The organism is Salinarimonas rosea DSM 21201, from assembly GCF_000429045.1.
Lineage (GTDB): Bacteria > Pseudomonadota > Alphaproteobacteria > Rhizobiales > Beijerinckiaceae > Salinarimonas > Salinarimonas rosea.
Genome location: NZ_AUBC01000010.1, coordinates 57,034 through 114,470, shown reverse-complemented (window position 1 = coordinate 114,470; position 57,437 = coordinate 57,034). Strand labels below are relative to the sequence as shown.

The 57,437-nt window shown below is 72.2% G+C and carries 49 protein-coding genes and 1 pseudogene (2 of these 50 only partly in view); 28 read left to right on the top strand and 22 right to left on the bottom strand.

The window, feature by feature from the left end:
* Positions 1-107, bottom strand: partial view of a universal stress protein gene (locus G407_RS30300; RefSeq protein ID WP_029030436.1) — the 5' end (the start) only. Its footprint begins 418 nt before the window's first position; 107 of the gene's 525 nt are visible here — the first part of the coding sequence; it begins with the start codon at positions 105-107; its stop codon lies beyond the left edge, outside the window.
* 169 nt (positions 108-276) lie between these two features.
* Between G407_RS30300 and G407_RS26520 the strand changes: the two genes are divergently transcribed.
* The 6 genes from G407_RS26520 (at position 277) to G407_RS32040 (ending at position 9,397) form a co-directional block, all read left to right on the top strand.
* Positions 277-2,466, top strand: a complete 2,190-nt coding sequence (locus tag G407_RS26520) for a VTT domain-containing protein (protein ID WP_043539266.1) — start codon at positions 277-279, stop codon at positions 2,464-2,466.
* Positions 2,467-2,594: 128 nt separating this feature from the next.
* Positions 2,595-3,215, top strand: a complete 621-nt coding sequence (locus G407_RS26515) for a hypothetical protein (RefSeq protein WP_052341110.1) — start codon at positions 2,595-2,597, stop codon at positions 3,213-3,215.
* A 1-nt stretch (position 3,216) separates the two neighbouring features.
* Positions 3,217-4,797 carry a BCCT family transporter gene (locus G407_RS0108285; RefSeq protein ID WP_029030435.1) on the top strand — a complete coding sequence of 527 codons (1,581 nt, stop codon included), beginning with the start codon at positions 3,217-3,219 and terminating at the stop codon, positions 4,795-4,797.
* 79 nt (positions 4,798-4,876) lie between these two features.
* Positions 4,877-6,049, top strand: coding sequence for a hypothetical protein (locus tag G407_RS0108280; protein WP_156917513.1), 1,173 nt, complete (start codon positions 4,877-4,879; stop codon positions 6,047-6,049).
* A 94-nt stretch (positions 6,050-6,143) separates the two neighbouring features.
* Positions 6,144-9,164, top strand: a complete 3,021-nt coding sequence (locus tag G407_RS30295; protein WP_052341109.1) for an MASE1 domain-containing protein — start codon at positions 6,144-6,146, stop codon at positions 9,162-9,164.
* The gene (locus tag G407_RS32040) at positions 9,095-9,397 is read left to right on the top strand and encodes a response regulator (protein WP_245259059.1); all 303 of its coding nucleotides are present in this window, start codon (positions 9,095-9,097) and stop codon (positions 9,395-9,397) included. The genes G407_RS30295 and G407_RS32040 overlap by 70 nt, the downstream gene beginning before the upstream one ends.
* On the opposite strand, the gene pdxR is transcribed toward G407_RS32040, so the two are convergent.
* Positions 9,394-10,836, bottom strand: a complete 1,443-nt coding sequence (gene pdxR, locus G407_RS0108270; protein ID WP_052341107.1) for a MocR-like pyridoxine biosynthesis transcription factor PdxR — start codon at positions 10,834-10,836, stop codon at positions 9,394-9,396. The genes G407_RS32040 and pdxR overlap by 4 nt on opposite strands.
* Positions 10,837-10,930: 94 nt before the next feature.
* Here pdxR and G407_RS0108265 point away from each other — a divergent pair, with 94 nt between their 5' ends.
* Entirely contained in the window at positions 10,931-11,611 is a 681-nt protein-coding gene (locus tag G407_RS0108265; protein WP_029030432.1) for a pyridoxamine 5'-phosphate oxidase family protein, read from the top strand.
* Positions 11,612-11,743: 132 nt separating this feature from the next.
* Complete coding sequence (locus G407_RS0108260) at positions 11,744-13,126, top strand: pilus assembly protein TadG-related protein (RefSeq protein WP_029030431.1); 1,383 nt, start codon at positions 11,744-11,746, stop codon at positions 13,124-13,126.
* Positions 13,127-13,166: 40 nt separating this feature from the next.
* Here G407_RS0108260 and G407_RS0108255 read toward each other — a convergent pair whose 3' ends face one another.
* The 10 genes from G407_RS0108255 to G407_RS26490 form a co-directional block, all read right to left on the bottom strand.
* Positions 13,167-13,661 (bottom strand): DUF1622 domain-containing protein, encoded by a 495-nt coding sequence (locus tag G407_RS0108255; protein WP_084327395.1) that lies wholly within the window; start codon positions 13,659-13,661, stop codon positions 13,167-13,169.
* A 126-nt stretch (positions 13,662-13,787) separates the two neighbouring features.
* Positions 13,788-15,668, bottom strand: a complete 1,881-nt coding sequence (gene cysC, locus G407_RS0108250) for an adenylyl-sulfate kinase (RefSeq protein WP_052341106.1) — start codon at positions 15,666-15,668, stop codon at positions 13,788-13,790.
* 11 nt (positions 15,669-15,679) lie between these two features.
* Positions 15,680-16,534, bottom strand: a complete 855-nt coding sequence (gene cysD / locus G407_RS0108245; protein WP_029030428.1) for a sulfate adenylyltransferase subunit CysD — start codon at positions 16,532-16,534, stop codon at positions 15,680-15,682.
* Between the two features lie 66 nt (positions 16,535-16,600).
* Positions 16,601-17,887: an MFS transporter gene (locus G407_RS26505; protein WP_052341105.1), complete on the bottom strand. Its 1,287-nt coding sequence runs from the start codon at positions 17,885-17,887 to the stop codon at positions 16,601-16,603.
* 43 nt (positions 17,888-17,930) lie between these two features.
* On the bottom strand, positions 17,931-18,719 hold the full coding sequence (locus tag G407_RS26500) for a class I SAM-dependent methyltransferase (protein ID WP_043539265.1): 789 nt from the start codon (positions 18,717-18,719) through the stop codon (positions 17,931-17,933).
* A gap of 36 nt (positions 18,720-18,755) precedes the next feature.
* Complete coding sequence (locus G407_RS0108230; RefSeq protein WP_052341104.1) at positions 18,756-19,904, bottom strand: hypothetical protein; 1,149 nt, start codon at positions 19,902-19,904, stop codon at positions 18,756-18,758.
* A gap of 58 nt (positions 19,905-19,962) precedes the next feature.
* Positions 19,963-20,694: an SDR family NAD(P)-dependent oxidoreductase gene (locus tag G407_RS31645; protein ID WP_029030426.1), complete on the bottom strand. Its 732-nt coding sequence runs from the start codon at positions 20,692-20,694 to the stop codon at positions 19,963-19,965.
* Positions 20,691-21,443 carry a sulfotransferase-like domain-containing protein gene (locus G407_RS31640; protein WP_029030425.1) on the bottom strand — a complete coding sequence of 251 codons (753 nt, stop codon included), beginning with the start codon at positions 21,441-21,443 and terminating at the stop codon, positions 20,691-20,693. Before G407_RS31640 ends, G407_RS31645 begins: the two co-directional genes overlap by 4 nt.
* Positions 21,444-21,517: 74 nt before the next feature.
* Entirely contained in the window at positions 21,518-22,759 is a 1,242-nt protein-coding gene (locus tag G407_RS30285) for a transaldolase family protein (protein WP_052341103.1), read from the bottom strand.
* A 25-nt stretch (positions 22,760-22,784) separates the two neighbouring features.
* Positions 22,785-23,483 carry an HAD-IA family hydrolase gene (locus G407_RS26490; RefSeq protein ID WP_052341102.1) on the bottom strand — a complete coding sequence of 233 codons (699 nt, stop codon included), beginning with the start codon at positions 23,481-23,483 and terminating at the stop codon, positions 22,785-22,787.
* A 304-nt stretch (positions 23,484-23,787) separates the two neighbouring features.
* On the opposite strand from G407_RS26490, the gene G407_RS30985 reads away from it, so the two are divergent.
* The 3 genes from G407_RS30985 to G407_RS0108195 all read left to right on the top strand — a co-directional run bounded on the left by G407_RS30985 (position 23,788) and on the right by G407_RS0108195 (position 28,146).
* The gene (locus tag G407_RS30985) at positions 23,788-24,417 is read left to right on the top strand and encodes a CGNR zinc finger domain-containing protein (RefSeq protein WP_169728770.1); all 630 of its coding nucleotides are present in this window, start codon (positions 23,788-23,790) and stop codon (positions 24,415-24,417) included.
* Positions 24,418-24,796: 379 nt separating this feature from the next.
* Positions 24,797-25,777, top strand: a complete 981-nt coding sequence (locus tag G407_RS0108200) for a TAXI family TRAP transporter solute-binding subunit (protein ID WP_029030424.1) — start codon at positions 24,797-24,799, stop codon at positions 25,775-25,777.
* 128 nt (positions 25,778-25,905) lie between these two features.
* The gene (locus tag G407_RS0108195; RefSeq protein ID WP_029030423.1) at positions 25,906-28,146 is read left to right on the top strand and encodes a TRAP transporter permease; all 2,241 of its coding nucleotides are present in this window, start codon (positions 25,906-25,908) and stop codon (positions 28,144-28,146) included.
* A gap of 140 nt (positions 28,147-28,286) precedes the next feature.
* Here the strand turns inward: G407_RS0108195 and G407_RS32840 are convergent.
* From G407_RS32840 to erpA, 3 genes and pseudogenes are all read right to left on the bottom strand, one after another.
* A pseudogene (locus G407_RS32840) lies at positions 28,287-28,589 on the bottom strand (type II toxin-antitoxin system death-on-curing family toxin); the annotation flags it as partial.
* Positions 28,579-28,773, bottom strand: coding sequence for a hypothetical protein (locus G407_RS0108190; protein ID WP_029030422.1), 195 nt, complete (start codon positions 28,771-28,773; stop codon positions 28,579-28,581). The gene G407_RS0108190 and the pseudogene G407_RS32840, both read right to left, overlap by 11 nt.
* Positions 28,774-28,784: 11 nt before the next feature.
* The gene (erpA, locus tag G407_RS0108185) at positions 28,785-29,111 is read right to left on the bottom strand and encodes an iron-sulfur cluster insertion protein ErpA (RefSeq protein WP_029030421.1); all 327 of its coding nucleotides are present in this window, start codon (positions 29,109-29,111) and stop codon (positions 28,785-28,787) included.
* A gap of 80 nt (positions 29,112-29,191) precedes the next feature.
* Between erpA and G407_RS0108180 the strand changes: the two genes are divergently transcribed.
* From G407_RS0108180 to G407_RS0108165, 4 genes are all read left to right on the top strand, one after another.
* The gene (locus G407_RS0108180) at positions 29,192-30,406 is read left to right on the top strand and encodes a deoxyguanosinetriphosphate triphosphohydrolase (RefSeq protein WP_029030420.1); all 1,215 of its coding nucleotides are present in this window, start codon (positions 29,192-29,194) and stop codon (positions 30,404-30,406) included.
* Between the two features lie 7 nt (positions 30,407-30,413).
* Positions 30,414-32,273: a bifunctional 2',3'-cyclic-nucleotide 2'-phosphodiesterase/3'-nucleotidase gene (locus tag G407_RS26480; RefSeq protein ID WP_052341100.1), complete on the top strand. Its 1,860-nt coding sequence runs from the start codon at positions 30,414-30,416 to the stop codon at positions 32,271-32,273.
* A 75-nt stretch (positions 32,274-32,348) separates the two neighbouring features.
* A complete protein-coding gene (mutS, locus tag G407_RS26475) occupies positions 32,349-35,144 on the top strand; it encodes a DNA mismatch repair protein MutS (protein WP_052341099.1) in 2,796 nt (931 codons plus the stop codon).
* A gap of 5 nt (positions 35,145-35,149) precedes the next feature.
* Entirely contained in the window at positions 35,150-35,593 is a 444-nt protein-coding gene (locus tag G407_RS0108165; RefSeq protein ID WP_043539305.1) for a GNAT family N-acetyltransferase, read from the top strand.
* A gap of 13 nt (positions 35,594-35,606) precedes the next feature.
* On the opposite strand, the gene G407_RS26470 is transcribed toward G407_RS0108165, so the two are convergent.
* Positions 35,607-36,029 (bottom strand): GNAT family N-acetyltransferase, encoded by a 423-nt coding sequence (locus G407_RS26470; protein ID WP_156917512.1) that lies wholly within the window; start codon positions 36,027-36,029, stop codon positions 35,607-35,609.
* Positions 36,030-36,266: 237 nt separating this feature from the next.
* Here G407_RS26470 and G407_RS0108155 point away from each other — a divergent pair, with 237 nt between their 5' ends.
* The 10 genes from G407_RS0108155 (at position 36,267) to olsB (ending at position 47,298) form a co-directional block, all read left to right on the top strand.
* Complete coding sequence (locus tag G407_RS0108155; RefSeq protein WP_052341097.1) at positions 36,267-36,884, top strand: peroxiredoxin; 618 nt, start codon at positions 36,267-36,269, stop codon at positions 36,882-36,884.
* Positions 36,885-37,088: 204 nt separating this feature from the next.
* Positions 37,089-39,050, top strand: coding sequence for a methyl-accepting chemotaxis protein (locus G407_RS0108150; RefSeq protein ID WP_156917511.1), 1,962 nt, complete (start codon positions 37,089-37,091; stop codon positions 39,048-39,050).
* A 127-nt stretch (positions 39,051-39,177) separates the two neighbouring features.
* Entirely contained in the window at positions 39,178-40,716 is a 1,539-nt protein-coding gene (locus tag G407_RS0108145; protein ID WP_029030416.1) for a YifB family Mg chelatase-like AAA ATPase, read from the top strand.
* A 101-nt stretch (positions 40,717-40,817) separates the two neighbouring features.
* Positions 40,818-41,576, top strand: coding sequence for a LuxR family transcriptional regulator (locus G407_RS26465; protein WP_052341095.1), 759 nt, complete (start codon positions 40,818-40,820; stop codon positions 41,574-41,576).
* Between the two features lie 100 nt (positions 41,577-41,676).
* Entirely contained in the window at positions 41,677-41,898 is a 222-nt protein-coding gene (locus tag G407_RS0108135) for a hypothetical protein (RefSeq protein WP_156917510.1), read from the top strand.
* Positions 41,899-42,071: 173 nt separating this feature from the next.
* On the top strand, positions 42,072-42,818 hold the full coding sequence (locus tag G407_RS26460) for a helix-turn-helix transcriptional regulator (RefSeq protein ID WP_156917509.1): 747 nt from the start codon (positions 42,072-42,074) through the stop codon (positions 42,816-42,818).
* Positions 42,819-42,912: 94 nt separating this feature from the next.
* Positions 42,913-43,554, top strand: coding sequence for an acyl-homoserine-lactone synthase (locus G407_RS0108125; protein ID WP_029030413.1), 642 nt, complete (start codon positions 42,913-42,915; stop codon positions 43,552-43,554).
* 24 nt (positions 43,555-43,578) lie between these two features.
* Complete coding sequence (locus G407_RS0108120; RefSeq protein WP_029030412.1) at positions 43,579-43,800, top strand: hypothetical protein; 222 nt, start codon at positions 43,579-43,581, stop codon at positions 43,798-43,800.
* Positions 43,801-43,936: 136 nt separating this feature from the next.
* Positions 43,937-46,117 carry an ATP-binding protein gene (locus G407_RS26455; protein ID WP_084327390.1) on the top strand — a complete coding sequence of 727 codons (2,181 nt, stop codon included), beginning with the start codon at positions 43,937-43,939 and terminating at the stop codon, positions 46,115-46,117.
* 218 nt (positions 46,118-46,335) lie between these two features.
* Positions 46,336-47,298 carry a l-ornithine N(alpha)-acyltransferase gene (gene olsB, locus G407_RS0108110; RefSeq protein ID WP_245259054.1) on the top strand — a complete coding sequence of 321 codons (963 nt, stop codon included), beginning with the start codon at positions 46,336-46,338 and terminating at the stop codon, positions 47,296-47,298.
* A gap of 18 nt (positions 47,299-47,316) precedes the next feature.
* Here the strand turns inward: olsB and G407_RS0108105 are convergent, their stop codons facing one another.
* The 5 genes from G407_RS0108105 to purM all read right to left on the bottom strand — a co-directional run bounded on the left by G407_RS0108105 (position 47,317) and on the right by purM (position 53,738).
* Positions 47,317-48,180, bottom strand: a complete 864-nt coding sequence (locus tag G407_RS0108105; RefSeq protein ID WP_043539262.1) for an SDR family oxidoreductase — start codon at positions 48,178-48,180, stop codon at positions 47,317-47,319.
* Positions 48,181-48,260: 80 nt separating this feature from the next.
* The gene (locus G407_RS0108100; RefSeq protein WP_052341094.1) at positions 48,261-49,739 is read right to left on the bottom strand and encodes a phospholipase D-like domain-containing protein; all 1,479 of its coding nucleotides are present in this window, start codon (positions 49,737-49,739) and stop codon (positions 48,261-48,263) included.
* A 74-nt stretch (positions 49,740-49,813) separates the two neighbouring features.
* Positions 49,814-51,973: a putative bifunctional diguanylate cyclase/phosphodiesterase gene (locus G407_RS26450; protein WP_052341093.1), complete on the bottom strand. Its 2,160-nt coding sequence runs from the start codon at positions 51,971-51,973 to the stop codon at positions 49,814-49,816.
* Between the two features lie 65 nt (positions 51,974-52,038).
* On the bottom strand, positions 52,039-52,650 hold the full coding sequence (gene purN / locus G407_RS26445) for a phosphoribosylglycinamide formyltransferase (protein WP_043539260.1): 612 nt from the start codon (positions 52,648-52,650) through the stop codon (positions 52,039-52,041).
* On the bottom strand, positions 52,647-53,738 hold the full coding sequence (gene purM, locus G407_RS0108085; RefSeq protein WP_052341092.1) for a phosphoribosylformylglycinamidine cyclo-ligase: 1,092 nt from the start codon (positions 53,736-53,738) through the stop codon (positions 52,647-52,649). Before purM ends, purN begins: the two co-directional genes overlap by 4 nt.
* A gap of 155 nt (positions 53,739-53,893) precedes the next feature.
* On the opposite strand from purM, the gene G407_RS0108080 reads away from it, so the two are divergent.
* Together G407_RS0108080 and G407_RS0108075 are read left to right on the top strand one after the other, a co-directional pair.
* Entirely contained in the window at positions 53,894-54,424 is a 531-nt protein-coding gene (locus G407_RS0108080; protein ID WP_029030407.1) for a CDP-alcohol phosphatidyltransferase family protein, read from the top strand.
* A 67-nt stretch (positions 54,425-54,491) separates the two neighbouring features.
* Entirely contained in the window at positions 54,492-55,091 is a 600-nt protein-coding gene (locus tag G407_RS0108075; protein WP_029030406.1) for an NnrU family protein, read from the top strand.
* A gap of 59 nt (positions 55,092-55,150) precedes the next feature.
* Here the strand turns inward: G407_RS0108075 and G407_RS0108070 are convergent, their stop codons facing one another.
* Positions 55,151-56,203, bottom strand: coding sequence for a threonine aldolase family protein (locus G407_RS0108070; protein WP_029030405.1), 1,053 nt, complete (start codon positions 56,201-56,203; stop codon positions 55,151-55,153).
* A gap of 571 nt (positions 56,204-56,774) precedes the next feature.
* Between G407_RS0108070 and gltB the strand changes: the two genes are divergently transcribed.
* Positions 56,775-57,437 carry the 5' portion of a glutamate synthase large subunit gene (gene gltB / locus G407_RS0108065; RefSeq protein ID WP_084327389.1) on the top strand. Its footprint extends 4,032 nt past the window's final position, so 663 of the gene's 4,695 nt are visible here — the first part of the coding sequence; its start codon is at positions 56,775-56,777; the stop codon falls past the right edge of the window.

Here is a 57,437-nt window from a genome sequence, read left to right as displayed (position 1 = left end):
GCCAGCACGAGCCGCGCGCCGCGGGCTTCCGCGATCTCGGCGGCGAGGGACAGGACCGTGTCCTGGTGCTCCGAGCCGTCCACGGCGACGACGATGGTCGAGATCATGACGGGGGTCCTCTCCTCGCGGGGCCGGTGCGGCGCGCAGACGTTGCCGTGCCGCGCGCCCGTGTGCAATCCCGTAAACACCGGAAGGCGGCACGCGCGGATGCGCAAGGGCCCTACGGATGCACAGGTCCCCTCTCCTGCGTTAGGAAGGACGACGAGGAGCACGGCTTTGAGCGAGACCAGGGGCATCCTGAGGCCGGGGGAGACGGTGTGGACGGTCGCGCAGGCGCCGCGTGCGGCCGCGCTGATCGACGCGGCCGCGACCTTCGGCGCCATGCGCGCGGCGATGCGCGCGGCGCGCACGCGCATCCTCGTCGTGGGCTGGGACATCGACAGCCGCACGCCCCTCGTCGGCGACGAATACGATCCCGCCGACGGGCTTCCCCGCGAGCTGGGGCCGTTCCTGCGGGCGCTCGTGGCGCGGCGCCCGCGGCTGCGGGTCGATCTCCTTCTCTGGGACTACGCGCTGCTCTACGGCCTCGAGCGCGAGCTGCTGCCGGAGGTGAAGCTCGACTGGTCGATGCCGCGGCGCATCCGTGCGCGGCTCGACGACGTGCTGCCGATCGGCGCGAGCCATCACCAGAAGATCGTCGTCGTCGACGGCGCGCTCGCCTTCTGCGGCGGGCTCGACCTCGCCATCCGGCGCTGGGACACCCGCGCGCACGCCCTCGACGACCCGCGTCGGCGCGACCCGGACGGCGCGCCCTACCGGCCCTTCCACGATGCGCAGATGATGGTCGACGGCGAGGCGGCGGCCGCCCTTTCGGCGCTCGCCGAGGCGCGCTGGCGGCAGGCCGAGGGCGGCTACGCCGCGGCGCCGAAGCTGCGCCGGGGGAAGGGCTCGGTGCTGCGCGGGCGCGTCGCGGAGAAGGCCCCGGACCTCTGGCCGGCCGAGATCGTTCCCGACTTCCGCGACGTGGGCGTCGGCATCGCCCGCACACGCCCCGCCTTCGCCAGCGCGCCCGCGATCCGAGAGGTGGAGGCGCTCTACGAGGCCTCCGTCGCCGCCGCCGAGCGCACGATCTACATCGAGAACCAGTTCCTCACCCGCGAGCGCATCGCACGGGCGCTGATCGCCCGGATGCGCGAGGTGCCCGGCCTCGAGGTGCTCCTGGTCGGGCCCAACGTGCACCAGAGCTGGCTCGAGGAGCACGCGATGAACGCCGGGCGCCGGCGCTTCGTGACGCTCCTCCGGGAGGCCGGCCTGTCGGACCGGGCCCGGCTCGTCCACCCCGCCCTGCCGGACGACCCGACCGGCGAGGGCGTCATGGTCCACGCCAAGCTCATGTTCGTCGACGACCGGCTGCTGCGCATCGGCTCGGCCAACCTGAACAACCGCTCGATGGGGCTCGACAGCGAGTGCGATCTCGCGATCGAGGCGCACACGGACGAGGAGCGCGCCGCGATCGCGCGCATCCGCGACGGGCTCGTCGCCGAGCATGCCGGCGTCGCGCCCGAACGGGTCGGCGCGGCGATCGCGCGGGAGGGCTCGCTCCTCGCCGCGCTCGATACGCTGCCGCAGGAGGGCCGGCACCTCGCGCCGATCGCCCTCGCCCCCGCCGAGGGCGGCGAGCTCGCCCGGCGCATCGGCGAGATCGCCGACCCGGAGACCCCGATCGCCACGCCCGCCTTCGGGGCGGAGATGTTCGCGGGCCAGCCGGCGCAGCGCTCACTCCTGCGCACGCTGAAGCTCGTCCTCGCCGCGCTCGCGGTCGCCGCCGTCGTCGCGCTCTGGCGCTTCTCCCCCGCCGCCGACCTCACCGACCCGGCCGCGCTGGTGGCGCGGCTCGAGGCGCTCGGCGCGGGACCGTTCGCGCCGCTCCTCGTCGTCCTCGCCTTCGTGGTGGGCGGGCTCGTCGTCTTTCCCGTGACGGTGCTGATCACCGTCACGGGCATGATGTTCGCGCCGGTGACGGCGATCGCGGTGGCGACGACGGGCGTGATGCTCAGCGCCGCGCTGATGTACGCCATCGGCCGCGCCGTGGGGCGCGGGGCGCTCGAGCGGCGCATGGGCCGGCGCACCCGTGCCGTGTCGAAGGCGCTCGCCGACAGCGGCATCATCGCGGTGGCGGCGCTGAGGATGCTGCCTGTCGCCCCCTTCAGCGTGGTGAACCTCGTCGTCGGCGCGAGCCGGATCGGCATCGCCGACTACCTCGCGGGAACGCTCGTCGGCATGGCGCCGGGGCTCGTGATGCTCACCCTGCTCGGTACCCGGCTGGCCGAGGTGCTGGCCTCGCCGGACCCGTGGGCGCTGGCCCTGCTCGGGATCGCGGTCCTCGCGTGGCTCGCGCTGTCGGTGGGAATGCAGGTGCTGGTCTACCGCATCAAGCGCAAGCGCCGGGCCGCGCGGAGCGCCTGACGCGGCGGGTCGGGCATTTCCCGGGCATCTTCGTGGCCGGACCGTGAAACCAGCGCCCCTCGGGCTCCGTTGACGCCGCGCGTACCGACGCCGGCGCAGGCCGGCGCACGAGCCCGAAAGAGGAGATCATGGCCGATACGACGCACCCCGCGCGAGCCCCGCGGCTCGGCGAGGAGGAGGTCCGCGCTCTCGCCGTCGAGGACGTGGTGGCGCGGCTGGAGGTGGTGCGGGCGCGCTACTTCATGCCCGACACCTCCGCCTTCGTGCGCTACCTGCCCACCTTCGATCCCGACCCGGCGGACCTCTCGGTCAAGATCGACCCCAGCACCGAGACGCACGTCTCCGCCGAGGAGACGGGCCGCTTCGGCCTGGCCCAGCTCGTGACCGAGCTCGAGCTCGCCTACATCACCGTCCACCTGTTCCCCAACCGCCAGGCGCGCGACTACTTCGTCGCCGGCTTCGACGGATCGCTGCGGCAGGTCGAGTTCATCGGCGGGCAGTTCGACTGGAACCGGCTCTGGCTCACCGCCGGCACGGCCAATATCGGCGTGCCCATCGCCGTCTTCCTCGGCCAGCGCGCCGCCGTGAACAACCGCCCCTCGGTCTCGCTGATCGACCACCGCCAGGTCGTGCGCGGGCGCATGGCCTACCGCGCCGTGGGCGGATCGGGTGCGCACGTGGGCGAGGAGTACTACCCCGTCGTCGGCCCCGAGCACGACGTCATGAACGTTGGACGAGAGGAGCGCTGACGTGCGTGCCGAAAAGGGAGTCTTCAAGGGCCTCAACCCGACTATGACGACGATCGCGCTCGTTGTCACCTTCACCTTCCTCGTGCTCGGTGCCTTCGCGCCGGAGCAGTCGGCCGGCTGGTTCGAGAGCGCCCGCGACGGCATCATCGCCGGCTTCAAGTGGTACTACATCCTCGTCGTCTCCGCGTTCCTGTTCTTCTCGATCTACCTGCTGTTCAGCCGGTTCGGGTCGCTCAAGCTCGGCGACGACGACCAGGACCCGGAATTCTCGTACTTCGCCTGGTTCTCGATGCTGTTCGGAGCCGGCATGGGCATCGGGCTCGTGTTCTGGTCGATCGCGGAGCCGATCTTCCACTTCCAGGACAACCCCTTCCTCGACCCGCAGGCGGCGGGCACGAACGCCGCCGCGGCGCTCGCGATGCGGCTCACCTATTTCCACTGGGGCCTGCACCCGTGGGCGATCTACGTCGTCGTCGGCCTCTCGCTGGCGTTCTTCAGCTACCGGCGCAAGCTGCCGCTCTCGATCCGCTCGGTGCTCTACCCCCTGATCGGGGACCGGATCTACGGCTTCTGGGGCCACGCCGTCGACGTGCTCGCGGTTTTCGGCACGATCTTCGGCATCGCCACCTCGCTCGGCTTCGGCGTCGTGCAGATGAACACGGGGCTGAATGTGCTCACCGGCATGCCCATCGGCGTCGGCTGGCAGATCGGGCTGATCGCGGTGATCTCGTGCATCGCGACGATCTCGGTCGTGTCGGGCGTGGGCAAGGGCGTGCGCATCCTCTCCGAGCTGAACCTCTGGCTCTCGCTGGCGATCCTCGTCTTCTTCCTGGCCTTCGGGCCGACGCGCTACCTGCTCAACCTCTTCGTCCAGGGCATGGGCGACTACCTGATCAACGTCGTGCCGCTGTCCTTCTGGACGAACGCCGGCGCGGACGCCGCCGGCACCAGCGGCTGGCAGGCGAGCTGGACGGCGTTCTATTGGGGATGGTGGATCGCCTGGGCGCCGTTCGTGGGCATGTTCATCGCGCGGATCTCGCGCGGGCGCACGGTGCGCGAGTTCGTGCTCGGCGTGCTGCTCGTGCCGACGATCCTGGCGATGATCTGGCTCACGGTGTTCGGCGGCACGGCGCTGCATCTCGAGCTGTGGCAGGGGGCGGACATTGTGGGCGCGGTGAACGCGGACACGACGCTCGCGCTCTACCGCACCCTGGAGGCGATGGACGCCGGCCTCTTCGGCCAGGTCTTCACCGTGGTCGCGACGCTGCTCATCGCGACCTACTTCATCACCTCGTCGGATTCCGGCACGCTCGTGATCACCACCCTGCTGTCGGTGGGCGACATGGACCCGCCGACGCCGCACCGGGTCGTGTGGGGGCTGGGCGAGGGATTCGTCGCGGCGGTGCTGCTCGTCTCCGGCGGGCTCGGGGCGCTGCAGGCCGCCTCGATCATCGCGGCGCTGCCCTTCTCGGTGATCATGCTGTTCATGTGCTGGGGGCTGATCCGCGGGCTCGCCGAGGAGAGCGCCATCGTGGCGCGGGCGAGCGGCCCGCCGCCGGAGCGCCTGCCCTACGCTCCGTGATCCGCAGGCGCTCCCGCCGCTTCGTGCGGCGATGCGGCTTGCCGACGCCGCGCGCGCGGGCCACTCTGCGCGCATGGGAATGCAGTCGAGACTTCGCGCGCCGCTCGCCCTCGCGGTGGCGGCGTGCCTCGTGCCGGGGGCGATCGGGCCCGCTTCGGCGCAGAGCGGGCTGTCGGGGGACGAGCGCTGGATCGTGCTGGCGAGCCGGCAGGACCCCGCCGAAGCGATCGCCCTCGCGCGCGCCTATCGCGAGCGCTTCGAGGCGACGCACGTCGTCACCTCGTCGAACGGCTGGAACGCGGTCGTCGCGGGTCCGGTCCCGGCGAGCGATCCCGGCGCGCTGCAGGCGCGGCTGCGGGCCGAGCCCGGGCTGCCGGACGACCTGTTCGTCTCCGACGGGACGCGCTTCGCCGAGCCGTACTGGACGGCGGACGCGCCGCGCCTCGAGCGCCTGCGCTTCGACGGCGACGCGCCGCTCGCCTTCGAGGCGGACGGGCTGACGTTCCTGCTCGACGCCGCGCGCGACGACACCGACCTCGCCTACCCGACGATCGACGCCTACGAGGGCCGCCGGGTCGCCTTCTCGATCGCCTTCGAGGACGCGGCCTCCTTCTCCGCGGGGGCGCGGCTGACGATCGCGCCGCTCGACCCGGAGGCACCCGGGGAGCGGCAGATCGTGACGAGCGCCTTCACCGGCGGCGCGCATTGCTGCGCGGTGACGCGCATCGCCGGGCGGCTCGGCGCGCGCTGGCTCGTGATCCCCGGGGCGACGCTCGACGGCGACACCGGGTACGGCGTGCGCGACCTCGACGGCGACGGAGTCTACGAGCTGGTCGGCATCGACCAGTCCTTCCTCTATGCCTACGCGTCGTACGCGGCCTCCTTCGCACCCATCGTGATCGAGCGCTACGCGGGCAAGAAGATCGTCGACCTGTCCGACGACCCGCGCTTCCGCCGGGCCTTCGAGGACGACCTCGCCTGGATGGACGAGGCGGTGCGGGACGAGCCGGCGCTGTGGCGCGAGAACGGGTTTCTCGCGGCGTGGGCCGCATCCATGGCGCGGCTCGGACGTTGGGAGGAGGCGCGTGCGCGGGTGCTGGCGTCCTTCGATCGATCGAGCGACTGGCCGCTGACGATCTGCGAGGCGCCCGCGACGGCGGACGGGACCTGCCCGGCCGGCGCGGAGCGGCCGGCCGCGTTCCCGGACGTGCTCGAGCGGCACCTCCGCGAGCGGGGATACATCGGCGGCTGAAAGCGGGTCGGCTCGTGCGCAGCCGTGCGACGCGGTAGGGTCGCGCGGCGCGGAGAGGCGCGAAACGGCGCGAGAGCGCGGAACGGACTCATCGGTGGTATCGGACGCAAAGACCCTGGCGGCGGCCGCCATCCTCGGCCTCGCCTACTACGCCGCGGCGGTGATCGGCCTGCAATGGGCTGCGATCGGCGGGGCCGGATCACCGGTCTGGCCCGCTGCGGGCGTCGGGCTCGCGGGACTCGTCCTGGGCGGCGTGCGCCTGTGGCCCGCGATCGTGATCGCGCGGCTCGCCGCGGGGCTGACGGTTGGCAGCACGCATCCGCTCACGACCGAGCTCGTGATCGCGCTGGGCAACGCCGCGTCCGCGGCGCTCCCCGCCTGGGCGCTCCTCGCCTGGTTCGGCCTCGACCGGCGGCTCGCGGCGATGCGCGACATCCTCGCGGTCGCGCTCGCGGCGGGAGTCGGCGCCCTGATCTCGGCGGTCTTCGGCACGGGCGCGCTGTGGCTCTCGATGGGGCTCGGCCCGGACTTCGCGCTCGCCACCGCGGCGTTCTGGTGGTTCGGCGCCTTCGTGGGCGCGGTGACGCTCGCACCGCCGATCCTCGCCTGGAGCGGGGCGCGAAGCGAAACACGCAGCGAACCTCGCAGCGAACCTCGGAGCGATCTCCGAAGCGAGCCGCAGCCGGATCGCCGGGCCCCGCGGGTCTCGATCGGGTCGGTCGTCCACCTCGCGGCCGTGCTCGCCGTCACCACGGCGCTCGCGGTTCACGTCTTCCTCAACGTGGCGAACCGCGAGCTCGGCACCTGGCTGATCTATCCGCCGCTCATCTGGGCGGCGCTGGCCTTCCAGGTCCGCGGTGCGAGCCTCGCCCTCGTGGCGGTGGCGGGCGCGGCGACGATCGGCGCGACCTTCGGGCGCGGACCGTTCGACCTCCTGGCGGACACGGTGCAGGACCGCGTCGTCCTCGCCCAGCACTTCTCCGCCGCCACCGCCCTCGTCACCCTGGTGCTCGCGGCGGTCGCCGACGAGCGCCGCGGCGCCGAGGCGCTGCGCCGCTCGCAGGCCCGGCTGTCGAACGTGCTCGAGAGCACCACCGACAGCGTCATGGTGCTGGACCGAACCTGGCGCTTCACCTACCTGAACAAGCGCGCCACGGCGCAGATCGGCGGCGGTCGGTCTCTCGTGGGCAGGCGGATCTGGGACGTCTTTCCCGGCGCGCACGGGACGGACTTCTTCGACGCCTACATGCGGGCGGTGGAGACCGGCGAGCCCTGCCGCGTCGACGCCTTCTACGAGCCGCTCGGCACCTGGTTCGAGGCGAACGCCTATCCCTCGGCGGAGGGGCTGACCATCTTCTTCCGCGACGTCACGACCGAGCGCAGCGCGGCCGCGACGCTCGCGGAGAACGAGGCGCGCCTGCGCGCGGTGCTCGAGCAGATGTCCACGGGCGTCTCCGTCGCCCAGGCGCCCTCCGGGCGGCTCCTCTTCCACAACACCAAGGGCGAGGAGATACTCGGGCACGGGCTGATCCCGTCCGACGACTACGGCGGCTACGCCGCCTATGGCGGGCTGCACGCCGACGGGCGCCGCTACGCCCCGCGCGACTACCCGATCGCCCGCGCCATGCTCACGGGAGAGATCGTCGACCGCGAGCCGATGGTCTACCGCCGCGGCGACGGCAGCCTCACCGACCTCGAGGTCTCCGCCGCACCGATCCGCGACGCCAAGGGCGAGATCGTGCTCGCCGTCTCGACCTACGAGGACGTCTCGGAACGGAAGCGGGCCGAGGAGGCGCTGCTCGCGAGCGAGGAGCGCCTGCGGCTCGCGCAGGAGGCGGGCGGCATCGCCACCTGGGAATGGAGCATCGCGACCGGCGACGTCACCTGGACAGGGCCGATGGAGACCCTGCTCGGCCTCCCGCCGGGCAGCCGCTCTCCCGGCCACGACGCCTTCCTGGCGCAGGTCCACCCCGACGATCGCGCCGGCGTGTCCGCCGCGGTCGAGGCGGCGCTCGCGGGCTCCGCGCCGCTCGACGTCGAGTTCCGGATCCGCCGTCGCGACGGGGACGTGCGCTGGATGGCCGGGCGCGGCGAGGTGGTGCGCGACGCCGAGGGGCGGCCGGTGCGCATGATCGGCGTGAACTACGACACCACCGAGCGCCGCGAGGCCCGCGCGGCGCTCGAGCGGCTCAATGCCGACCTCGAGGCGCGTGTCGCGGAGGGCGCGGCCAAGCTCGTCCAGCTCCAGAAGATGGAGAGCCTCGGCCAGCTCACCGGTGGCATCGCCCACGATTTCAACAATCTCCTGATGGCGGTGCTGTCCTCCCTCACCGTGCTGCGCAAGCGCGTGGAGAACGACGCCCGGGCCGAGCGCCTGATCGCCAACGCGATCAAGGGCGCCGAGCGCGGCGTCTCGCTCACCCAGCGCATGCTCGCCTTCGCGCGTCGCCAGACGCTGGCGCCCTCGGCGGTGGAGGTGCCCGACCTCGTCGTGGGCATGACCGACCTGCTGCGTCGGTCGATCGGCCCGCAGATCCGCATCGAGACACGCTTCTCGGAGGGCACGCCGCCGGCGCTCGTGGACCCGAACCAGCTCGAGCTCGCGCTCGTGAACCTCGCCGTGAACGCGCGCGACGCCATGCCCGACGGCGGCGTGCTGACGATCGCCGTCGACGCGGTGTCGCGTGCGGCCGAGGCCGAGCCGCCGCAGGGGCGCTTCGTGCGCGTGCGCATCTCCGACACCGGGGCGGGCATGGACGAGGCGACGCTCGCGCGCGCCGTCGAGCCCTTCTTCACGACGAAGGGCGTGGGCAAGGGCACCGGGCTCGGCCTCGCCATGGTCTACGGTCTCGCCGAGCAGTCGAACGGGCGGCTGACCCTGACGAGCGATCCCGGCGCCGGCACGACGGCGGAGATCCTGCTGCCGATCGCGGACATCGTCGACGCGGCGGGCCACGCATCGGATATCCCCGGGCGGGCGCCCCCGGGCGGCGGCGGGGCGCGGGGTGCGGGGCCCCGGGGGCCGGGGGCCCCGCCCGGGAGCCGATCGAGGCGGGCTCGGGCGCCGACGCCCTCGCCATCCTCGACGCGGGCACACCGATCGACGTCGTCCTGACCGACCAGGCGATGCCCGGGATGACGGGCCTCCAGCTCGCCCAGGCCGTCCGCGCCCGCCGTCCGCGCCTGCCCCTCGTCCTCGCCACCGGCTACGCCGAGCTGCCGGAGGGCGCGGAGGCAACGGTCGACGCGCGGCTCGCCAAGCCGTTCGGGCAGGACGAGCTGATGCGGGTGCTCTCGCGGGTGGCGCGCGGCACCGAGCAGGAGGCGCCGCCGCCGGGCGCTGCCTAGCCGCGTCCCTCGCGCGGCCCGAGCGACCGCCCCAGCGCGGCGGCGAAGGCCGTTGCGCGCGGGCCGTCGGCCTCGGCGAAGCTCACCAGCAGCCCGGCCACCGGCGCCTCCCCCGCGCTGAAGCCCGAGAGGCGCGCGACGGCGTAGCCGGCGGCGCCGAGCCCCGCGACGGCCGCGGCCTCGTCTGCGAGGCTCTCCATGCGCACCGAGAGCTGGAGCCCACCCGGCGGCAGCGCCACCTCCACGCGATCGCCCGCCGCCGCGCGGATCGCCTCCACGAGCAGGCGCGCGCGGGTCTCGTAGGTGCGCGTCACGCGGCGCAGATGGAGCTTCCAGGCGCCGCTCTCGATCAGCTCTGCCAGCGCGAGCTGGGCGTGGACGTTGGCGGCGCAGCCCGCATTGCGCACCGCGCGCGCGAGGGCGGAGGCGAGCGGGCGCGGCGCGACCATCCAGCCGATACGCAGGGCCGGCAGCAGGCTCTTCGCCGCCGAGCCCAGGTAGACGACGGCGTCCGGCGCCAGCGGCTGCATGGCGCCGGCCTCCGGGCCGCGCCAGTGGAATTCGCCGTCGTAGTCGTCCTCGACGACCACCGCCCGCGCGGCTCGCGCCCAGGCGATCAGCGCCGCACGACGCGGCAGGCTCATGCGTGTGCACAACGGGTACTGGTTCGAGGGCGTGACGTAGGCGAGCCGCGCCCCCGTGCGGCCGGTCGCGGCCTCGATGTCGGCGCCCGCCTCGTCGACCGGGAGCGGGGCGACCCGCAAAGCGGCGGTCTCGAAGGCGGCGCGGGCGCCGAGATAGCCCGGCTCCTCGATCAGCACGGTCTCCCCCGGGTCGCAGAGGCACGCGGCGAGAAGCGACAGCGCGGCCTGCGAGCTCGCGGTCACGACGACGTCGTCGGGCGCCACCACGAGCCCGCGCTCGCGGCGCAGGTGATCGGCGAGCGCGCGGCGCAGGGCCGGCGCACCCGCATAGTCGTCGTAGGCGCGCATCGGGCCGAGCGCCGTGCGGGCGGCGCGGCGCAGCGCGCGCGCCCAGAGGTCGCGCGGGAAAAGCGGCTCGTCGGGCGCACCCGGGCGAAAGCGACCCGACGCATCGGCGTAGAGACGGGTGCGCAGGTCGCCGCACTGGGTCCGGCCGCGCGCCGAGAGCGCCGGCCCCTCCCCCGCCGCTCCCGCCGGATCCACGAGGCGCTCCACGCGCGTGACGACGGGGGCGCGGCGGCGATCCACCGCGACGAGACCCTCCGCCCGCAGCAGCTCGTAGGCGGCGTTGACGGAGTTGCGCGAGATCCCGAGGGCCGCCGCGGCCCGGCGGCTCGACGGCAGCACGACGCCGGGCTCGAGATGCCCCGAGCGGACGCCCTCGCGCAGGGCCCGGAACAGGCGCGCGACGATCGTGCCGCCGTCCGGCGCCATCGCCTCGACGAGGCTGCGCAAGCCCGCTGGTTCCATGAAATCACGCCGTTCTGGAGCTTCCAGAGAACCAGTATCGCGCGAAGATGCACGCCTGTCACGAGGAGACACGCGCGCCATGCACACGACAGCGACCCGCCCCCCGTCCTACGCCCGGATCCGCGTCGCCAAGCGGGCGGTCGACGACCGCGCCGCCGCCTACGCGCTGCTCGACGAGAGCCTGTTCGGCCATGTCGGCTTCATCCACGAGGGGCGGCCGATGGTGGTGCCGATGGCGTTCGCGCGTGCGGGCGACACGCTCTACCTGCACGGTGCCTCGAAGACGCGGATCGTCACCCTGGCCGCGGGCGCGCCGCTCTGCCTGGAGGCGACGCGTCTCGACGGGCTCGTCGTCGCGCGCTCGGGCTTCGCGCATTCGGTCAACTACGCGACCTGCATCGTCCACGGGCGGGGCCGCGCGGTCGACGGCGCGGAGCTCGACCGCGCGCTCGACCTGATCACGGATCATCTCCTGCCCGGACGCACCCGCGAGGTCCGCCCGATGACCGGCCAGGAGCGCAAGGCGACCGGCGTCGTGGCCCTGGACACCGAGCACGTCACGCTCAAGGTCCGCACCGGCCCGCCGAACGACCCGGACTCGGATCGCGCCGCCGGCGGCTGGGCGGGCGTCCTGCCGATCGTCACCCGCTTCGGTGCGGGCGAGCCGGACGCCTCCACGCCGGGGGGAACGCCCGAGCCGCCCTCGCTCGCGGCGGCACGGGCGCGGTTCGCGACGGGCCGGATAGACACGGTTTCCTAGCCTGGCGGACGCGCCCGAGCCGATCGCCCGCATGCCCCCGGCGGATCGAAATCGCTTTACCGTCTCTTCAACTCTCGAATGGAAGGATGCCGCCAGAGCCAACTCAAGATTTTAACATAGGATAAGTGCTCAATGGCGGTACGAGCCTTCCTGCGCGATCGGCGCGGTACGCTGGCCGTCGCGATCGCCATCGCGGCGCCGGTCCTCTTCGGCGTGGCGGGCGTGGCCGTCGACTACACGTCCTGGTCCCTGGATCGTTCGCGCATGCAGGCGCTCGCGGACAGTGCGGCCATGACCGCGGCGATCGAGCTGCAGATCGGCGCCGACGAGGCGCAGATCGACGCGCTCGTCTCGAGCATCGTGGCGCGGAGCCCGCTCGCCCGCGACGGGGGGCTCGGCACGGACAGCGCGATCGTCGGCGAGAGCGCCGGCGTGCGCGTCGTGCTCGACCGGGCCGTGCGGCCGAGCTTTTTCGGCGGCCTCGTCCTGCCGACGGGCGGGAGCCTGGAGGTCTCCGCGACCGCCATGCGCAGCGGGACGTTCATGCTGTGCGTGCTCAGCGTCGACGGCGCGAGCGACGCGTCGATCGCCCTCGACGGGACCGCGACGCTGGAAGCCCGGGACTGCGCGATCCACGCGAACTCGACGTCTCCGTCGGCGATCCGGGCGCAGGACGCCTCGCTCGTGCGCGCCCTGCGCACATGCTCCGCCGGCGGCGTGAGGCAGGTGGCCTCGCGCAACTTCGATCCGAGCGCGCATGTCGATTGCCCGCCCGCAGACGATCCGCTGCGCAATCGCACCGCCCCGGCGGTCGGCCCCTGCCTCCACACGAACCTGCACCTCGTCGATGTCCGGCGCACGCTGCAGCCCGGCACCTATTGCGGCGGGCTGATCATCGACAAGGGCGCCGACGTCACGCTCTCCCCCGGCGTCTACGTGATCAAGGACGGCCCGTTGATCATCGGCCCCGGGTGGGAGGAGGCGCGCCGGCCGCGCAGGGGCGACGACGACGACGAGGACGATGACGATGACGACGACGATGACGACGATGACGACGACGACGAGGATCTGGCGGAGGCGCGCTGGAAGGGGCGGCTCCTCGGGAACGGCGTCGGCTTCTACTTCACCGGCGACATCGCGGCAGGCCCCGACGGCGAGACCTTCGCCCTCCACATCATGCCGAACTCGTTCGTCGAGCTGACGGCACCGGCCGACGGGCCGCTCGCGGGGCTGCTCCTCTTCGAGGACCGCGCGGCCGACGCGGATCGCATCTTCCGGATCGAGAGCAACGAGGCGCGCCGGCTCGTCGGGACCATCTACGTCTCTCGGGGCGTCCTGGAAATCGACACCGACCGCACGATCGCCGACCTGTCGGAGTTCACCGCGATCGTCATGCGACGGCTGGACATGACCGGCAGGTCACGGCTCGTCATCAACGCCGACTACGACGCGACGAACGTGCCGGTGCCGTTCGGCATCGGTCCGACCGCAGGCGAGGTCCGGATCGTCGATTGACGGCAGAGGGCGCCATCGCGCGACGGCGCCGCCCCGTGCCCTACCCGCTGTCCCCCTGCTTGCCGGCACGGGCGCGGTGGTTCTGCCATGGCCAGCGGCCTTCGATCTCGACCTCGAGCGCGAAGGAGAGGAACGTGCGGATCAGCACGATGCCGCCGAGCACGACGACGCTGTCGAGCGTCGGCTCGATGGCGACGGTGTTGATGATATCGGCGGCGACGAGGAACTCGAGGCCGAGCAGGATCGAGCGACCGAGGCTCGCGCGGTACTCGTCGTAGGGATCGCCCCCCCGCTCGCCCGAGAGCTTCTTGAGCAGGTAGGCGCCGGTCGCGACGATGACGCCGAGCACGATCACGGCGATGCCGCCGAACTCGAGGGCTCGGGTGATCCAGTGCAGGATCGTATCGGTCAGCGCCGCGATCGGTTCTCCCGTGCGGGTATCCGCCTCCCCCGGCCGCGCCCGCGCCGTCCCGACGGCGACGGCCGTCGCGGCGATGCCGGCGACGGCGAGGCTCCCGATCGCGCTTCGTCTCATTCGCTCCCCCGTTCGGCACAGCGCCCGCGGGGAGTAGTAGGACACGGACGCGCCAGTCGTCCAATACGGGCGCGCCCGGTCCCGTTCCGCGTTCCCGTAGCCGCGTTCCCGTTGCCGCGGGCGGCGTCAGGCGCCGACCGCGCGGGCGCGCACCGCCAGCGGCTCGTCGACGTAGGCGACGATGGCGTCGACGCAGGCCTCGATCGACTGCCGCGAGGTGTCGACCACGAGCTCGGGCGCCTGCGGCGGCTCGTAGGGCGCGGAGACGCCGGTGAAGTCTCCGATCTCACCCGCGCGGGCGCGCCTGTAGAGGCCCTTCGGGTCGCGCCCCTCGCAGGTGGCGAGGTCGGCGGCGACGTGGACCTCGTGGAAGGCGTCGCCCGCCGCCGCCCGGGCCCGGTCGCGGTCGGACCGGTAGGGCGAGATGAAGGCCGTGACGACGATCATCCCCGCCTCCGCGAACAGGGCCGCGACCTCGCCGACGCGCCGGATGTTCTCGGCGCGGTCGTCCGGCGAGAAGCCGAGGTCGGCGTTGAGGCCGCGGCGCACGTTGTCGCCGTCGAGCACGAAGGCCTGGTAGCCCTTGGCGAAGAGCCGCTGCTCGACGCGCATGGCCAGCGTCGACTTGCCGGCGCCGGAGAGACCCGTCATCCAGATCACGCCGCCGCGATGGCCGTTGCGGAAGGCACGGCCCTGGGCGGAGAGCAGGTGGTCGACCTCGTAGAGGTTCGTGCCCTTGACCCGCATGGCCTCGCGCTGGTCGGGATAGCCCTCCGTCGAGACGACGCCGCCGGCCACCGTGTCGAAACCGTCGACGAGGACGAAGCGGCCCCCCGCCGGGTTGGCGCGGTGGTCGTCCAGCGAGAGCATCTCGCGGGTGCGCAGCACCACCTCGGCGACCTCGTTGTGACCCACCGCGTCCGTCGGCGCGCGGCCGAGGGTCTGGGTGTCGATGGCGTTCTCGATCGCCTCGACGGTGACGCTCGCCTCGTCGGGGCCGACCTTCAGCTTGAGCGTGTCGCCGGGCGCGAGCGGGCGCTCGGCGAGCCAGAACAGCGTGGCGCGGAAGACGTTGGTGAGCTTGGGCGCGCTCGCCTCGTGGCTCGCCACGTCGCCGCGCTCGGCGAAGATCTGCTCGTCGAGGGTGACGCCGACGACCTCGCCCGCGCGCGCCTCGAGCTTGGCGACGGGCGCGTTCCAGGCCTCGATCGTGCGCACCCGCGCGCGGCGGTTGGAGGGCGAGAAGACGAGCTCGTCGCCGACGCGGAACGACCCGGCCTCGACGCGGCCCACGAGGATGCGCCGCTCGTCGAACTTGTAGACGTCCTGGATCGGCAGGCGCAGCGGCCGCTCCAGCGGCGCCGCCGCGGTGGACAGCGCGTCGAGCGCCTCGACCAGGGTCGGCCCGTCGTACCAGGGCATCGCGTCGGCCCGGGCGGCCAGGTTCTCGCCCGCGCGCGCGGCAACGGGCACGATGGCGTCGGGAGAGAGGCCGATGTCGGCGAGATAGGCCCGCACCTGCTCCTCGACGGTGCGAAAGCGCGCTTCGTCGTGCCCGACGAGGTCCATCTTGTTGACGACGACCACGATCTGGCGGAGCCCCAGCAGGTGGAGCAGGAAGGCGTGGCGGCGCGACTGCTCGCGCATGCCCTCGGCGACGTCGACGACGAGCACGGCCGCCTCGGCCGAGGCCGCACCGGAGACCATGTTCTTGAGGAATTCGCGGTGGCCCGGCGCATCGATGATGACGTAGGGGCGCTGCCCGGAGGCGAAGTTGATCTGCGTCGTGTCGATGGTGATCGCCTGGTCGCGCTCCGCCTGGAAGGCGTCGAGCACGAAGGACCATTCGAGCGGCATGCCGCGCCGCTCGGACAGGGCGGTGAGCTCCTCCAGCTTGCCGTCCGGCAGGCTGCCGGTGTCGTGCAGGAGGCGCCCGATCAGGGTCGACTTGCCGTGATCGACGTGGCCGACGACCACGATCTTCATCGGGTTGAGAGATGTCGTCATGGCGGTTCCCCTCACATGTAGCCGCTGGAGCGCAGGCGCTCGAAGCTGTCCTCGGTCTCCTTGTCCATGGTGCGCCCGGCGCGCTCGGAGACCCGGGTGACCATCAGCTCCGCGATGATCTCGTCGATCGTCGCGGCGTCGGAGGCGACGGGGAAGGTGATGTTCTTCTCGCCGAGCGAACGGTAGCGCTTGCCGTCGCGGGCGAAGTAGAGCGGCACGACGGGGATGCCCTCGGCCTTGGTGTAGCGCCAGATGTCGATCTCGCTCCAGTGCAGGAGCGGGTGGATGCGCACGTGCACGCCCTCGGGGAAGTCGGTCTTGTACTGGTCCCAGAACTCGGGCGGCTGGTTGCGGAAGTCCCAGGCGCCGTCCAGGGCGCGCGGCGAGAACACGCGCTCCTTGGCGCGGGTCGCCTGCTCGTCGCGGCGGATGCCGACCATCACGCCGCGATACTTGTCGCGGGCGAGCACGCTGCGCAGACCCTCGGTCTTGCGCGCCGCGGCGCGGGTCGCCGGCGGCAGCGTCGGGTCCATGTCCTCCTCCGGCGGGCAGTGCTCGACGCGAAGGTCGAGGCCCCAGGCCGGCACGATCTCGTCGCGGAAGGCGTAGACCTCCGGCAGCTCCATCCCGGTGTCGAGCTGGATCAGCGGGAAGGGCACGCGCCCGAAGAAGGCCTTGCGGGCCATCCACAGGAGCGCGTTCGAGTCCTTGCCGATCGACCAGAGCATGCCGAGCGGGGCGACCCGGGCGTAGGCCTCGCGCAGGATGTAGATCGTGCGCGCCTCGAGCTCGGCGAGGTGGGCGGCGGTGTCGTCGTCGAAGGCGTCGGCGAGATTGGTGCGTTCCGGCGCGAGCGTCGCGGCCATGGTCTCGTCTCCTGTCGCTGTTGACGGTGGCGCGCCGGCGGATCGCCGCCGGCGCGGGTGACGCGCTCACTCGGCGGCGTCGAGCTTGCAGCCGTCCGCCGTCGTCTCCGGCGCGGCGGAGGTCTCCTCGGCGGCGCCCTCCGTCGGCAGGACCACGGAGAGGATCGCCAGGACGACGGCGGTCGCGGCGATCGCGACGTAGATCCACACGAAGGTGCCGGTCACGTTGGCGACGACGCCGAAGACGTAGTTGCCCACCATGCCGCCGACGCCGAGCGTCACGTTGGCGACACCGAAGATCACCGTCGCCTGCGCGCCCCTGGCGGTCTTGGCGACGTAGGCGGGGACGAGGCCGAAGATCGGGTAGAAGGCCACCGCGAACAGCACGCCCGCGCCGATCGCCAGCGTCTCGGTTGGCGCCACGACCAGGATGGCCGAGGCCGCGAAGACGCAGACGTAGGTGAACAGCAGAGCGAGGCGCACGCCGGTCTTGTCCGACATCCAGCCGACGACGAAGCCGGCGAACATGCCGATGAAGCCGATCACGCCCCAGACCCAGGCGGCGAAGGCGACAGAGAAGCCCAGCTCCTCGCGCAGGTAGGGCGAGAGGTAGTTCTGGAAGGGCAAGGTCGAGAAGCCGTTGAGGAAGGTGATGGCCCAGATGATCAGCACCCACGGCACCATCACCGCGCCCATGCCCGCGAAGAACCCACCGCCGCCGGAGGCCGGCACCGGCTCGCGCGTGTGGCGGAAGAGGCCGAGCTTCCAGAAGGTCACCGTCGCGACGAGCGTCACCACGAAGGTGCCCGCGCCGACCGTGAACCAGACCCCGCGCCAGTCGCCGCTGACGACGAAGATCGGCACGAGCAGGCTGTTGACGAAGACGCCGTAGCTCGTGCCGCTGGAGACGAGCCCGAGCACCTTGCCGCGGTGCCGGTAGCCGATGGCACGCGAGACGATCTCGACCATCGGCACGTAGACGGAGGCGGCGGTGCCGCCGAGGATGGTCAAGAGGACCGCGACGACGAGGATCGAGTCCGTCATCGGCAGGAGCACGAGGCAGGCCGCGCACAGCGCCACCGAGCCGATGACCACCTGCCCGCCGCCGATGCGCGGCGCGAGCCAGGCGCCGAGGATCGCGAAGGCGAGGAAGCCGAGCTGCCCCGCCGCCGTGATCATGCCGACCACCGTCATGTCGAAGCCGAGATCGGCCCGCATGTCGGGAACGAGCTGCGAGAACAGGTAGAAGCCGAAACCGTAGGTCGCGGCGACGAAGCTCGTCAGCAGCACGGTGATGAGCACGCCCGCGAGCGCGTTCGAGCCTGCGCCCGTGTCGGTCGCTTGACTGGTCATGGCGAACCCTTTCGCGTGTCCAGTGATGAGGGGGCGCGCGCCGTCAGGGACGACGGGCGACGTGGATGACGAAGTCCGTGGAGAAGATGTCGAAGACGGCCTTGAAGTCGCCGAAGGTCTCGACCTCGACGAAGCCGGCGTCGGCCAGGAGCGTCCGGATCTCGTCCTTCAGGACGGGATAGACCTCGAGCGTGTAGGTCTCGCGATCGGCGAATTCGTAGCGGAAGCGGCAGAGGCTCTCGTCGGCGTGGTCGACGCTCACCTTGGCGCCGGTACCGCAATAGTAGTAGTTGCCGCTCGACTTGTAGCGCTGCGCGCGGATGGCGTCGAAGTTGCGGTGGTCGAGCATCAGGAGCCCGCCCGGCGCGATCCGCCGCGAGAACTCGCCGAGCACGTGCCGGCGGTCGGCTTCCGCGAACAGGTGCGGGAAGGAGCTGCCGAGGCAGACGACGGCATCGAAGGTGCCGTCGAGCCTCTCGCCGAGGCTGCGCCAGTCGGCGTGGACGGCATCCAGCGCATGCCCGCGCCGCGCGGCGTTGGCGCGGGCCTGATCCAGCATCGCCGCGCTGCCGTCGACGGCGACGACCTCGAACCCGGCCTCGATCAGCGCGACCGCGTGGAAGCCCGTGCCGGCGGCGACGTCGAGCACGCGGCGGGCACCGGCGGCGCGCAGCCGCTCGACGAAGAAGCCCGCCTCGGCGGCCTTGCGCCGGTCCCAGTCGATGAGGGCGTCCCACTTGTCGACGAAGCGGGGGACGTACTGCTCGGCGAAGTGCTCCCGCGCAGGGCGCGCGGCGGCCCCGGGCGACGCGAGGATGGAGGTATCGGCCATGGCGGCTCTCCTGTCGGCTGGCGAAGCGGGGCGGGCTCAGGCGTATTGCGCGGCGAAGGCGCGGTACCTGGAGCCGAGTTCCTCGGCCCAGCCGGGCGCGTCGGCGAGCGCCATGCGGCGGCACTCGTAGCCGAGCATGGACTTCATGATCGCCATCTCGGGCTCGGTGAACACGACAGTGCCGTCGTCCTCGATCGCCTCGATGCCGTCGGCGCGCTGGCAATCCTCGTTGATGCGGATCGCGTCCTCGCGGGTCAGGCTCTCGTCGAGATCGAGCACGGCGCCGTCGCGGTAGAGGCGAACCGGGTAGCCGCCGGGCAGGCCGGCGGGGCCCGGGGCGTGGGCGAGGCCGCCGCTGTCGGTCGCCATCGCCTCGATGACGCGCACCGCGGAGGACGCGGTCAGCAGCTGGCCGGCGACGCCGCCCAGACGCTTGAGGCGCCCGTCGAGCTGGGCGAAGACGGCCGCGTGGTCGAGCTCGCCGTCGAGCCTCTGCCCGCCCACGCGCGCGGTGAGGTGGTAGGCGCCGCGGCCGGCCTCGCCGAAACGCGGCACGTAGTGGCTGAAATAGTGCTGCGCGACCAGGCGCAGCTCGACGTCCGCGACGTCCTTGCCCATCAGGTGCGCGGTGGCGTAGCTCAGCGCCGGCACGATGTTGGCGACGTTGCCGATGCCGATGGTCGGCGCGAGCCCGACCTTGGCGAGCACGGGGCCGACCGCGTCCGGGAACGCCGCGTTGACGACGCGCGTGTCGATGCCCGAGCGGCGGACGGCCAGCATCAGCTTGTGGTTCAGGACGAGGTGCATCGGCAGCCAGGGCCCGAACTGCGCCTCGTCGAGGGCCTCGAACACCGCCTTCGGCAGCGCCGTGATGACGCGCCAGGACTGCAGCGAGGCGCCCATGAAGACGATGTCCGGGCGCACCTCGGCGAGCGTCTCCGCCGTGGCGTCGACGTCGTCGAGGTCCACGCGCACGGCCTCGATCTCGGGCACGTGGCCGAGGTTGTGCATCGTGAAGCGCACGAGGTTGGCGCGTCGGCGCGCGGTCTCGACGTCGCGCGCGGCGACGACGAGACGGTTCGTGTCCGGGTCGCGGGCGAGCAGAGAGAGGACGTTGCAGGAGAGGTCTCCCATGCCGACGATCATGATCGTGGGCTTGGCGTCCTCGGTGCGGATGCGGCGCATGGTTCGCCTCCTCGGGTGGTGCGGGCGGATGCGGGCGGGCTCGTGGGGATCGTCGTCGTCAGCGCGGGTAGCAGCCGTTGTCGGCCCGCAGGACCGCGCCGGTCATCGACCTCGCGTCGTCGGAGAGCGCATAGGCACAGATGCGCGCCACGTCCTCGGGGAGGATGTCGTAGTCGAGCATCTCCTGGCGCTTGTATTCCTTGTAGCGATACTCGGGGATGCGATCGGCGATCGCCGTGTTCACGATCAGCCCCGGCGAGACGACGTTCACGCGGATGTACGGCGCGAAGTTCATCGCGTTGGACTTGGTGAGGCCGATGACGCCGGCCTTCACGGTGCCGTAGAGCGCGTCCGAGGAGCCGACCTCGCCCGCGACCGAGGCGAGGTTGACGATGGCGCCGCGGCGCTTCTGCGGGAGCAGATGCCCCGCGAAGGCGCGCGAGAGCCACACGGGGCCCTTCACGTTGACGGCGATGACGCGCTCGATGGTCTCGTCGTCGTAGTCCCACACCGGACGGCCGAGATAGAGGCCCGCGTTGTTGACGAGGCCGTCGACCTCCGGGAACTCCGCGAGCGTGCGCTCCATGAAGGCGTCGCAGTCGGCGCGCACGCCGACGTCGCAGGTCGAGACGGCGAGCCGGCGCCCGGCATGGAGGTCGCGCAGGCTGGCGAGCCCGGCCTCGTCGATGTCGCTCGCGATCACGGTCATGCCGCGGTCGAGCAGGAGGCCGACGAGGGCGCGGCCGACGCCGGCGGCCGCCCCGGTGACGATGATTGTCGAGACGCTCATTCTGCGGCCTCCTTCAGCGGGCTGACGCGGTACTGGTCGAGGTGCTCGTAGAAGGGCCTGCAATAGGCGACGTAGTCGCGCAGATGAGGCAGGTCCTCGTAGCTGTAGCGATACTTGCGCGTCGGCTTGCCGATGCCGCGCGAGCCGATCACGTCCGCGTGCCAGCCCTCCCAGGTCGACCACTCCGGCCGCGTTCCGGCGTCCCAGCGCAGCGCCTCGGGAACCAGCGCGATGCCGGTGCGGGCGCAGAAGGTGGCGATCGTGCCCTCCGGGTCCTCGGCGAGATCGGCCGCGTTGACGACGAGCGGCGTCTCGCCGGTGAGCTCGCGCACGAAATCGAAGAGCCGCGCCTGCTGCTCGTAGCCGAGCGTGTCGCGCGTCACGTCGGGATGCACGTTGGCGTGGGAGAGCACCGCCTCCTCCGGATCGCGGATGAGGAAGGTATTCACCTGGCCGAGCAGGTAGTCCGGATCCCCGAGCAGGTGCTCGAGCGCGTGGTAGGGGAAGTCCTTGTGGAACACGGGCCCGTCGAGACGCGCGCGCTCCATCATGTCGCGCACCGCGGCGTAGGTGCGCGGATGGTCCGGGTCCGGGTTCTGGTGGGGGAGCGTCGTGCGCTCCTCGTGGACGAAGTAGACGTAGCTGAAGGCCTCGTGGAAGACCTTGAAGTCGCCGCGCTCCATGAAGGAACGCTCCAGCGCGGTGGACATCGAGCGGGGGTGGCCCCACAGGGCGATGGAGAGATGCATCGGACGGCTCCGTCGAGCGCGGGACGGCGAGGGGCGAGGATCGGCGCGAGGATCGGGGCGCGGCACCGGGCCGCTCATTCGGCGGCGGTGGCGAAGGCCGGCTCCAGGCCGGGCGCGGCCTCGACCTCGGCGGCGTGCCGGGCGACGAAGTCGACGAGCCGGCGCGCGTTGCGCGCCACCTCGGCATAGGTCGTGATGAAGGCGCCGTAGTTGGCGAACTCCTCCGGCGGCATGCCGTCGGGGTCGTAGGCCTTGGCGAAGGAGGGCAGGCGCTCGAGCTTGCGCAGCGTCGCGGCCGGGATCTCGCGGTCGATCGCGCTCGGGTCGAGATCGCCGAGCTCGGCCTCGCGCCGCATCAGGTCCGCGATGAAGCTCGGCTTGCAGGTGTAGGCGATGTCGGCGCCGGCGGTCTCCTCGAGATGCATCGAGAGCGCTCCGGTCTCCGGCGCGTCGGTCTCGAGCGAGGAGAGCAGCATCATCACAGGGTGGCCCTTCTCGACGATGGTGCGCTGGATGCGCTTGAGGATCGCGATCTCCGCGAGGCGGATCTCGCGGGCGTCGAGGGAGACGCCGCGCGCCGCCGCCTCGTCGAGGAGGTCGCCCTGCGAGCCGAAGCGGCCGATCATGTGGGTGATCACCGTGCGCCAGCGCGCCAGGTCGACGCCCTGGCGGCGCGCCTCGGCGAGGCCGGCCTGGACGGCACGGATGCAGGCGCTGAACTGCGGCACGCAGTAGGAGAGCGTGTTGTTGACCGAGATGCCGCGGGCGACGAGCCGGCGGATGGTCTCGTAGCCCTGCCGGGTGCCGGGCACCTTCACCATCAGGTTGGGAGCGATGCGGGCGAGCTGGAGGCCCTGCTCCAGCATGGCGTCGGCGTCGAAGATGCAGCGCGGGTCGAGCTGGCCGGAGACCCAGCCGTAGCGCCCGTTCGAGGCCCGCCAGAGCGGCAGCATCACCTGCGCGGCGCGGCGCAGCGCCTCCTGGTAGATAATCCAGTAGGTCTCGTGCGCGTCGGGTCGCGCCTGGCGCAGGTGGGCCTCGCGCACCTCCGGAGCCCAGGTCTGCGGCGCCTCGATGATGCTCTTGGCGACGAGGGAGGGGTTCGTGGTCACGCCGCGCACCAGCGAGGCCGCCGGCTGCGCCGTGTCGAGGAAGCGTCCGAGCTGCGCGCCCCAGCGCGCGCGGGTCGCGCCGTCGGGCGCCTCGGCGAGGACCCGCTCCTTGAAGGCGGGGTAGACGAGCGGCGAGGAATCCCACCAGATCTCGGCATCGGGGGCGGCGGCTTGCAGCTTCTCGAGAACGGACGACGCGGGCATGGGGAGCACTCCGGTTTCGGGCGTTTCAGACGGCGACCGCGAGGGGACGTGCGGCGGGCGGGACCGGCAGGACGGTGCCGGGCCGCCAGCCGGCGAGCAGATCCGGCAGCTCCGTCATGCAGGAGAAGGGGGAGGCGCCCGCGTCGGCGAGCATGGGCGCCGTGTCGCCCGGGGCGTAGGCGAGCACGGTCATGCCGGCGGCGACGCCGGCCTGGACGCCGACGAGGCTGTCCTCGATCACGATGCAATCGCGCGGGGAGAAGCCCATGTCCTCCGCGGCGTGCAGGAACAGGCCCGGATCGGGCTTCCAGCGCCCCACCTCGTAGGCGCTGTAGATGCGCCCCTCGAAGCGCGGCAGGAGCCCGGTGAGGCCCAGCGTCTGGCGGATCTTCTCGAGCGGCGCGCTCGACGCGGTGCAGAACGGAGCGGCGAGGCGGTCGAGGACCTCCTCGACCCGGGGCACGGCCTCGAGCTCGCGCTCGAAGGCCTCCGCGGCGCGGCGGCGGAAGGCGGGGACGAAACGCTCGGCGAAGCCTCGTCCGGCACGCTCCTCGAGCTCGGCCACCCACGAGGCGACCTTGCGGCCGCGCAGGAAGACGAGCGCCTCGGCCACCTCGAAGGCGAGGCCGAGGTCCGGCGCCATCGCGGCGAGGACGCGCGCGCTGACGATCTCGCTGTCCACGAGCACGCCGTCGCAATCGAAGACGACCAATCCATCCGCCATGGCACACGATCTCCCTGCGGGCGGACGGCCCCTCGGCCGCGCCCTCTCTCGACGGCGATTCGATGCACGGGGGCGTCGGCGCGGACGGTGGCGACCGCCGCACAGAGGCCTCGCCGATGCAGGGGACGGAGCGGTCACACGCCACCGTGGTCACGCCCTGCATGGGCTGGTTGTGTACGTACTTTCATCGACCCCCTTTAACCTGTCAACCCGTTTTTGGGGGTTAATTGCCCGGGGTGTTGCATTTAGGAGGTTAAGATGCCAAAATCCTTGTGAAATCATCGACCTAACGAGGCGTCATCGCATGACCGAGCGATCAGAAGTTGATCAGCGTTTCGAATCCGGGGCCCTCGTGCTGGATTTCGTCAACAGCACGACGGGGCGCAGCCACGGCCGCAGCCGCTGGGAGGACTCGCTGACCGACGTGTTCGCGACCCTCGGCTGGCTCCGCCAGCGGGGCGCCGTGGACGAGATCCGGTTCCGCGCGCTGATGCGCATCGCGGCCTCGGACCAGGCGGCCTCCGACGCGTTCATGGAGGACGCGCGTCGGCTGCGCGCCGCGCTGGAGCGGATCTTCCATGCGGCGATCGCCGGCACCGCGCCGCGGGAGGCGGACCTCGCCCGGCTCACGGCGCACGGGCGGCCGGCGCGGCCTGCGCCCGCGCGGCTCGTCTGGGGTCCGCAGGGTCTCGCGCGCGCCGAGCCGGAGCCGTCCGAGCTCGTGCTCGCGGACGCGCTCGCGCCCGTCGTCGCCTCCGCGGAGGCGCTGCTCACCGCGGATCGGCTCGTGCGCATCAAGACCTGCGGCTCCTCCACCTGCGAGTGGCTGTTCCTCGACACGTCGAAGAACAACTCCCGCCGCTGGTGCCGCATGGACGTGTGCGGCAATCGGGAGAAGGGCCGCCGGCGGCTCCAGCGCGAGCGGGCCGCCTGACGCGGCGAGACGACGCGCCGCCGCGCTCGCCGCCATGATCCGCGATTGCGAGGATGAGGCTTGCCGCCACCTCGTATTCCCTCCTATCGTGCCGACAGCTCGGCCGATGGCGGCTCCCGCCGCGGCACGCGCTCATGCGACCGGGTGAGCCGCGCGTCCCGGCGGACGCGGGAAACGCCCGGCAAGGGGGGACGCCGCGCTTGACGAGGTGCCCATTTCCGGTTCGCCGTCAGGCCCGCGAGACGCCACGTCCCGCGGCGCGCACGCGCGTGCCCGTTCCTCCGCGCACGGCCGGGCCTCGACCCGGGAGCTCCGGAACCACAACGTCCGGGACCAGGACGCACACGACCAAGACGTACACAACAAGGAGAGGAACGCTATGAAGCCGTCTCACCTCGTCTGCACCGCGGCCGCGCTCGCGCTGACGGCCGGCGCCGCCGCGGCGCAGGACCGCTCGAACTGGCCTTCGAGCTTCACGATGGGCACCGCCTCGCAGGGCGGCACCTTCTTCGTCTACGGCTCGGGCGTCGCCAACCTGATCTCGGAGGAGCTGGGCGTGTCCGGCGCGGCCGAGGTCACCGGCGGCCCGATGCAGAACATGGCGCTCGTCCACACCGGCGAGGCGGCCTTCGGCCTCACCACGCTCGGCCCGGCGCGCGAGTCGATCGAGGGCCAGAACCCGATCGCCCCGGGCCTCGCGATGGACAACGCCTGCGCGATGTTCCCGATGTACGAGACGCCGTTCTCGATCACCGCGCTGTCGTCTTCCGGCATCGAGTCGATCTCGGACATCCCGGACGGCGCGCGCATCGGCTTCGGCCCCGCCGGCTCGACCTCGGACACCTACTTCCCGGCGATGCTGGAGGAGCTCGGCGTGAACTTCGAGCGCCGCAACGGCGGCTGGGACGATCTCGGCGGCCAGCTCCAGGACGGGCTGCTCGACGTCATCGCCTTCGCGGCCGGCGTGCCGGTCCCGGCGGTGAGCCAGCTCGAGGTCCAGACCGACGTGAACATCATCGAATTCACCGAGGAGGAGCAGGCGAAGATCGTCGAGGCCTTCCCCGTCGCCGGCTTCGACATCCCGGCCGACACCTACACGACGCTCGAGGAGCCCGCCCGCGCGGTGTCGATGTGGAACTTCGCGATCGCCAATTGCGACCTGCCGGAGGACTTCGTCTACGCCGCCACGGAAGTCGTGATGTCGGACAACGAGCGGATGATGAACATCCACCGCTCCGCCGCGACCACCACGGTGGAGAACTGGGACAAGAACAACGTCCTGCCCTGGCACCCGGGTGCGGCGCGCTGGTTCAACGAGAACGGCGCCTCGATTCCCGACGACATGATCCACGGCGGCTGACCGTCCGTACGCCGGATCCCGGCGAGGAAAGCCGAGACTGCCGCCCGCGCCCCGCGCGCGGGCGGTCCCGACGAGCAGGGGGACGCGCGCGCGAGGCCTCGGGCCCGGCGCCGGATCGGGGACGCGCCATGGTGGACGAGAAGAAGGCGGACGACACCCTCGTCCTGGCCGAGGGCGTCGACGAGGAGCCCATCGAGAGCAATCGCCGCCTGTTCGGGCCGCGGCTCTACCTCGTGGTGGCCGCGCTCGCGGCGATCTACTCGGGCTTCCACCTCGCGGCCCTAAACGGTCTCTCGATCGCGCGCTGGACCGGGATCTCGATCCCGTTCCTGCCGCGGCTGCCGATGGAGACCTGGAACTTCCGCATCGTCCACGTCGCCGGCGCGCTCGGCCTGGGCTTCGTGCTGTTCGCGGGCGCCGCCTTCGCCGGCGAGGGGCGGCGGGAGACCCGCGCGATCGACGCGGTCGGCTGGGTCCTCCTGATCCCCGCGACCTTCGCGTTGGGCGTCGCCCTCTGGTTCGCGACATTGATCTCCGGCGGCGTGATGTGGAACGGGCTCGACGCCACGATCAAGTTCCGGGAGACCTGGCTCTACGGCGCGCCGCTCCTGTTCGCCACGGTGGGCGGCATCGTGCTCTCGTGGTTCCACACCCGCGATCGGGCCCGGATCACCGCGCCCGACCTCGTGCTCGCCGTGTGCGGCTTCGCGGTCGCGGCCTACCTGATCACGATCTACGGCACGCTGATGCGCAACTCGACCGGCACCCCCTTCGCGCCGATCGGGATGTCGCTCGCGGCGGTGGCGGGTACGCTCTTGATCCTCGAGCTGACGCGTCGCGTCGCGGGCATGGCGCTCGTCGTGATCTCCCTCGTCTTCCTCGCCTATGTCTTCGTCGCGCCCTGGCTGCCGGGCTTCCTCGAGGCGCCGCGGGTGACGTGGCAGCGCTTCTTCAGCCAGATCTACACCGACGTCGGCATCCTCGGGCCGACGACCGCGGTGTCGTCGACCTACATCATCCTGTTCATCGTCTTCGCCGCCTTCCTGCAGGCCTCGCGGGTGGGCGAGTACTTCGTCAACTTCGCCTTCGCGCTCGCGGGCCGCGCCCGCGGCGGCCCGGCCAAGGTCGCGGTCTTCGCGTCGGGCCTGATGGGCATGATCAACGGCACGTCGGCAGGCAACGTCGTCGCCACGGGCTCGCTCACGATCCCGCTCATGAAGAAGGTCGGCTACCACAAGAAGACCGCCGGCGCGATCGAGGCCGCGGCATCGACCGGCGGGCAGATCATGCCCCCGATCATGGGTGCCGGCGCCTTCATCATGGCGGAGGTGACGGGCATTCCCTACACCGAGATCGCCTTCGCGGCGATCATCCCCGCGATCCTCTACTTCGCCTCGATCTACTTCATGGTCGACTTCGAGGCGGCGAAGCTCGGCATGCGCGGCATGCGCGACGACGAGCTGCCCAAGCTCCCCGCCATGCTCAAGCGGGTGTTCCTGTTCATCCCGATCGTCATCCTGATCGCGGCGCTCTTCATGGGCTACTCGGTCATCCGCGCCGGCACGCTCGCCACCGCGGCGGCGGCGATGGTCAGCTGGCTCACGCCCTACCGGATGGGCATCCGCTCGATCGTCAAGGCGCTCGAGCTCGCCGGCATCATGTCGATCCAGATCATCGTCGTGTGCGCCTGCGCCGGCATCATCGTCGGCGTGATTTCGCTCACGGGCGTGGGCGCACGCTTCTCCTCGCTGCTGCTCGGCCTGGCCGAGGCCTCGCAGCTCCTCGCCATGGTGTTCGCGATGTTCATCGCGATCCTGCTCGGCATGGGCATGCCGACGACGGCGGCCTATGCGGTCGCAGCGTCGGTCGTCGCGCCGGGCCTCGTCCAGCTCGGCATCCCGCTGCTGACGGCGCACTTCTTCGTGTTCTACTTCGCCGTCGTCTCGGCGATCACGCCCCCCGTGGCGCTCGCCTCCTACGCGGCGGCGGGCATCTCGGGGGCGAACGCGATGGAGACGTCGGTCGCCTCCTTCAAGATCGGCATCGCCGCCTTCATCGTGCCGTTCATGTTCTTCTACAACGGCGCACTGCTGATGGACGGCGGCACGATCGAGATCGTGCGCGCGCTGGCGACGGCGGTGGTCGGCGTGTTCCTGCTCTCCGCCGCGGTGCAGGGCTGGTTCCTGGGCGGGCGGCCGCCCTGGTACATGCGGGTGATGCTCGCGGTCGCGGCGCTCTTCATGATCGAGGGCGGGCTCGTCACGGACGCGATCGGGGTCGGCCTCGCGGCCGCGATCTTCGCCGTCCAGAAGATCCTGCGCCCCCGCGCCGACGGCCCCGCGACGATCCCCGTGCGCGGGGCGGACTGAAGGCTCCGGCCCCGTCGGGCCGGGGACGGCGAGCGGGCGGGATGACGAAGTAGTTCAGCCGGTCGGCGGCGTCGCACGAGATCGGCCTCCTCGGCGCTGCCGACGAGGGCCGCTACGATGTCGTCCGCGATCTGCTCGTGGTCGGGCAGGTCGACCCGACAGCCGTTCTTCTCCAGGAAGACGATGCACGCGACGAACGCCGCCCGCTTGTTTCCCTGCTCGAAGGGATGATTGCGCGCGATCGAAAGGAGGAGCGAGACCCCGAGGTGCAGGAGGTCGCGAACGCCTCCGAGGTGGAAGAGATTCCGCGGTCGCGCGATCGCGCTCTCCAGGAGACCCGGCCGCAGCAGCGCGAAGCTCTCTCCGGTCGCGGCCACTTCCGCCCGTGCTATCGCGATCACCACCTCGGCCGGAAGCCACGCCGGCTCGCGATCATTCGGCAAGGCGTGCCCGGATCTTCGGGTAGCGCTCCATCGCGCGTCTGATCAAGGCGTCGTAGTCGGCGGCCTCCTCCGTCGCCGGCGACCGCTCGCGCGCGTGTTCCGCGCGTGCCGCCGCCTCTTTCTCGGCGGCCCCCGGACGCCCGGTGCGCTCCCCGATCGGCTTCAGGTCGCTACGCCGGCTCATCGCGGGTTTCCTCATATCGTGAAGCTGACACCGCAGCCGCAGCTCGCCTGGGCCTGGGGGTTCTCGATCTTGAAGGATTGCCCGATCAGGTCGTCGACGAAGTCGATCACCGCGCCGTCCATGTACTGCAGCGACATCTCGTCGATCAGCACGCCCGCCCCGTCGCGCTCGACGAGAATGTCGTCCTCCTGGCGGGCGGCGTCCACGTCGAAGGCGTACTGGAAGCCGGAGCAGCCGCCGCCCTGCACGGAGATGCGCAGCATCGAGCCCGCGGGCTCGCCCTTCATGATCTCGGCGATGCGCTCGGCCGCACGCTGCGTCAGCTCGATGCCGGACATGGGTTCCTCGTCCTCGACCTTGCCAAATCGGTTCCCCGGAATGTAAGGCTCGCTCGGTCGGACCGCAACGGGGAGAGGTCATGCGCTCGGGCGGCGAGAGATGGCGCGCTCCCTATGCCTGCGATCCCGCCGCGAGCCGCGGCCGGCAGCACGGCGCGAGCGCCTCGCCGACGCGCTCGGAGTTCCAGCGCGACCGCGACCGCATCATTCACTCCTCCGCCTTCCGGCGGCTCAAGCACAAGACCCAGGTCTTCGTGTTCCACGAGGGCGACCATTTCCGCACGCGGCTGACGCACACGATCGAGGTGTCGCAGATCGCTCGCGCCATCGCCCGCTCGCTGGGGCTCGACGAGGACCTGGCGGAGGCGCTGGCGCTCTCGCACGACCTCGGCCACACGCCCTTCGGACACACCGGCGAGGACGCGCTCGACGACCTGATGGCGGCGCACGGCGGCTTCGACCACAACGCGCAGGCGCTGCGTATCGTCACCCGGCTGGAGCGACGCTACGCCGAGCACGACGGGCTCGACCTCACCTGGGAGACGCTCGAGGGGCTCGTCAAGCACAACGGCCCCCTCGTCGATGCGGACGGACGCCCGCGGGAGCGCTACGCCGCCCACGGCGTGCCGGGCGCGATCCTGGAATTCGACGCCGAGTTCGGCCTCGACCTTTCGACCCACGCGTCCGGCGAGGCGCAGGCGGCGGCGATCGCCGACGACATCGCCTACGACGCGCACGACATCGACGACGGCCTGCGCGCCGGGCTGTTCCGGCTGGAAGACCTGCGCGCCGTTCCGCTGCTCGCCGACCTCCTCGCCGAGGTCGACGCCCGCTATCCCGGCCTCGAGACGCCCCGGCGCATCCACGAGCTCGTGCGCCGCGTGATCACCCGCCTCGTCGAGGACGTGATCCGCGAGAGCGAGGCGCGCCTCGCCGAGGCGGCGCCGGCGTCCGCCGCGGAGATCCGCCGCGCCGGGCGCACGCTGGTGGGCTTCTCGCCGGCGATGGCGGAGGCGGACCGGGCGATCAAGGGCTACCTCTACCCCAACATGTACCGCCACCCGAAGGTGAAGGCCGTGCGCGCCGACGCCGACCGGATCGTGCGCGACCTCTTCGCCCGCTTCACCGCCGAGCCGCAGGCCATGCCCGAGGAATGGCGCGCGGGCCTCGCCGGCGCGGACGCGGGCCGGATCGCCCGGCGCGCGGCCGACTACATCGCCGGCATGACCGACAGCTATGCGCTCGGCGTCCATCGCAGGCTGTTCGGCGCGACGCCGGACCTGAAGCTCGGCTGAGCCGCCGATGCCCCGCCTCCGGCTGATCGCCACCTCGGACCTGCACGCCCACGCCCAGCCCTGGGACTACCTCGGCGATCGCCCCGACCCGCGCCACGGCCTCGTCGCCGCCGGCGCGGCCGTCGCCGCCGCGCGCGCCGAGGCCGAGGCGACGGGCGCGGCGGTGCTCCTCGTCGACAATGGCGACCTGCTGCAGGGCGCGGCGCTCGGCGATCTCGTCGGCATGTCCGGGCTCGCGCCCGGGGAGGCGCATCCGATGATCGCCGCCCTCGCGGCGCTCGGCTGCGACGCGGCGACGCCCGGCAACCACGAGTTCAACTACGGCCTGCCCTTCATGGAGGCCGCCTACGGCGGTGCGCCCTTCCCGGTCGTCGGCGCGAACGTCACGCGCCGGGACGGATCGCCGCTGTTCCCGCCCTTCGTCGTCCTGGAGCGCGCGGTGCCGGACCTCCCGCGGGCCCTGCGCGTCGGGGTCACCGGCGTGCTGCCGCCGCAGATCCTGATGTGGGACAAGGCGCTCCTCGGCGACGCGCTCGTCGTCGAGGACATGGTCGACGCGCTCGCGCGCACGGTGCCGGCGATGCGCGCCGCGGGCGCGGACCTCGTCGTCGTGCTCTGCCATTCGGGCATCGCCGCGGGCCCGCGGGAGGGTGGCGAGGAGAACGCGGCGCTGTTCGTCGCGCAAGCCGTGCCGGGCATCGACGCGATCGTCTGCGGGCACCTGCACCGCGTCTTCCCCGGCGGGCGCGACTTCGCCCGCATCCCCGGCGTCGACGCGGAGCGCGGCCGCCTCGCCGGTGTGCCGGCGGTGATGCCGGGGTTCTACGGCTCGCATCTGGGGATCGTCGACCTCGACCTCGTCGCCGAAGCGGGCGGCGGGGTGCGGGTGGCCGACGCCGCCTGCGAGGCCCGCCCGGTCCCGCCGCTCCCCGATCCGCCGCCCCCGGCCGCCGCCGCCATCCTGCGGCTCACGGCCGACGTCCACGCCCGCACGCTCGCCCACGTCCGCAGGCCCGTCGGCGAGACGACGCGGCCGATCGACACCTACTTCACCGCGCTCGGCGACGACGGCGATCTCGCGCTGCTCTGCACGGCGCAGGCCGCCTTCGTGCGCCGCGCCGTCGCCGGGACGGCGCTCGCCGAGCTGCCGCTGCTCGCGGCAGCGGCGCCCTTCCACGCGGGCGGCCGCAACGGCCCCGGCGGCTACACGGACATCCCTGCGGGACCGCTCGCGATGCGCGACCTCGCCGCGCTCTATCCCTACCCGAACGCGGTGTGCGCCGTACGCGTCACGGGCGCCGAGATCGCGCTCTGGCTCGAGCGCGCGGCCGGCCTGTTCGCGACGATCGACCCGGGGTCGCGCGGGCCGCAGCTCCTCGTCGACCCACGCTTCCCCTCCTACCATTTCGACATGATCCAGGGCCTCGCCTATACGATCGACCCCACGGTGCCCGCGCGCTTCGACCGGGAGGGCGACATCGTCGACCCGGGCGCCACGCGCATCCGCGACCTCGCCTTCGCCGGGCGCCCCGTGCGCGACGACGACGTCTTCCTGCTCGCGACGAACACGTACCGCGCCGGCGGCGGCGGCCGCTTCTGCGGCGGGCGGCTCGAGACCGTCTTCACCTCGACGACACTCGTGCGCGAGGCGCTCCATGCCCATGTCCGGAGCCTGGTCGCGGAGGGCGGCCCGCTGGCGCTCGAGGAGCGGCTTTCCTGGCGCCTCGCGGACCTGCCCGAGAGCGTGGAGGCGCTCTACGCCACGGGGCCCGGCGCGCGGGGCCGCGAGCCCGCGGACCTGCGGCTCGAGGATCGCGGCCTCGACGCCGAGGGCTTTCGCCTCTACCGCCATCGCGGCCGCCGTTGAGGCGCGGGCGCCCGCCTGTGGACGCCCGCCCGGCGCCCCTCCCCTCCCCCGTCGCGCGCTGGTAAACCGGAGGGCATGACCACAGACCCCGTGCTCGAGGCCGATGCGCCCCCCGCCGCCGCGCGATTGTCCGCCTCCCGCGGGGCGGCCGCCGCGTCGAAGCCGGGGGAGGACCGCGTCACGCCGATGATGGCGCAGTACGTCGAGATCAAGGGCGCGAACCCCGACAGCCTGCTGTTCTACCGCATGGGGGACTTCTACGAGCTGTTCTTCGAGGACGCCGAGATCGCCTCGCGGGCGCTCGGCATCGTGCTGACCAAGCGCGGCAAGCACCTGGGCCAGGACATCCCCATGTGCGGCGTACCGATCGAGCGCGCGGACGACTACCTCCAGCGCCTGATCGCGCTCGGCCACCGGGTCGCGGTCTGCGAGCAGATGGAGGACCCGGCCGAGGCGAAGAAGCGCGGCGCCAAGGCCGTCGTGCGCCGCGACGTGGTGCGGCTCGTGACGCCCGGCACCATCACCGAGGAGCGCCTGCTCGAGCCTGCCCGCGCCTCGCTCCTCGTGGCGGTCGCCCGGCGCAAGCTCAGCGACGACGCGCACGCCTACGGCGTCGCGGCGGTGGACATCTCGACGGGCGCCTTCACCGTGACGGAGACGACCCGCGGCGGGCTCGGCCCCACCCTCGCGCGGCTCGATCCGCGCGAGATCGTGCTGCCCGACACGCTGCACGACGACCCCGACCTCGCCGGCGTCTGGCGCGAGATCGGCGCGCCGCTCTACCCGCTCGCACGCGACGGGCTCGACGCCGCCTCCGCGCAGAAGCGCATCGAGGAGGCCTTCGGCGTCGCGACGCTCGACGCGTTCGGCGCCTTCTCGCGCGCCGAGATCGCGGCGGCGGGGACCGTGCTGCACTACGTCGCGCGCACGCAGATCGGCGCGCGCCCCGCGCTGCGCCCGCCCGCGCGCGAGGACGGCGGCGGCGTGCTGGCGATCGACCCGGCCACGCGCGCGAACCTCGAGCTCGTGCGCACGCTGTCCGGCGAGCGCGCCGGCTCGCTGCTCGCCGCCATCGACCGCACGCTGACGCCCGGTGGCGGGCGGCTCCTCGCCGAGCGGCTCTCCGGCCCGCTCACCGACGTCGCCGCGATCCGCGCACGCCAGGAGGCGGTGGCACGCCTCGTCGAGGACGTCGTCCTGCGCGAGGGCCTGCGCGAGCGGCTGGCGAGCACGCCCGACATGTCCCGCGCGCTGGGGCGCCTCGCCCTCGACCGCGGCGGGCCGCGCGACCTCGCCGCCGTGCGCGACGGCCTCGCCGCGGCCGGCGCCGTCGTGACGCTGCTGACGCGGGCGGGTGACCTCCCCGCCGAGATCGAGGCCGCCCGCGCGGCGCTCGCCGATCTCCCGCCGGCGCTCGAGGCGCGACTCGCCGACACGCTCGCCGAGGACCTGCCGCTGTCGAAGCGCGACGGCGGCTTCGTCGCGGCGGGGGGCGACACCGCCCTCGACGAGGCGCGGGCGCTCGGGACGGATTCGCGCCGCTTCATCGCCGGGCTGCAGTCCCGCTACGCCGAGGAGACCGGCTGCCGGACGCTGCGCATCAAGCACAACTCGATGCTCGGCTACTATCTCGAGGTGCCTGCCGCCTTCGGCGAGGAGCTGCTGCGCGGGCCGCTCAAGGGGAGCTACATCCACCGCCAGACGATGTCGGACGCGATGCGCTTCACCACGCTCGAGCTCGGCGAGCTCGAGCGGCGCATCGCCTCCGCCTCCGAGCGCGCGGTGGCGATCGAGCACGCGCTCTTCGCGGACCTCGCCGCGATGCTCGCGACCGCCCGCGCGGCGATCCTCGCCGCCGGGGACGCGCTCTCCGCGATCGACGTCGCCTGTGCGCTCGCCGACCTCGCCGCCGAGCGCGACTGGACGCGCCCGCTCGTCGACGAGAGCCTCGCCTTCGCGGTGGAGGACGCCCGCCACCCCGTCGTCGAGGCGGCGCTCGCCCGCGAGGGCAAGCCCTTCATCGCCAATTCCTGCGACCTCACGGGAGACGATGCGGGAGAGGGGGCCGGCGCGATCGCCGTGGTCACCGGCCCGAACATGGGCGGCAAGTCGACCTTCCTGCGCCAGAACGCGCTCGTCGTCGTGCTCGCCCAGATGGGCGCCTTCGTCCCCGCCGCGCGGGCGCATGTCGGCGTGTGCGATCGCTTGTTCTCCCGCGTCGGCGCCGCCGACGACCTCGCCCGCGGGCGCTCGACCTTCATGGTCGAGATGGTCGAGACCGCCGCCATCCTGAACCAGGCGACGCGCCGCTCCCTCGTCATCCTGGACGAGATCGGGCGCGGCACCGCCACCTTCGACGGGCTCTCCATCGCCTGGGCGGCGGTGGAGCACCTGCACGAGGAGAATCGCTGCCGGGCACTGTTCGCCACGCACTTCCACGAGCTGACGCGGCTGACCGAGCGCTTCGAGCGCATCGAGACGCTGACCCTGCGCGTCGCCGAGCACGCCGGGCAGGTGATCTTCCTGCACGAGGTGGTGAAGGGCGCCGCCGACCGGTCCTACGGGCTCCAGGTCGCCAAGCTCGCGGGCCTCCCGGCGCCGGTCGTGGCGCGGGCGGGCGAGATCCTGCGCGAGCTCGAGCGCAGCGAGCGCGAGCATCCCCGCGCCGCGCGCCTCGACGACCTGCCCCTCTTCGCCGCCCCGGTGAGGACGGCGGCCCCTCCCCCGCCACCCCCGCCCGCGAAGCCCGCCCGCGACCCGCTGCGCGAGGCGCTCGCCGCGCTCGACCCGGACGAGTTGACGCCCAAGGCGGCGCTGGAGGCGCTCTATGCGCTGAAGGCGGCGGCGCGGGAGGGAGGGAGCGGATCGTGACGGCGATGCGCCGCGCCCTCCCCCACGAAGGCGAGGCCGTACGCGCGCTCGTGCGCGCCGCCTTCGCCGTGCACGTGCCGACTCTGGGGCGCGAGCCACGGCCGATGGGCCACGACTGGCCGGCCTGCGTCGCCGCGGGCGAGGTCTCGGTGCTCGACGACGACGCTGGCGCCCTCGCCGCCGTCGCGCGGCTCGTGCCTCAGCCCGACGCGCTCCTCGTCGAGACGATCGCGGTGCGCCCGGACCTGCGCGGCACCGGTCTCGGCCGCGTTCTCCTCGCCTTCGCCGAGGACGAGGCCCGCCGGCACGGCCTCGCGCGGCTGCGGCTCTACACCAACGCGCTGATGACGGGGAACATCGCGCTGTACGCCCGCCACGGCTATCGCACGACCCACGAGACGGGCGAGCCGCCGATGCGGCGGGTGTGGATGGAGAAGGTGCCGACCTGACGCGCCACCCGCGTCAGAGCGCGCGCACCAGCACCGCCTGCCGATCGAGCCCGACGCCCGTCATCCGCCAGCCGCGGCGCTGGTAGAAGCCGATCGCCTTCGTGCCCTGGCCCGTGGCGAGCCAGGCCTGGGCGTGGCCGGCCTGCTTCAGGGCGGCCATCAGCGCCTCGTGCAGCGCCGTGCCGTGGCCGCGCCCCTGAGCCGGGTCGATCACGAACATGGCCCAGACGTAGCCGTTGAGCGGGCTCGCGCAGGCGAAACCCTGGAGCGTGCCGTCGCCGTCCGCGCTGGCGAGGAAGATCCCCTCGTTCAGGTACCAGAACACTTCCTGGTCGCTGATCGCGGTCGGGTCCGCGAGGCGGTTCTCCGAGACGCCGAGGCGGATCTCGGCGATGCGGGGCAGGTCCTCGGCACGGGCGGGGCGGATCGTCGGCACGGGGCGGCTCCGGAGGTGACGGCGAACGAGGGCGACGCGAGCGATCTCCCGTAGCACCCCGCGCGCGCGACGGCTGTCGCCCGCGCGCCACAGGCGCCGCGCCATGAACCCGGGCGATCCGGGAGCCCGACCACCGGCCTGCCGACCACGGGTGGCACGCAACTCAGACATGGCTCAACCGTCTTCCGACGAACTAACATGCAGCCGATTCGACCTCCCCGGGAGCATCGGCGAGCCATGACCGTCCACAGTGCCTCCGACCCCGAGCCCCCGCGCCCCGTGCTTCCGCCCGGCCTGCCCGAGCCCGTGGACGACGGCGCCTGCGCGCATCTTCCGGGCCGCCCCCTGCCGGCGATCGCGCTTTGCGGCTCGCACGGGGAGGACGTCGTGCTCGCCCGGCTTCCCGGCTGGAGCGTCGTCTACTGCTACCCGATCTCGGGGGAGGACGATTCGATCCTGCCCGACGGCTGGGACCTGATTCCCGGTGCCCGCGGCTGCTCGCCGCAGAGCTGCTCGTTCCGCGACCACGCCGCCGAGCTCGCGGCGCTCGGCGCCCGCGTCTTCGGCCTCGCGACGCAGTCGCCGGGCTACCTCGCGGGCGAGGTCGCGCGCCTGCACCTGCCGTTCCCGCTCCTCTCCGACGAGGCGTTCGCCTTCCAGCGCGCCCTCGACCTGCCGCTCCACGACGTCCCGGTCGCCGGCCGCCGCGTCCTGCGCCGCGTCACGCTGATCTGCGCCGGCGGCGTGATCCGCGACGTGCACTACCCCGTCTTCCCGCCCGACCGCGCCGCCGAGGCGACGCTCGCGCGGCTCGGGAGCCTGGTTCGCGGAGAGGAAGGCAGGACAATTACGTAGCGTCGATTCGCCGAACCCGCGGCAAGCCGCTCCGCGTTTCGCACGGTACGATGGCGATGCATCCACTTCTGATGTAATCGGGTTGTCGAATCCGACCAATTACACAAGAACTCGGTGCGAATTAGCCCATTATTTACGCCATCAGGCTCATGCATCTCCCGAGCGACGAGTGTGTCGCGCGCGGAGGTCGGGATGTCGGGGTTCTTGTCACGGTTCAGGATCGGTCAGCAGGTCGGGCTTCTCAGCGCGCTCGGCATTATCGGCTTCCTCTGTGCGATGCTGGTTTTCGTCAACGGCCTGCGCGAGATCGGCGCGGGCGTCGAGGAGCTCGAGCGCCTGGCGGCACGCGGTGAGGCGGCCGATCGGCTGTCGAGCGCGCTCGTCGACGCGCGCCTCGCCGAGACGCGCTTCCTGATGACGCCGAGCGACGCGCTCGTGACCCAGCACGCGCGGACGCTGGAGACCGCCCGTGCGAGCCTCGCCAGCCTCGAGACCGGCCTCGCCGGCACGGACCAGGCGCTCGCGAGCGCCCTCGGCGCGCTCGGGACGCGGCTCGACGCCTACGCCGTGCGCTTCGGCGACATCGTCGCGTCCGAGCGGCTCCTGGGCTTCGACGAGAGCGAAGGCCTCGAGGGCGCGCTGCGCGCGGCCGTGCACACCGTCGAGGAGACGCTCGGGACCTACGAGGACGCCGAGCTGGCGGTGCTGATGCTGATGATGCGTCGGCACGAGAAGGACTTCATGATGCGCGCCGACGCGAAGTACGTCGAGCGGCATGTCGCCCGCCGCGGCGAGTTCGCCGCCCTCCTGGCCGGGCGCGCCGCGATCGCGGCCGAGGGCCAGCGCACCATCACCGAGCGCATGGACGCCTACGGCGCCGCCTTCGACGCCTTCGCGGCGACGAGCGCGGCCAAGGCCGAGCAGGTGGCGGCCCTCGCGGCGGTCTATGCGGAGATGGAGCCGCAAGTCGCGAGCGTGCTCGAGACGATCGCGAGCCGCACGGCGCAGGGGCGGGCCGCGCTCACGGCGCGGCAGGTGTCGGTGGAGCGCACGGTGTGGATCGCGCTGGGCGTGATCTTCGCGATCCTGCTCGCGGCGTCCTGGATCGTCGGGCGCTCGATCTCCCGGCCGCTCGTGGCGCTGGCCGGCACGCTGACGCGGCTCGCGGAGGGCGACGGCGCCGTCGCCGTCACCGGCGAGGACCGCCGCGACGAGATCGGCGCGATGGCGCGCGCGCTCGCCCTCTTCAAGGCCGTCCTCGCGCGCAATGCCGAGATGGAGGCGCAGGCCAAGGCGCGGGAGGCGGACGCCGCCGCCGAGCGCAAGCGCCTGCTCGCGGGCCTCGCGACCGAGTTCGAGAGCCGCGTCGGCGGCATCGTCGCCAAGGTGGCGGACACCGCGCGCACCCTCACGGCCTCCGCGCGCGACCTCTCGGCCTCCGCCGAGCAGACGACCGGCCAGGCGAGCCTGGTCGGCGCCGCCTCCGAGCAGGCCGCAGCCAACGTCGGCACCGTCTCCGCCGCAGCGGAGGAGCTCGCCGCCTCGACCGCCGAGATCGGCCGTCAGGTGAGCGACTCGAGCGCGCTGGCGACCACCGCCTCCGGCCAGGCCGAGGAGGCCGTCGCGCGGGTGCGCGGCACGGCGGAGGCGGCCGAGCGCATCGGCGACATCGTCTCGATGATCCAGGCCATCGCCGAGCAGACGAACCTGCTCGCGCTCAACGCCACGATCGAGGCCGCCCGCGCCGGCGAGGCCGGGCGCGGCTTCGCCGTCGTCGCCGCCGAGGTGAAGAACCTCGCCGACCAGACGGCCAAGGCGACCGTCGAGATCGGGCAGCAGATCCAGGGCATCCAGGCGGCCTCCGCCGGCTCCAGCGAGGCGATCGCCGAGATCGCCCGCGTCATCGGCTCGCTCTCGGCTACGTCCACGGCGATCGCCGCCGCGATCGAGCAGCAGGGCGCGGCGACCCGGGAGATCGCGCGCAACGTGCAGGAAGCGTCCACCGGCACCGGCGAGGTCTCCCGCGGCATCGTCGGCGTCACCGAGGCGGCGACGACGGCGAGCCGTTCGGCGGGCGCCGTGCTCGGCTCCGCACGCGATCTCTCCGAGCGCGCCGACGAGCTTTCGCGGGCGGTGGCGGGCTTCGTCGGCGCCGTCACCGAGTAAGGCAGCGCGCGAGCGGCCTGATCCGCAGAGGTTGCGGAGGGGTGTCGAGACGAACCTCTCCGCTTGTCATCCGGCACCCCATATGCAACCTTGATCGCGCTCCGTTCCCGAGCCGTCGAGGTCTCCCATGGTCACGCGCGTCTCAACCGTCTCGTTCGAGGGCGTCGAGGCGCGGGCGGTGGAGGTGCAGGTCCAGGTCGCGCCCGGCGACGTGAAGTTCAACGTCGTCGGCCTGCCGGACAAGGCGGTGGGCGAGAGCCGCGAGCGGGTGCGCTCGGCAATGATCTCGTCGGGCCTGTCGCTGCCGACGAAGCGCATCACCGTCAACCTCGCGCCGGCGGACACGCCCAAGGAGGGCAGCCACTACGACCTGCCGATCGCGCTCGGGCTGATGGCGGCGCTCGGCGCGATTCCCTCGGACGCGCTCGACGGCTTCACCGTGCTGGGCGAGCTCGCGCTCGACGGCTCGATCACGCCGGTGGCGGGCGTGCTGCCCGCCGCGATCGCCGCGCACGGGCGCGGCCAGGGGCTGATCTGCCCCCGCGCCTGCGGCCCGGAGGCGGCCTGGGCGTCGGAGGAGATGGCGGTGATCGCGCCGGAGAACCTCGTCCAGCTCGCCAACCACTTCAAGGGCACGCAGGTCCTCTCGCGGCCGGAGCCCGCGGTCGCCCTGCGCGGCGGCGCGCTGCCGGACCTCGCCGAGATCAAGGGCCAGGAGAACGCCAAGCGCGCCCTCGAGATCGCGGCCGCCGGCGGCCACAACCTGCTCATGTCCGGCCCGCCGGGCGCGGGCAAGTCCATGCTCGCCCAGCGCCTGCCCTCGATCCTGCCCGCGCTCTCGCCCCGCGAGCTGCTCGAGGTCTCGATGGTGCATTCCGTCGCCGGGCTGATCGAGGAGGGCCAGCTTTCCGACCGGCGTCCGTTCCGCGCCCCGCACCATTCCGCCTCGACGGCGGCGCTGGTGGGCGGGGGCGTGACGGCGCGCCCGGGCGAGATCTCGCTCGCCCATCGCGGCGTGCTGTTCCTCGACGAGCTGCCGGAATTCCAGCCACAGACGCTCGACAGCCTGCGCCAGCCGATGGAGACCGGCGAGGTGATGATCGCGCGCGCCAACGCGCGCTGCACCTATCCCGCGCGCTTCCAGCTGGTGGCGGCGATGAACCCCTGCCGCTGCGGCCAGGCGACGGAGCCCGGCTTCGCCTGCCGGCGCGGGCAAAACGAGCGCTGCATGGCGCAGTACCAGGCGCGCCTCTCCGGCCCCTTGCTCGATCGCATCGACCTCACGATCGAGGTGCCGGCCGTGCGCGCGGCGGACCTGATCCTCCCGCCGCCGGCGGAGGGCTCGGCCGAGGTGGCGCGCCGGGTCGCCGCCGCGCGCGCCGTGCAGAGCGGGCGCTATGCCGCGCTCGGCCTGCCCGCCAGCACGACGAACGCCGCCTGCCCCGCGGCCGTGCTCGAGCAGGTCGCGGCGCCGGACGCGCAGGGGCTCGCCCTGGTGCGCGACGCATCGGAGGCGATGAAGCTCTCCGCGCGCGGCTACCACCGCGTCCTGCGCGTCGCCCGCACGCTCGCCGATCTCGACGGCACGAGCCGGGTCGGGCGCGTGCACGTGGCCGAGGCGCTCTCCTACCGCTCGCACCTCGACCGCCGCAGAGTTGCCGCATAGGTCTGCGTGCGAGCGAGGCGAGCCGTTCGTTTGTCTCGCGCCGCGCGGTGGGCTATGGTTGCTTTTGTCCCGATGCTCATATTACCGGAAGCGGGCTGGCAATGAGCGCGCATCTCAACAACGGCGACCTCGCGAGCGATGCCCGCGCCATGCTGGCCGTCCTGTCGAAAGCGGACGAGCCGGGGGCCCTGCTATTCGAGCTGGGGGTGGCACTCGGGCGCTTCGGAGTGGAGAACATCGTGGTCGCCACATTCGAGCGGGCCGGTTCGCTCGGTACGGACGCAATGCTCCTGCAGAAGCTCCCCAAGGACTGGCTTCGGACCTACGTCGAACATGAGTACGGGCGGCATGATCCAGTCCTGCGGCTGTGCACGCGAACAAAGCGGTCCTTCGCCTGGACAGAGGCGGAGCGGGAGCTTCCGCCTAACGCCCGATCCGCGGAAGTGATGGCGGCGGCAGGCCGCCACGGCATGACCGAAGGATTGTGCGTGCCGATCCACGGCAGGCGCGGACTCGAAGGGTGCGTGTCGGTCAGCGGAGCGTGGCTCGACATCGGTCCACGGGTTCGCCCCGTCATCGACGTCGTGGCCCGTGGGGTCTTCGACCGATGCCGCGAAATGGCGTCGCGCGCACATCGGAGCGCTCCGTCGCACCTGACGCGGCGCGAGCGAGACGTTTTATACCTCGCGGCGCGCGGCCTCTCTGCTGGGGCTGCGGCTGCGGAGCTGGGCATCTCCGAACGGACGGTGACGACGCACATGACGAGCGCGTGCCGTAAGCTCGATGCTCCGAACAAGACCGCGGCCGTCGCCACCGCAATCCTGCGTGACCTCCTCGGCCCCGCACATCGTAATTTCTGACGATTATATGCGTCCTTGAGCTGACACATAGTGGCGGTGGGAAACCGCGTCTCCCGGACCCGGGCACGGGACGATGCTCCAGGAGGTCGACGAGGCTGGAATGCGGAACGAGAACGACGCCGATCGCGATCGACATCAATCCGGCGGTGACGGACCGTCGCATCGCATGATGATGGATGAACAAGATGCAAGGTACCTTAAATTGCTGGAAGAGCCGCTGGTAGAGGACATATTCGAGCTTGCGGTCATGATGGATGAGAAGGACCGGAAGCTCGCGTTTGATCTAATTGTGACAATTCTCAGCAATAAGAAGTCGATCTGAAGTCCTCGTACACTCAGCCGATATGAGAATGGGACACGATCCTCTCAGGTCGAACGAAACCCGGGGTGTTGCCTCTCCTGGGCGATTGGTACATATTGCAGAGGCTCGGTTTCGGGCGCGCGGGAGCCTGCGCGCGCCGCGCCGGAGCCCGGAGGCGTCGCGAGATCGATTCGATGAGAACTCTCTCCCCCGACAGCCAACTCTCCTTCGAGATCATCGACCGGATCAGCACCGCGGCGAAGCTGGAGGAAGGCCATGCGGTTCTGCGCGAGAACCTGCATCGCTACGACCTCAAGCACGTGGCGTACCTCGGCCTGAACATCCCCTCGGAGCGGCGGCGCATGCCGCTCGTCGCGGTGACGTATTCTCCGGAATGGCAGCGGCACTACGAGCAGAGCGACTACGTCAACATCGACCCCGTGGTCAGCGCCGGGCTGGGCGGGGTCCTACCGATCGACTGGACCGAGATCGACCGCACGCGCTCGACCATCCGCAAGGTCTTCGGCGAGGCGCAGGAATTCGACGTCGGCATGCAAGGGCTGTCGTTCCCGATCCGTGGCCGCTACGGCGAGTTCGCGCTGTTCTCTATCAATGCGGACGTTCCGGCCAGGAACTGGCCGTCGCTGAAAAGGATGCTCATCAAGGAGTTCATGGTCATTTCCTACTACTTCCACTCGTGGGCCTTGCAAGTGGAGAAGATCGAGCAGAACGATTACGCCGGCAAGCTGTCGGAACGAGAAAAGGAGTGCCTCCGCTGGTCGGCCGCCGGCAAGACGATATGGGATACGTCGACCATCCTGGGATTGAGCGAGCGAACCGTGAGGTTTCATCTGGAGAATGCACGTTCGAAGCTCAATGCCCTCTCTACGACGCATGCCGTTTCGAAAGCAATTTCTTATGGCGTTATCCCGCTACCCTAGCTAGTTTACCTGTCTTTTCCGACAGGTTCTTTCCTAGTTCTTCATGCAAGTTTCTTTCCGTTGGCTGTGTCCCACAATCGACGGGAGAAACCTAATGATCCGCGTCATCCAGAGCCACCAGCGAGGGCAGTTTCCCCGAGAGATCGATGCGATGCATCGCATCCGCAAGAAGGTCTTTCACGATCGCCTCGGCTGGGATGTCTCGATCATTCGCGACTGGGAAGTCGACGGGTTCGATGCGCTCGACTGCGTCTACCTGATCTGCGTCGACGATGAGGAGCGCATCCTGGGGAGCATTCGGCTGCTTCCCACAATCGGATGCAACATGCTCAACGACGTATTCCCAGAGCTGCTGCCGGACGGGGCCCGCGTCGAGAGCCCGCTGATCTGGGAGTCGAGCCGGTTCTCGATCGACCCGGACGCGGACGTCGAGCTGACCCGCAATCGGTTGAGCCGCCCCACTGCAGAGCTCATCCTGGGCATGAACGAGCTCGGTCGCGAGCTCGGCCTATCGCACATCGTCACGGTGTACGACGCCTTCATCGCGCGCGTCCTGCGCCGTGCGGATTGCCGCGGCGAGCCGATCTCGAGCCCGATCCGCATCGGCAAGACGATCGCCTTCGCCGCGCTCTTCGAGATCGGCGACGAGATGGAGGCCGCCCTGCGCAAGGCGAGCGGCATCACCGGCCCCGTGCTCGAGGCGGGTCGACAGATGGCGCGTTCCGACGCCGCGTGAACAACCAAGAAAAGAGGCTCTCCGATGTCCAAGGTTTCCATCGAGTTCAAGACCGCCAGGCGCGACGCGTCGGGAGAGGGGCCGCTCGAGCTCTCGCCGCGTGACGTCCGGTCGCTGTACTTCGTGCGTGAGCCCTACGTCGACCAGATCGTCGACACGGCCGTCATGCTGACCGAGGCGGAGCGCAAGCTCGCGCTGCGCCTCATCGAGGCGGTGCTCGAGCATCGCCGCGCCTCGCTCTCGTGAGGGAGCCCCGGCCCGCCACCGCGGGCCGGGCATCGTCGACGACACGCCATCGGCGCAACGGACCGTTCACCGTCTTTCTCAAGCCGACCTTCAGCCCGCGCGCGGCAGGGTGCGCGGACGAAGACGAGGCGGCGCGATGGACGGTCTCCTGATCATCACACCCGTGGCTGCCGCGCCGGCATTCGCCGGCGCGGTCGCCGTCGTGGCGACGCTCGCCGCGGGGCTGATCCTGCGCGCCCACAGGCGGCTCGCAGCGCGCACGCGCCGGCTCGAGGCCGACGCGGAAGCGCTCCAGGACCGGCTGTGGCACGCCGAGGAGAGCGAGCATTTCTTCCGTGCCTTGGCCGAATCGCAGGTCGACGCCATCGTCCAGCGCGACGCGCAGGGGCGCGTCACCTGGGCGAACGACGGCTTCGCCGCCCTCGTCGGGCTCCCGCGCGAGGAGGTGCTGGGCCGGGCGCACGCGCCCCGGGTGCTGGAGAGCCGGCCGCCGCGACGGCGCGCCGACGGCGCCCGCCTGGTCGACGAGGCGATCGAGACGCCCGAGGGCGTGCGCTGGATCGGCTGGATCGAGACCACCGCGCCGGGACGCGGCGGCGCCCCCGAGACCCTGCGCGCCGGGCGCGAGATCACCGAGCGCGTCTCGGCGGAGACCGCGCTCGCCGAGGCGCGTGCCCGCGCCGAGGCCGCGAGCGAGGCGAAGTCGCGCTTCCTCGCCACGGTCAGCCACGAGTTCCGCACGCCGCTCGGCGGCATCCTCGGCATGGCCGACCTCGTCCTCGACACGCGCTGCGACCCCGAGCAGACGACCTACGCCCGGGCGATCAAGACGTCGGGGGCGGCGCTCCTCTCGCTGATCGACGAGATCCTCGACTTCTCCCGCATCGAGGCGGGAAAGCTCACCCTCGCCCCGGCTCCCTTCGATCTCGCCGCCTGCGTCGAGGGCGTGGTGGAGCTCCTCGCGCCGCGCGCACAGGGCAAGGGCATCGAGATCGCGGGCTTCTCGGCAGCCGAACTCCCCACGCGGCTCGTCGGCGACGAGGCGCGCATCCGGCAGATCCTGGTCAACCTAGCCGGCAACGCCGTGAAGTTCACCGAGACCGGCGGCGTCGGCGTCGAGGCGATGCCGGGTGCGGGCGACGGGATCGTGCTGCGGGTCTCCGACACCGGGCCGGGCATCGCGCCCGAACGCATCCCGGCCCTCTTCGAGGAGTTCGAGCAGGGCGACGGCTCGGCGGCACGCCGCCATTCGGGCACCGGGCTCGGGCTCGCCATCACCCAGCGCCTCGTCGCGGGCATGGGCGGGACCATCACGGTCGAGAGCGCGCCCGGCGCGGGCGCGCGCTTCACCGTGACCCTGCCGCTGCCCGCGGCGCCGGCGCCCGCCGTCGCCGCCGAGGCGACGCCCTTCCCGTCCCTCGCCGGCCGGCGCATGCTCGTGCTCGCCCGCTCGCCGTTCGAGGCGCCCTTCATCGCCCGCCGGCTGGAGCAGGCCGGCGCGCGGGTGCACGTCGTCGCGACCGAGGGCGAGACGCTGGCGAAGATCGCCATGGCCGGCCCTGACGCGACGTTCGATTCGCTCATCGTCGACTGCGCACTCGGCGACGACCTCGCCCGCGACGTCGCCGCGGCGGCGCGCGAGGCGGGCGTGTCGCGGGCGATCGTGCTGCTCTCGCCCTTCGAGCGGCGCGACCTCGGCTCGCCGAGCGCCGCGGGCTACGACGGGTATCTCGTCAAGCCCGTGCGGGCGCGCTCGCTCGTCGAGAGGCTCGCCGGGCCGCTGGCGCCGCGCGCCGCGCCGGGTGGCGCCGAGCCGGCCGGTTCCGTGCCCGCGGGTGCCGTGCCCGCGCCGGTCCCGCAGCCGGCGCGCAGGCGGCTCCCCGGCGAGCGCGGGAACGCACCGCGGCCCGGCGCGCCGCGCGTGCTGCTCGCGGAGGACAACGAGATCAACGCGCTCCTCGCGCTCAAGGCGCTCGAGAAGCGCGGCGCCGTGGTCGACTGGGCGAAGGACGGCCACGAGGCGGTGGCGCTGGCCGAGGCCTCCTTCGCCGGCCTGCGGCCCGACTACGACGTCGTCTTCATGGACATCCGCATGCCCGGCCTCGACGGGCTCGAGGCGACGCGGCGCATCCGCACCCTCGAGCGCGCGCTCGGCCGCCGACAGCCCCGCCAGATCGTGGCGCTCACGGCGAACGTGCTCAAGGAGGACGAGGAGGCCGCCCGCGAGGCCGGGCTCGACGGCTTCCTGCCCAAGCCTTTCGAGCCGCGGATGCTGGAGCGGCTCCTCGGCGACGCCGGGCTGGCGCGCACCGGCTGAGCGAATCCTCTCCAGGGATTGCGATTTTTCCTGTCCCGGCTACGGTGACAGGCGCAACGGATCTGTCACAATTGTGTTGAAACGCTATGGTTCAAGAGCCGAAAGGCGGACGCGGCGAGAGAATCGCGATGCGGAGGTTGCCGCCCGACGAGGATGTGATGGCGCCGTTTCCCGCAGTCGAAACGACGTCGAGCCGGCTTCCGAGCCGCTTCGGCTTCTTGTTGACCTCTCCCCAGATCACGAGCTTCGTCCGCCCCTTCCGCAAGAAGGGCTCGGCCGCGATCGCGTTCCTGCGCGGCGCGAACGTCGACCGCGCGCCGGTGCAGCGCCCGCTCGACCCGACGCTCGGCCGCATCGGCTCGCTCGAGGTGCGCCTCGCCACCACGCCGCGGGAGATCCGCGCTGCCCAGCGCCTTCGCTACAAGGTGTTCTACGAGGCGGGGCGGGCGCTGCCGCACACGGCCTCCGCGCTCGCCCGGCGCGACTTCGACGAGTACGACGCGATCTGCGATCACCTGCTCGTGCTCGACCACGCGGCGCCGTCGAACCTCGGCGAGCCGGCGCGCAAGCTGCGCGGCATCCCGGCGCGCACCGCGCACCCCGCCGTCGTCGGCACCTACCGCCTCCTGCGCCAGGAAGTGGCCGAGCGGCATTTCGGCTTCTACACCCAGGCCGAGTACGACATCGCGCCGATCATCACCGCGCACCCGACGAAGCGCTTCCTCGAGCTCGGCCGCTCCTGCGTGCTCGAGGCGTATCGCACGAAGCGGACGGTCGAGCTGCTCTGGCACGGGATCTGGGCCTACGTGCTGCACCACCGCATTGACGTGATGCTGGGTTGCGCGAGCATGGAGGGCACGGACCCGGACGCGCTCGCCCTGCCGCTGTCCTTCCTGCACCACCACGCCGCCGCCGCCGAGGGCTGGCGCGCCCGCGCGGTGCCCGGGCGCTATGTGCCGATGGACCGCCTGCCGGCCTCGCGCGTCGACGCGAAGGTGGCGCTCCACGCGCTGCCGCCGCTGATCAAGGGCTACCTGCGGCTTGGCGCCCGCTTCGGCGACGGCGCGGTCGTGGACACCCAGTTCGGCACGACGGACGTGCTCGTGGTGCTGCCGGTCTCCGCCATCAGCCCGCGCTACGTCACGCATTTCGGCGCGGACGCGGGGCGCCACGCCGCCTGAGCGAGGCGAGCGCGTCGCTCAGGCCGCGTCGCCCAGGAGCGCCGCGAGCCCCTCCCGATAGGTCGGATAGAGCAGGTCCACCCCCAGCTCCTCCCGCAGGCGCCGGTTCGAGACCCGCTTCGACGTGGACCAGAAGCTGCGGCCCATCGGGCTGAGCTCCGCCTCCTCGAACGGCACTTCCGGCGGCGGGACGAGCCCCGCGAGCTCGGCGGCGTGGGCGACGACGTCCTGCGGCGGGGTCGGCAGGTCGTCGACGACGTTGTAGACGCCGCCCGGCCGCCCGCGGGCGAAGGCGGCGAGCACGGCCTGCGCGATATCCGCCACGTGGATGCGGTTGAAGACCTGCCCGGGCTTGACGATGCGCCGCGCGGTGCCGGCGCGCAGCTGCACGATCGGGTTCCGTCCGGGACCGTAGATGCCGCCGAGCCGCAGCACGCACACGCGCTTGCCCGCCCGCGTGCCCAGCGCGCACCACGCCTCCTCGGCCGCGAGGCGATCCTCCGCGCGCCCGTGCTTGGGGGCGGTGGGCGTGTCCTCGTCGACCCAGCCGCCCTGCGCGTCGCCGTAGACCCCGATGGTCGAGAGATAGACGATGCTCGCGAGCCGCGGCGCCGCCGCGATCGCCTCGCCGAACGCCACGAGGGCGGGGTCGACGCCCGCGCGCGGCGGAATCGAGAGGAGGAGATGCGTCGCCCGGGCGAGGTCGTCTCCGATGCGCGGGTCGGCGCCGTCCGGCCCGAACACGCGGGCAGCCACACCTCGGGCCTCCAGCGCGGCCGCCTTCTCCTGCGTGCGCACCGTCCCGACGACGGCCGAGAAGCCGCCGCGCCGAACGACCTCGGCGGCGCTGTAGCCGTGCCCGAAGGTGAACAGATCCGTCACGCCGTCCCCCGTTTCCACGTTGCGGGTGGACGCTAGCCCGCCGCGACCGCTCCGTCACGGGACACGACGTCGCCGCGCGCTCACTTCAGAGGGCGAAGGAGCGTCTCGCGGGCGCGACGCAGCCATTTCGGCGGCCGTTCCGGATCGAGCAGGTCGTTCTCGGCGAGGATCTGCTCCGCCGGGCCGATCGGGTCGGGCTCGTAGGGGACGAGGCCGCGCCCCTCCTTGCGCAGGCGCTCGATGCCGCGCACGAGGCCCGCCTCGGACAGGGCGCGATGGGCCTCCTCCGGCGCGCAGGCGAGGTGCTCGGCGAGCAGGTCCGCGCGCACCTCGCGAATGCGCTCCTTCAACTGCGCCTCGTCCGGCGCGCCCGCCACGGCCTCGATCGCCACGTCGCACTCGGTGTCGAAGCCCATCGAGCGATTGTTGAGGTTCGACGAGCCGATGCGGATCAGCCGATCGTCCACGACGAGGATCTTGGCGTGGACGTAGATGTCTTCGCCGGCGTGCGTCACGGGCGTGTAGATCCGGAAGCGGTCGTGGCGGTCGGCGTCGTGCACGAGCCCGAGCAGCCGGGCGCGCGCGGTGTCCATGGTCGCCGCCTCGAGGTAGCCGTCCGCCGAGACCGGGTTGACGATCACGATCTCCGGCCCGTCCTCGTCGCGCAGGCGCGCGGCGATCGCCTCCGCGACCGTGCGCGAGGCGAAATACTGGCTTTCGCAGTAGATGGTCTCGCGCGCCTCGCGGATGCAGGCGAGGAGCAGGCTCTCGACCTCGAAGACGCGGCGATGGTTGCCGAAGAGCGGCGCCGTGCGGGCGATCCCCACGTCGACGTCGACGAAGGTGGGCGCCACCGCACCGGGCCAGAAGGGCTCGCGCGGAGGCGGCGGCTCGAGCGCCTCGCCGGTGGCGAGCCTCCAGCGCTCGCGGGCGTGCTCGCCCAGCGCCTTCGCCGTCGCGCCGTCGAGCGCCATCGTCGCGTCGTGCCAGGGGCCGTAGGGACGCCCGCTCGGACGGCGCCGGCGCGGATCGTCGTCGACGTGCCCGCGCGTGTCCCAGCGATCGGCCGTCATGTCGATGCCGCCGCAGAAGGCGAAAACGTCGTCGATGGCGACGATCTTCTGGTGGTGCGCGGCGCCCGGCGGGTGCGCCCCGTCGAGATGGAATCGGATGTTGTCGCTCGTCGTCCAGTCGAGGATCATCAGCGGCGTCGAGCCGCGACCGAGCGCCTGGACCATGCCGAGGTCCCATTTGAGCACGTAGATCTTCAGCTCGGGGCGGGTCTTGCCGATCCAGCGCAGGAACGGCCCGAGCGCATTGGGGCCCTCCAGCGTGGCGCCGTCGGGCTCGAACTGGATGCGCAGGTCGAAGTCCCAGCCGATCAGCATGATCGAGTGGCGTGCGGCGAGCATCGCCTCCTTCACCGCGCGGAAATAGTCCTGGGCATCGACGACGAGGCCCGCCCTGCCGGCGCGGGCGATGCGCCAGCAGGTGTCGCCCGGGCGCAGGAGTCGATCGGGTGCGGGCGACGCGTCGTGGCGCGCGGCGGTGGTCGGCATCGGTCCCTCCCCCGGCACGACGGCCGGTCCGGGAGGAGAACCGGACACACGCGGCGGCGGTTCCGACCGGCGCCTCAGGCCGCGCCGGCGCGGCGCCGTTCGTTCATCAGCGTGTCGATCTCCGCCGCCGGCATCGGCCGCGCCAGGAGGTAGCCCTGCAGCTGGTGGCAGCCCAGCGCCTGGAGGAAGCGCTGCTGCTCCTTGGTCTCGACGCCCTCGGCGGTGACGGTCAGCCCGAGCGCGCGTCCCAGATGCACGATCGAGTGCACCAGGATCGCGCTCTCTCCCGTCGCCTCCATGCTCTCCAGGAAGGAGCGGTCGATCTTGATCTTGTCGAAGGCGAAGCGGCGCAAGTAGATCAGCGAGGAATAGCCGGTGCCGAAATCGTCGAGCGCCAGGTTCACGCCCCGGCCCCTGAGCCGCATCATCGCGGCCTCGGCCGCGTCCGCGTCCTCGACGACGACGCCCTCGGTGAGCTCGAGCTCGAGCCGCGTCGGATCGAAGCCGGTCTCCTGCAGGATGCGCACCACCGAATCGACGTAGTCGCGCTGGCGGAACTGGATCGGCGAGACGTTGACCGCGATCCGCAGCCCCGGCCAGCGCCGCCCGTCGAGGCAGGCGCGGCGCAGGACCCAGTCTCCCAGCGGCAGGATGAGGCCGCTCTGCTCGGCCATGGCCACGAAGCGGTCGGGCGGGATGAAGCCCTTCTCGGGATGGCGCCAGCGCACGAGCGCCTCGAGCGCCACCACCTCGTCGCGGTCCGCCGCGAAGATCGGCTGATAGTGCAGGTCGAGCAGGTCGCCGGCGATGGCGTCGCGCAGGTCGTCCGAGACGAGCTTGCGCATGCGGATCGCCTCGTCCATGCGCCGCTCGAAGAACGAGTGCCGGTTGCGGCCGTCGTTCTTGGCTTGGTAGAGCGCCGTGTCCGCGAGCCGCATCAGCGTCTCGCGGTCGAGCGCGTCGTCCGGCGCGAGCGCGATGCCGATGGACACGCCGATCGTGACGGCGTTGTGCTCGATCTCGAAGGGCTCGGCGATCGCCTCGAGGAGGCGCCGCGCCAGCGCCTCGGCGCAGTCGGCCCTCGCGAGGCCCGGCTGGATGATGGCGAACTCGTCGCCGCCGAAACGTGCGAGCACGTCGGTGCCGCGCAGATGGGCCATGAGCCGCCGCGCCACCGCCTTGATCAGCTCGTCGCCGGCCTGGTGACCGAAGGAATCGTTGACCTCCTTGAAGCGGTCGAGGTCGAGGAACATGACCGCGAGCCCCTCGCCGGTGCGCGCCACCCGGGCGAGCTCCTGCTCCAGGCGCTGGGCGAAGAGGAGGCGATTCGGCAGGCCCGAGAGCGGATCGGAGACCGCCAGCGCCTGGACGTGCTCCTGCGTCTGGGCGAGCTCGGCCGAGACGCGCCGCGCGTGCAGGACGGCCAGCCCGAGGAGCAGGAACGCCAGCGCGGCCGGGCCGATCACGAGCCCCGTCACCTTGCTGCGCCAGTTCGTGCCCGGGCGCTCCGGCGTCCAGGCGACGTGGTAGACCGCCTCCCCGTCCACGGCGGCGATGTCGAAGCCGCGGACGGGATCGTCGATCGGCCCCTCGCCGACCATGAAGTTCCCGATCGCCTGGTCGATCGCCAGCGCGGCGAGCTCGTCGCGGTTCATCGCCCGCAGGCCCACCGCGAGGGCGCCACCGGCGGCGTGCAGCTCCGACACGGCGAGAACGGCGACGATGCGCCCGTCGATCGCCGCGAGCTTCGGCGGCGCCCTGCGCCGGGCGCTCGACGCACTCCCGTGCTGCGCGTCGAGGAGCGCGCGGCCGAGGAGATCGGCCACGATCGCCGTGTCGAGGGAGAGCACCGGCCGCGCGCCCGCGCCGCGGGCCACCTCGGCGCCGACGATGCGGCCCTCGGCATCGAGCGTGAACACGCCGGTCGCGTCGAAGTGGGGGCGCGCCAGGGTCAGGAACGCGCCGGTCTGGGCCGGCCCGAGCGGCTCGGCGCCGGCGGCGGCCTTCAGGCTCGCCTCCAGCGTCTGCGCGTAGGCCTCGAGCTGCATGCCGATGACGGCCTGCATGCGGTCGCGCGCGGCGACGGCCGCCGCCCGATCCGCGTCACGGCTCACCCAGAGCAGGGCACCGGTCGCGACCGCCACGATGACGATCAGCAGCGCCACCAGCGGCCAGAGGAGGCGCGGGAGGAAGACGCGGGTCGCCGGCGAGGGCTGGAAGGTTGGTGCTTGCATGGCCGTCCCGGGTTCGACGGCGCATGATCCCGGTCATTCGTTCAGAAATGGTTGTAGCTGCGACTTTACATACGTTGGCCTCGCCGCGCGTCGCGCAGCGCGAGGGCGACGTCGGCGAGGGCGCGCGGATAGAGCGTGTGCTCCTCCGCGAGCACGCGCTCCGCGAGCGTCTCGGGCGTGTCCCCCGGCAGGACCGGCACGCGCGCCTGCGCGATCGTCGGCCCGGCATCGAGCTCGGGCACGACGTGATGGACCGTGCAGCCGTGCTCGGCCACGCCCGCCGCGAGCGCGCGCTCGTGGGTCCTCGTTCCGCGGAAGGCGGGCAGCAGCGAGGGGTGGATGTTGATCATCCGCCCCTCCCAGGCGCGCACGAAGCCCTCCGTGAGGATGCGCATGAAGCCCGCGAGCACGACGAGCTCGACACCCGCCTCGCGCAGCCGGGCATCGAGCGCGGCATCGAAGCTCTCGCGGTCGGGATAGGCCGCGTGGTCGACCACCGCGGTCGGGATGCCGGCCTCGCGCGCGAGAGAGAGCCCCCCGGCGTCCGGCCTATTCGAGAGGACGAGGACGATGCGCGCGGGATAGTCCGGGTCTCGCGCGGCCGCTAGCAGCGCGACCATGTTCGAGCCGCGTCCCGAGATTAGGATCGCCGTCGGGACGCGCGCGTCGTCGCTCACGACGGAAGCTCGCCCTCGAAGCGCACGGCAGCGCCCTCCCCGCGGGGCTCGACCCGCCCGATCGGGGCCGCGCGCTCGCCGAGGGCCGCGAGGCGCGTGCAGACGGCCTCCGCGGCCTCGGGCGCGACGACGCAGACCATGCCGACACCGCAATTGAAGGTGCGCAGCATCTCGGCCTCGGCGACGCCGCCCGCACGGGCGAGCCAGCCGAAGACCGGCGGCGGCGCGATCGCCCCGAGATCGACACGCGCGCCGAGGTCGTCCGGCAGGACGCGCGGCAGGTTGTCCGGCAGCCCGCCCCCGGTGATGTGGGCGAGCGCATTGACCGCGAGCCCCTCGCGCAGGAGCGCGAGCAGCGGGCGGACGTAGATTCGCGTCGGCTCGAGCAGCGCGCGCCCGAGCGTCTCGCCCGGCGCGAACGGCGCCTCGTCGCCCCAGCCGAGCCCGCTCGCGGCCACGATCCGGCGCACCAGCGAGAAGCCGTTCGAGTGGACGCCCGAGGAGGCGATGCCGACGAGCACGTCGCCGGCCGCGACTCCGCGCGGCAGCAGCGTGCCGCGCTCGGCCGCGCCCACCGCGAAGCCGGCGAGATCGTAGTCCGCGCCCTGGTAGACGCCCGGCATCTCCGCCGTCTCGCCGCCGATGAGCGCGCAGCCAGCGCGCCGGCAGCCCTCGGCGATGCCCGCGACGAGCGCGGTGCCGGTCGCCGCATCGAGCTTGGCCGTCGCAAGATAGTCGAGGAAGAACAGCGGCTCGGCGCCCTGCACCACGAGATCGTTGACGCACATCGCCACGAGGTCGATGCCGATCGTGTCGTGCAGCCCCGTCTCGACGGCGATCTTCACCTTGGTGCCGACGCCGTCGTTCGCCGCGACCAGGATCGGGTCGACGAAGCCCGCGGCCTTGAGGTCGAACAGGCCGCCGAAGCCGCCGATCTCGGCGTCGGCGCCGGGCCGGCGGGTCGCGCGCACGAGCGGCTTGATCGCCTCGACCATGGCGTTGCCCGCGTCGATGTCGACGCCGGCCTGCGCATAGGTCATCCCCTGTCGCCGGTTCTCGGCCTTCTCCTCGGCCACGTCCTCGGCCATGCCGCCCGTCTCCCGCCTCGCGCCCGCTCCACCGGGCCCCCGCGGGTTACAGCCCCCGGGAGAGCGGCGCAAGCGGCGAGAGCGCTTGACCGCCGCCGCCGGCCTTCGTACCCGAGTCGGAGGTGCCCGCGCTCGGGCACCCCGGGAGCCGCGCCGTGACGATCCCCAACCTCATCAGCGTGTTCCGCCTGCTCCTCGTGCCGGTCGTCATCGTGGCGATCCTGCAGGGGAACTGGCTCGCGGCCTTCGTGCTCTTCCTCGTCGCGGGCGTCTCGGACGGCATCGACGGCTGGATCGCGCGCCGCTTCGACATGCGCTCGGAGCTCGGCGCGGTCATCGACCCGCTCGCCGACAAGGCGCTCCTCGTCTCGATCTACGTCACGCTCGCGATCGTCGGTGCCATGGCGGAATGGCTCGTCGTGCTCGTGGTCTCGCGCGACGTGATGATCGTGATCGCCTGGGTCGTCTCCTGGATCATGAACCGGCCGATCTCGGTGAGGCCGATCTTCGCGTCGAAGGTGAACACGGCGCTGCTGATCACCTACGCCGTCACCGTGCTCGCGGCCAACGCCTTCGCCTTCACGCTCGGGCCGCTCGACGACGTGCTGTCAATCGGAATCGCGGTGCTCACCGCCTTCACGCTGGCGGTCTACCTGGTGATGTGGCTGAGGCACATGAGCGCGTGAGCGCGGGCGTGCGTTTCGCCTACGGCTGCGCTAGGAGGGGTGCGCCCGTCCGCTCCGGAGACCGACCATGCTCATCCTGATTCTCGGCCTCGTCCTCTTCCTCGGCACCCACGCCTTCACCATGGCGCGGGGCCCGCGTGCGCGGCTCGTCGAGCGGCTCGGGGAGAACAGCTACAAGGTCGCCTACTCGGTCGCCTCCCTCGTCGGCATCGTCCTCGTCAGCATCGGCTACGGCGAGGCCCGGTACGATCCCGCGAACGTCCAGATCTGGTACCCGCCGACGTGGCTCGCGCACGTCGCGCTGCTGCTCATGATCTTCGCCTTCATCCTGTTCGTGGCGACCTACCTGCCGGGGCACATCAAGGCGCGGGCGAAGCATCCGATGCTGGCGGCGATCAAGATCTGGGCGCTGGCGCACCTCCTGGCCAACGGCGATCTCGCCTCGCTGATCCTGTTCGTCTCCTTCCTCGCCTGGGCGGTCGCCGCGCGCATCTCGCTGAAGCGCCGCCCCGTCTCGCCGCTCGCGCCCGCCCGGGCGGCCACCGCAGCGCCCGCGGGCTGGCGCAACGACGCGATCGCGGTGACCGTGGGCCTCGTCGCCTACGTCGCCTTCGCCTTCTGGCTCCACCCGATCCTGATCGGCGTGCCGGTGGTCGGCGCGGCCTGAGCGCAGCGAGGTGCCGCTCGGCTCCCGCGTCCCGCCCCCGCGGCCGCCGCGCGTGGCGCTCACCCCCGCGCGGCTGCCAGGAACGCCTCGATCTCCTGCTCCGTCGTCGCGAAGGACGTGACGAGGCGCACCAGCATCTCGTTCGGCGCCACCCGCTCGCCCGCCGGAAGCGAGTGCTCGGACCAGGGGTGGAAGATCGCGCCCGCCGCCTTCAGCCGCGTCACCGTCTCGCGCGGCAGGACGGGGAAGACCTCGTTCGCCTCGCGGGGGAAGCCGAGCCGTGCCCCCGGGAGCGCGGCGACGCCCTGGGCGAGCCGCGCGGCCATGGCGTTGGCGTGGCGGGCGTTCGCGAGCCAATGGTCGTCCGCGAGGTAGCCCTGGAGCTGCGCCCCCAGGAGCCGCCCCTTCGACAGCGTGTGGCCCGAGCGCTTGCGCAGGAAGCGCATCGCCTCGGCGCGGGCGGGGTCGAAGAAGATCACCGCCTCCGCCGCGAGACAGCCGTTCTTGGTGGCGCCGAAGGAGAGCACGTCGACGCCGAGCTTCCACGTCATCTGCGCCGGCGAGACGTCGAGCGCCACCAGCGCGTTGGCGAAGCGCGCCCCGTCCATGTGCACCGCCAGCCCCGCCTCGTGCGCGATGTCGCACAGCGCCGCGATCTCGGAGGTCCCGTAGACGAGCCCGCCCTCCGTCGCCTGCGAGATGGAGAGCGCACGCGCCGGCATCTCCTTCTCGTGGCCGGAGCGCGCGGCGAGCCATTCGGCGAGCGTGCGCGGCGCGATCCTGCCGCCGACCCCGGGCAGCCCCGCGAGCTTGGCGCCGCCGGTGAAGAACTCCGGCGCGCCGCACTCGTCGTCGATGACGTGCGCCTCGTCGTGGCAGATCGTGAGCCCGTAGGGCGGCACCAGCGCGGAGAGCGCCAGCGCGTTCGCGCCGGTGCCGGTCGCCACCAGGAAGACCGCGCAGTCGCGCTCGAAGATCTCGCACAGTCTCTGCTGGGCGGCCCGGGTCGCGTCGTCTCCCCCGTAGGCGGGCTGCGCGCCCGCGTTGGCCGCGACGAGCGCCTCGAGGACCGGGCGGCTCGCGCCGACGATGTTGTCGCTGGCGAAGTTCATGGATCGGGTCTCCTCCGGCCCGCACCGGACAGGGTCGACGCACGCCCGTCAAGCGCGCAGCTGCGCAGCCAGCGGCGGCGGGAATGCACCCGCGTCCGCAAACTTGCCCGGCGCCGCTGTCGTTCGATGCATTGTTGCGCGCGCCATCGTCACAGGGCAACGATCGTTCTCGAACGCCTCCAAAATGCACTTGTGCACCGGGGCGAAATCTGGCAACGTCCGGCACAACTAGGACAGCAAGGCTGTCCCATCCCGACGGCGCTCGCCGTCATCCGGTCTCGAAGGCAACCCTTTCTCGAAGGCGAGAACGACGATGAACGCCCGCGCCCCGCGCGACCGAGATCAGAAACCCGACGCCCGCGCGACGACGCGGGCGATGCGGGCGCGCGGCGGCTGAGCTCCAGCCGCCGGACGCCCGCCTGAGGTGCGGGCGCCCCCTCCCCCGGCTTCCGCGCCTCCACGAGACGAGCGGCCCGCCCGGCAGGTACGATCCGGGCGGCAGGGTTCCGCCGTATGGCGGTTGGCGGCGACGGGGCGCTCCGGCGGCCCCGATCCGAGCGAGGATCGACGGATGACGAACATCACGATGAGCTTCGGCAGCGGCAAGACGCGAGGGGCGGACTGGCTGCGCGCCGTGCGCGACCCGGGCATGCCGGCGGCGCAGGGCCTCTACGATCCCCGTCACGAGAAGGATTCCTGCGGGGTCGGCTTCGTCGCCGACATGAAGAACCGCCGCACGCACGCCATCGTCGAGATGGGCCTCGACATCCTGCGCAACCTCGACCACCGCGGCGCCGTCGGCGCCGACCCGAAGATGGGCGACGGCTGCGGGATGCTGACCCAGATCCCGCACCGCTTCTTCGCCGGCGAGTGCGCCAAGCTCGGCATCTGGCTGCCGGAGCCCGGCGAGTACGGCGTGGGCATGCTGTTCATGCCGCGCGACCCGGAGGGCTACGCCATCGCCCGCGAGATCGTCGAGGCGGCGATCCGCGACGAGGGCCTGGCGCTGCTCGGCTGGCGCGACGTGCCGGTGGACAACACAGACCTGTCCGAGAACGTCAAGGCGACGGAGCCGCTGCACCGGCAGGTCTTCGTCGGCAAGACCAAGGACGAGGACGAGGCCGCCTTCGAGCGCCGGCTCTTCCTCGCACGCAAGGTGATCTCGAACGCGGTCTACCGGCTCGACGACGCGCGCTGCGCCGGCTACTACCCGGTCAGCATGTCCTCGCGCACC

Coding starts and splice junctions, on each gene's coding strand:
- cysD (WP_029030428.1), bottom strand. CDS start 16,534: ATGGCCGCGACGCTCGCGCCGGAACGCACCAATCTCGCCGACGCCTTC.
- G407_RS26465 (WP_052341095.1), top strand. CDS start 40,818: ATGAGCGCGCATCTCAACAACGGCGACCTCGCGAGCGATGCCCGCGCC.
- G407_RS0108200 (WP_029030424.1), top strand. CDS start 24,797: ATGAAGCCGTCTCACCTCGTCTGCACCGCGGCCGCGCTCGCGCTGACG.
- G407_RS0108190 (WP_029030422.1), bottom strand. CDS start 28,773: ATGAGCCGGCGTAGCGACCTGAAGCCGATCGGGGAGCGCACCGGGCGT.
- G407_RS26460 (WP_156917509.1), top strand. CDS start 42,072: ATGAGAACTCTCTCCCCCGACAGCCAACTCTCCTTCGAGATCATCGAC.
- G407_RS26490 (WP_052341102.1), bottom strand. CDS start 23,483: ATGGCGGATGGATTGGTCGTCTTCGATTGCGACGGCGTGCTCGTGGAC.
- G407_RS0108120 (WP_029030412.1), top strand. CDS start 43,579: ATGTCCAAGGTTTCCATCGAGTTCAAGACCGCCAGGCGCGACGCGTCG.
- G407_RS0108260 (WP_029030431.1), top strand. CDS start 11,744: ATGGCGGTACGAGCCTTCCTGCGCGATCGGCGCGGTACGCTGGCCGTC.
- G407_RS30285 (WP_052341103.1), bottom strand. CDS start 22,759: ATGCCCGCGTCGTCCGTTCTCGAGAAGCTGCAAGCCGCCGCCCCCGAT.
- G407_RS0108125 (WP_029030413.1), top strand. CDS start 42,913: ATGATCCGCGTCATCCAGAGCCACCAGCGAGGGCAGTTTCCCCGAGAG.
- G407_RS0108155 (WP_052341097.1), top strand. CDS start 36,267: ATGACCGTCCACAGTGCCTCCGACCCCGAGCCCCCGCGCCCCGTGCTT.
- purM (WP_052341092.1), bottom strand. CDS start 53,738: ATGGCCGAGGACGTGGCCGAGGAGAAGGCCGAGAACCGGCGACAGGGG.
- erpA (WP_029030421.1), bottom strand. CDS start 29,111: ATGTCCGGCATCGAGCTGACGCAGCGTGCGGCCGAGCGCATCGCCGAG.
- G407_RS30985 (WP_169728770.1), top strand. CDS start 23,788: ATGACCGAGCGATCAGAAGTTGATCAGCGTTTCGAATCCGGGGCCCTC.
- cysC (WP_052341106.1), bottom strand. CDS start 15,668: ATGACGACATCTCTCAACCCGATGAAGATCGTGGTCGTCGGCCACGTC.
- G407_RS26505 (WP_052341105.1), bottom strand. CDS start 17,887: ATGACCAGTCAAGCGACCGACACGGGCGCAGGCTCGAACGCGCTCGCG.
- G407_RS0108180 (WP_029030420.1), top strand. CDS start 29,192: ATGCGCTCGGGCGGCGAGAGATGGCGCGCTCCCTATGCCTGCGATCCC.
- G407_RS0108255 (WP_084327395.1), bottom strand. CDS start 13,661: ATGAGACGAAGCGCGATCGGGAGCCTCGCCGTCGCCGGCATCGCCGCG.
- G407_RS0108135 (WP_156917510.1), top strand. CDS start 41,677: ATGCGGAACGAGAACGACGCCGATCGCGATCGACATCAATCCGGCGGT.
- G407_RS0108070 (WP_029030405.1), bottom strand. CDS start 56,203: ATGAACTTCGCCAGCGACAACATCGTCGGCGCGAGCCGCCCGGTCCTC.
- G407_RS26450 (WP_052341093.1), bottom strand. CDS start 51,973: ATGCAAGCACCAACCTTCCAGCCCTCGCCGGCGACCCGCGTCTTCCTC.
- G407_RS26455 (WP_084327390.1), top strand. CDS start 43,937: ATGGACGGTCTCCTGATCATCACACCCGTGGCTGCCGCGCCGGCATTC.
- mutS (WP_052341099.1), top strand. CDS start 32,349: ATGACCACAGACCCCGTGCTCGAGGCCGATGCGCCCCCCGCCGCCGCG.
- G407_RS31645 (WP_029030426.1), bottom strand. CDS start 20,694: ATGAGCGTCTCGACAATCATCGTCACCGGGGCGGCCGCCGGCGTCGGC.
- G407_RS0108145 (WP_029030416.1), top strand. CDS start 39,178: ATGGTCACGCGCGTCTCAACCGTCTCGTTCGAGGGCGTCGAGGCGCGG.
- G407_RS0108230 (WP_052341104.1), bottom strand. CDS start 19,904: ATGCGCCGCATCCGCACCGAGGACGCCAAGCCCACGATCATGATCGTC.
- G407_RS0108100 (WP_052341094.1), bottom strand. CDS start 49,739: ATGCCGACCACCGCCGCGCGCCACGACGCGTCGCCCGCACCCGATCGA.
- G407_RS26500 (WP_043539265.1), bottom strand. CDS start 18,719: ATGGCCGATACCTCCATCCTCGCGTCGCCCGGGGCCGCCGCGCGCCCT.
- G407_RS0108075 (WP_029030406.1), top strand. CDS start 54,492: ATGCTCATCCTGATTCTCGGCCTCGTCCTCTTCCTCGGCACCCACGCC.
- G407_RS0108265 (WP_029030432.1), top strand. CDS start 10,931: ATGCACACGACAGCGACCCGCCCCCCGTCCTACGCCCGGATCCGCGTC.
- G407_RS26480 (WP_052341100.1), top strand. CDS start 30,414: ATGCCCCGCCTCCGGCTGATCGCCACCTCGGACCTGCACGCCCACGCC.
- G407_RS0108165 (WP_043539305.1), top strand. CDS start 35,150: ATGCGCCGCGCCCTCCCCCACGAAGGCGAGGCCGTACGCGCGCTCGTG.
- G407_RS0108195 (WP_029030423.1), top strand. CDS start 25,906: ATGGTGGACGAGAAGAAGGCGGACGACACCCTCGTCCTGGCCGAGGGC.
- G407_RS31640 (WP_029030425.1), bottom strand. CDS start 21,443: ATGCATCTCTCCATCGCCCTGTGGGGCCACCCCCGCTCGATGTCCACC.
- G407_RS26515 (WP_052341110.1), top strand. CDS start 2,595: ATGGCCGATACGACGCACCCCGCGCGAGCCCCGCGGCTCGGCGAGGAG.
- G407_RS0108280 (WP_156917513.1), top strand. CDS start 4,877: ATGCAGTCGAGACTTCGCGCGCCGCTCGCCCTCGCGGTGGCGGCGTGC.